General features: G+C 72.4%; 57 protein-coding genes. 39 read left to right on the forward strand and 18 right to left on the reverse strand.

What is annotated here, in order from left to right:
- Positions 1–54 precede the first annotated feature (54 nt).
- Both ACZ7GX_RS27325 and ACZ7GX_RS27330 read right to left on the reverse strand, forming a co-directional pair.
- The gene (locus ACZ7GX_RS27325) at positions 55–1,407 is read right to left on the reverse strand and encodes a DEAD/DEAH box helicase (protein ID WP_498780669.1); all 1,353 of its coding nucleotides are present in this window, start codon (positions 1,405–1,407) and stop codon (positions 55–57) included.
- Positions 1,408–1,725: 318 nt separating this feature from the next.
- On the reverse strand, positions 1,726–2,247 hold the full coding sequence (locus ACZ7GX_RS27330) for an HXXEE domain-containing protein (RefSeq protein ID WP_498780670.1): 522 nt from the start codon (positions 2,245–2,247) through the stop codon (positions 1,726–1,728).
- Between the two features lie 26 nt (positions 2,248–2,273).
- Here ACZ7GX_RS27330 and ACZ7GX_RS27335 point away from each other — a divergent pair, with 26 nt between their 5' ends.
- Positions 2,274–2,831, forward strand: coding sequence for a TetR-like C-terminal domain-containing protein (locus ACZ7GX_RS27335; protein ID WP_498780671.1), 558 nt, complete (start codon positions 2,274–2,276; stop codon positions 2,829–2,831).
- On the opposite strand, the gene ACZ7GX_RS27340 is transcribed toward ACZ7GX_RS27335, so the two are convergent.
- From ACZ7GX_RS27340 to ACZ7GX_RS27350, 3 genes are all read right to left on the reverse strand, one after another.
- Positions 2,794–3,774 carry a serine protein kinase RIO gene (locus ACZ7GX_RS27340; RefSeq protein WP_498780673.1) on the reverse strand — a complete coding sequence of 327 codons (981 nt, stop codon included), beginning with the start codon at positions 3,772–3,774 and terminating at the stop codon, positions 2,794–2,796. The two genes, ACZ7GX_RS27335 and ACZ7GX_RS27340, sit on opposite strands and share 38 nt — an antisense overlap.
- A gap of 224 nt (positions 3,775–3,998) precedes the next feature.
- Positions 3,999–4,535 (reverse strand): hypothetical protein, encoded by a 537-nt coding sequence (locus ACZ7GX_RS27345; protein WP_498780675.1) that lies wholly within the window; start codon positions 4,533–4,535, stop codon positions 3,999–4,001.
- 66 nt (positions 4,536–4,601) lie between these two features.
- The gene (locus ACZ7GX_RS27350) at positions 4,602–5,549 is read right to left on the reverse strand and encodes a helix-turn-helix domain-containing protein (protein WP_498780677.1); all 948 of its coding nucleotides are present in this window, start codon (positions 5,547–5,549) and stop codon (positions 4,602–4,604) included.
- Positions 5,550–5,635: 86 nt separating this feature from the next.
- Here ACZ7GX_RS27350 and ACZ7GX_RS27355 point away from each other — a divergent pair, with 86 nt between their 5' ends.
- Positions 5,636–5,881 (forward strand): hypothetical protein, encoded by a 246-nt coding sequence (locus ACZ7GX_RS27355; protein ID WP_498780679.1) that lies wholly within the window; start codon positions 5,636–5,638, stop codon positions 5,879–5,881.
- Between the two features lie 3 nt (positions 5,882–5,884).
- Here the strand turns inward: ACZ7GX_RS27355 and yaaA are convergent, their stop codons facing one another.
- On the reverse strand, positions 5,885–6,622 hold the full coding sequence (yaaA, locus tag ACZ7GX_RS27360; protein WP_498780681.1) for a peroxide stress protein YaaA: 738 nt from the start codon (positions 6,620–6,622) through the stop codon (positions 5,885–5,887).
- A 320-nt stretch (positions 6,623–6,942) separates the two neighbouring features.
- Entirely contained in the window at positions 6,943–7,296 is a 354-nt protein-coding gene (locus tag ACZ7GX_RS27365; RefSeq protein ID WP_498780683.1) for a VOC family protein, read from the reverse strand.
- A gap of 140 nt (positions 7,297–7,436) precedes the next feature.
- Between ACZ7GX_RS27365 and ACZ7GX_RS27370 the strand changes: the two genes are divergently transcribed.
- Positions 7,437–9,182, forward strand: coding sequence for a proline--tRNA ligase (locus ACZ7GX_RS27370; RefSeq protein ID WP_498780685.1), 1,746 nt, complete (start codon positions 7,437–7,439; stop codon positions 9,180–9,182).
- 87 nt (positions 9,183–9,269) lie between these two features.
- Here ACZ7GX_RS27370 and ACZ7GX_RS27375 read toward each other — a convergent pair whose 3' ends face one another.
- From ACZ7GX_RS27375 to ACZ7GX_RS27385, 3 genes are read right to left on the reverse strand one after another with little or no spacing between them, the layout of a single operon-like run.
- Positions 9,270–9,983, reverse strand: coding sequence for an HAD family hydrolase (locus ACZ7GX_RS27375; RefSeq protein WP_498780687.1), 714 nt, complete (start codon positions 9,981–9,983; stop codon positions 9,270–9,272).
- Positions 9,980–10,681: a DUF8017 domain-containing protein gene (locus ACZ7GX_RS27380; protein ID WP_498780689.1), complete on the reverse strand. Its 702-nt coding sequence runs from the start codon at positions 10,679–10,681 to the stop codon at positions 9,980–9,982. Before ACZ7GX_RS27380 ends, ACZ7GX_RS27375 begins: the two co-directional genes overlap by 4 nt.
- Positions 10,678–11,595: a DUF8017 domain-containing protein gene (locus ACZ7GX_RS27385; protein ID WP_498780691.1), complete on the reverse strand. Its 918-nt coding sequence runs from the start codon at positions 11,593–11,595 to the stop codon at positions 10,678–10,680. Before ACZ7GX_RS27385 ends, ACZ7GX_RS27380 begins: the two co-directional genes overlap by 4 nt.
- Before the next feature lie 127 nt (positions 11,596–11,722).
- Between ACZ7GX_RS27385 and ACZ7GX_RS27390 the strand changes: the two genes are divergently transcribed.
- Positions 11,723–12,754, forward strand: coding sequence for an ABC transporter permease (locus ACZ7GX_RS27390; RefSeq protein WP_498780693.1), 1,032 nt, complete (start codon positions 11,723–11,725; stop codon positions 12,752–12,754).
- On the opposite strand, the gene ACZ7GX_RS27395 is transcribed toward ACZ7GX_RS27390, so the two are convergent.
- Complete coding sequence (locus ACZ7GX_RS27395) at positions 12,650–13,057, reverse strand: YjbQ family protein (protein WP_498780695.1); 408 nt, start codon at positions 13,055–13,057, stop codon at positions 12,650–12,652. The genes ACZ7GX_RS27390 and ACZ7GX_RS27395 overlap by 105 nt on opposite strands.
- A 49-nt stretch (positions 13,058–13,106) precedes the next feature.
- Between ACZ7GX_RS27395 and ACZ7GX_RS27400 the strand changes: the two genes are divergently transcribed.
- The 4 genes from ACZ7GX_RS27400 to ACZ7GX_RS27415 are packed head-to-tail and all read left to right on the forward strand — an operon-like array spanning position 13,107 to position 16,209.
- On the forward strand, positions 13,107–13,892 hold the full coding sequence (locus tag ACZ7GX_RS27400; protein WP_498780697.1) for an SDR family oxidoreductase: 786 nt from the start codon (positions 13,107–13,109) through the stop codon (positions 13,890–13,892).
- 41 nt (positions 13,893–13,933) lie between these two features.
- Entirely contained in the window at positions 13,934–14,413 is a 480-nt protein-coding gene (locus tag ACZ7GX_RS27405; RefSeq protein WP_498780699.1) for a DUF4442 domain-containing protein, read from the forward strand.
- A gap of 7 nt (positions 14,414–14,420) precedes the next feature.
- Positions 14,421–15,428, forward strand: coding sequence for an aminotransferase class V-fold PLP-dependent enzyme (locus ACZ7GX_RS27410; RefSeq protein ID WP_498780701.1), 1,008 nt, complete (start codon positions 14,421–14,423; stop codon positions 15,426–15,428).
- A 25-nt stretch (positions 15,429–15,453) separates the two neighbouring features.
- Positions 15,454–16,209 carry a hypothetical protein gene (locus ACZ7GX_RS27415; protein WP_498780702.1) on the forward strand — a complete coding sequence of 252 codons (756 nt, stop codon included), beginning with the start codon at positions 15,454–15,456 and terminating at the stop codon, positions 16,207–16,209.
- 177 nt (positions 16,210–16,386) lie between these two features.
- Here the strand turns inward: ACZ7GX_RS27415 and ACZ7GX_RS27420 are convergent, their stop codons facing one another.
- From ACZ7GX_RS27420 to ACZ7GX_RS27430, 3 genes are all read right to left on the reverse strand, one after another.
- On the reverse strand, positions 16,387–16,509 hold the full coding sequence (locus ACZ7GX_RS27420) for a hypothetical protein (protein ID WP_498780704.1): 123 nt from the start codon (positions 16,507–16,509) through the stop codon (positions 16,387–16,389).
- Between the two features lie 289 nt (positions 16,510–16,798).
- A complete protein-coding gene (locus ACZ7GX_RS27425; RefSeq protein WP_498780706.1) occupies positions 16,799–17,233 on the reverse strand; it encodes a ferritin-like domain-containing protein in 435 nt (144 codons plus the stop codon).
- Positions 17,234–17,270: 37 nt separating this feature from the next.
- Complete coding sequence (locus ACZ7GX_RS27430) at positions 17,271–17,714, reverse strand: hypothetical protein (RefSeq protein WP_498780708.1); 444 nt, start codon at positions 17,712–17,714, stop codon at positions 17,271–17,273.
- Between the two features lie 283 nt (positions 17,715–17,997).
- Here ACZ7GX_RS27430 and rimP point away from each other — a divergent pair, with 283 nt between their 5' ends.
- The 21 genes from rimP (at position 17,998) to ACZ7GX_RS27535 (ending at position 38,359) form a co-directional block, all read left to right on the forward strand.
- Positions 17,998–18,540 carry a ribosome maturation factor RimP gene (gene rimP, locus ACZ7GX_RS27435; protein WP_498780710.1) on the forward strand — a complete coding sequence of 181 codons (543 nt, stop codon included), beginning with the start codon at positions 17,998–18,000 and terminating at the stop codon, positions 18,538–18,540.
- Positions 18,537–19,559, forward strand: a complete 1,023-nt coding sequence (nusA, locus tag ACZ7GX_RS27440; protein WP_498780712.1) for a transcription termination factor NusA — start codon at positions 18,537–18,539, stop codon at positions 19,557–19,559. The genes rimP and nusA overlap by 4 nt, the downstream gene beginning before the upstream one ends.
- The gene (locus ACZ7GX_RS27445; protein ID WP_498780714.1) at positions 19,501–19,926 is read left to right on the forward strand and encodes a YlxR family protein; all 426 of its coding nucleotides are present in this window, start codon (positions 19,501–19,503) and stop codon (positions 19,924–19,926) included. The genes nusA and ACZ7GX_RS27445 overlap by 59 nt, the downstream gene beginning before the upstream one ends.
- Before the next feature lie 88 nt (positions 19,927–20,014).
- Complete coding sequence (gene infB / locus ACZ7GX_RS27450) at positions 20,015–23,107, forward strand: translation initiation factor IF-2 (protein WP_498780715.1); 3,093 nt, start codon at positions 20,015–20,017, stop codon at positions 23,105–23,107.
- A gap of 71 nt (positions 23,108–23,178) precedes the next feature.
- Positions 23,179–23,475 (forward strand): DUF503 domain-containing protein, encoded by a 297-nt coding sequence (locus tag ACZ7GX_RS27455; protein WP_498780717.1) that lies wholly within the window; start codon positions 23,179–23,181, stop codon positions 23,473–23,475.
- Positions 23,476–23,524: 49 nt separating this feature from the next.
- Entirely contained in the window at positions 23,525–23,974 is a 450-nt protein-coding gene (rbfA, locus tag ACZ7GX_RS27460; protein WP_123746043.1) for a 30S ribosome-binding factor RbfA, read from the forward strand.
- A 127-nt stretch (positions 23,975–24,101) separates the two neighbouring features.
- The gene (locus tag ACZ7GX_RS27465) at positions 24,102–25,079 is read left to right on the forward strand and encodes a DHH family phosphoesterase (RefSeq protein WP_498780764.1); all 978 of its coding nucleotides are present in this window, start codon (positions 24,102–24,104) and stop codon (positions 25,077–25,079) included.
- An 84-nt stretch (positions 25,080–25,163) separates the two neighbouring features.
- Complete coding sequence (locus ACZ7GX_RS27470) at positions 25,164–26,465, forward strand: MATE family efflux transporter (RefSeq protein WP_498780719.1); 1,302 nt, start codon at positions 25,164–25,166, stop codon at positions 26,463–26,465.
- Positions 26,466–26,575: 110 nt separating this feature from the next.
- A complete protein-coding gene (locus ACZ7GX_RS27475; protein ID WP_498780721.1) occupies positions 26,576–27,925 on the forward strand; it encodes an MFS transporter in 1,350 nt (449 codons plus the stop codon).
- Positions 27,926–27,993: 68 nt separating this feature from the next.
- Entirely contained in the window at positions 27,994–28,854 is an 861-nt protein-coding gene (truB, locus tag ACZ7GX_RS27480; protein ID WP_498780722.1) for a tRNA pseudouridine(55) synthase TruB, read from the forward strand.
- Positions 28,855–28,871: 17 nt separating this feature from the next.
- Complete coding sequence (locus ACZ7GX_RS27485; RefSeq protein ID WP_498780724.1) at positions 28,872–29,315, forward strand: hypothetical protein; 444 nt, start codon at positions 28,872–28,874, stop codon at positions 29,313–29,315.
- A 109-nt stretch (positions 29,316–29,424) separates the two neighbouring features.
- Positions 29,425–30,366, forward strand: a complete 942-nt coding sequence (locus ACZ7GX_RS27490) for a bifunctional riboflavin kinase/FAD synthetase (RefSeq protein WP_498780726.1) — start codon at positions 29,425–29,427, stop codon at positions 30,364–30,366.
- A gap of 91 nt (positions 30,367–30,457) precedes the next feature.
- Positions 30,458–30,946, forward strand: coding sequence for a helix-turn-helix domain-containing protein (locus ACZ7GX_RS27495; RefSeq protein WP_498780728.1), 489 nt, complete (start codon positions 30,458–30,460; stop codon positions 30,944–30,946).
- A gap of 12 nt (positions 30,947–30,958) precedes the next feature.
- Entirely contained in the window at positions 30,959–31,411 is a 453-nt protein-coding gene (locus tag ACZ7GX_RS27500) for a 2'-5' RNA ligase family protein (protein WP_498780730.1), read from the forward strand.
- A gap of 122 nt (positions 31,412–31,533) precedes the next feature.
- A complete protein-coding gene (gene rpsO, locus ACZ7GX_RS27505; protein ID WP_498780731.1) occupies positions 31,534–31,803 on the forward strand; it encodes a 30S ribosomal protein S15 in 270 nt (89 codons plus the stop codon).
- A 226-nt stretch (positions 31,804–32,029) separates the two neighbouring features.
- The gene (locus ACZ7GX_RS27510; RefSeq protein WP_498780732.1) at positions 32,030–34,267 is read left to right on the forward strand and encodes a polyribonucleotide nucleotidyltransferase; all 2,238 of its coding nucleotides are present in this window, start codon (positions 32,030–32,032) and stop codon (positions 34,265–34,267) included.
- A gap of 95 nt (positions 34,268–34,362) precedes the next feature.
- Complete coding sequence (locus ACZ7GX_RS27515; protein WP_498780766.1) at positions 34,363–35,670, forward strand: M16 family metallopeptidase; 1,308 nt, start codon at positions 34,363–34,365, stop codon at positions 35,668–35,670.
- Complete coding sequence (gene dapB / locus ACZ7GX_RS27520) at positions 35,667–36,425, forward strand: 4-hydroxy-tetrahydrodipicolinate reductase (RefSeq protein ID WP_498780734.1); 759 nt, start codon at positions 35,667–35,669, stop codon at positions 36,423–36,425. Before ACZ7GX_RS27515 ends, dapB begins: the two co-directional genes overlap by 4 nt.
- Before the next feature lie 36 nt (positions 36,426–36,461).
- Positions 36,462–36,917 carry a tetratricopeptide repeat protein gene (locus ACZ7GX_RS27525; protein ID WP_498780736.1) on the forward strand — a complete coding sequence of 152 codons (456 nt, stop codon included), beginning with the start codon at positions 36,462–36,464 and terminating at the stop codon, positions 36,915–36,917.
- A 226-nt stretch (positions 36,918–37,143) separates the two neighbouring features.
- Positions 37,144–37,917 carry a cellulose-binding domain-containing protein gene (locus ACZ7GX_RS27530; protein WP_498780737.1) on the forward strand — a complete coding sequence of 258 codons (774 nt, stop codon included), beginning with the start codon at positions 37,144–37,146 and terminating at the stop codon, positions 37,915–37,917.
- A gap of 64 nt (positions 37,918–37,981) precedes the next feature.
- On the forward strand, positions 37,982–38,359 hold the full coding sequence (locus ACZ7GX_RS27535; RefSeq protein WP_498780739.1) for a hypothetical protein: 378 nt from the start codon (positions 37,982–37,984) through the stop codon (positions 38,357–38,359).
- On the opposite strand, the gene ACZ7GX_RS27540 is transcribed toward ACZ7GX_RS27535, so the two are convergent.
- Positions 38,307–38,807: a hypothetical protein gene (locus ACZ7GX_RS27540; RefSeq protein ID WP_498780740.1), complete on the reverse strand. Its 501-nt coding sequence runs from the start codon at positions 38,805–38,807 to the stop codon at positions 38,307–38,309. The two genes, ACZ7GX_RS27535 and ACZ7GX_RS27540, sit on opposite strands and share 53 nt — an antisense overlap.
- A gap of 21 nt (positions 38,808–38,828) precedes the next feature.
- Positions 38,829–39,380 carry a GNAT family N-acetyltransferase gene (locus tag ACZ7GX_RS27545; RefSeq protein ID WP_498780741.1) on the reverse strand — a complete coding sequence of 184 codons (552 nt, stop codon included), beginning with the start codon at positions 39,378–39,380 and terminating at the stop codon, positions 38,829–38,831.
- 130 nt (positions 39,381–39,510) lie between these two features.
- Between ACZ7GX_RS27545 and ACZ7GX_RS27550 the strand changes: the two genes are divergently transcribed.
- The 4 genes from ACZ7GX_RS27550 to ACZ7GX_RS27565 all read left to right on the forward strand — a co-directional run bounded on the left by ACZ7GX_RS27550 (position 39,511) and on the right by ACZ7GX_RS27565 (position 43,345).
- Positions 39,511–40,407, forward strand: a complete 897-nt coding sequence (locus tag ACZ7GX_RS27550) for an EamA family transporter (RefSeq protein WP_498780743.1) — start codon at positions 39,511–39,513, stop codon at positions 40,405–40,407.
- Positions 40,397–41,608: a winged helix-turn-helix domain-containing protein gene (locus ACZ7GX_RS27555; protein ID WP_498780744.1), complete on the forward strand. Its 1,212-nt coding sequence runs from the start codon at positions 40,397–40,399 to the stop codon at positions 41,606–41,608. The genes ACZ7GX_RS27550 and ACZ7GX_RS27555 overlap by 11 nt, the downstream gene beginning before the upstream one ends.
- 63 nt (positions 41,609–41,671) lie before the next feature.
- The gene (locus ACZ7GX_RS27560; protein WP_498780746.1) at positions 41,672–42,685 is read left to right on the forward strand and encodes an aldo/keto reductase; all 1,014 of its coding nucleotides are present in this window, start codon (positions 41,672–41,674) and stop codon (positions 42,683–42,685) included.
- A gap of 72 nt (positions 42,686–42,757) precedes the next feature.
- Positions 42,758–43,345 (forward strand): TetR/AcrR family transcriptional regulator, encoded by a 588-nt coding sequence (locus ACZ7GX_RS27565; RefSeq protein ID WP_498780747.1) that lies wholly within the window; start codon positions 42,758–42,760, stop codon positions 43,343–43,345.
- Positions 43,346–43,399: 54 nt separating this feature from the next.
- Here the strand turns inward: ACZ7GX_RS27565 and ACZ7GX_RS27570 are convergent, their stop codons facing one another.
- Together ACZ7GX_RS27570 and ACZ7GX_RS27575 are read right to left on the reverse strand one after the other, a co-directional pair.
- Positions 43,400–44,290 carry a DUF4097 family beta strand repeat-containing protein gene (locus tag ACZ7GX_RS27570; RefSeq protein WP_498780748.1) on the reverse strand — a complete coding sequence of 297 codons (891 nt, stop codon included), beginning with the start codon at positions 44,288–44,290 and terminating at the stop codon, positions 43,400–43,402.
- Positions 44,291–44,299: 9 nt separating this feature from the next.
- A complete protein-coding gene (locus tag ACZ7GX_RS27575; protein ID WP_498780749.1) occupies positions 44,300–44,824 on the reverse strand; it encodes a toxin-antitoxin system HicB family antitoxin in 525 nt (174 codons plus the stop codon).
- A 173-nt stretch (positions 44,825–44,997) separates the two neighbouring features.
- Between ACZ7GX_RS27575 and thyX the strand changes: the two genes are divergently transcribed.
- From thyX to ACZ7GX_RS27605, 6 genes are all read left to right on the forward strand, one after another.
- Positions 44,998–45,750, forward strand: coding sequence for an FAD-dependent thymidylate synthase (thyX, locus tag ACZ7GX_RS27580; protein ID WP_498780750.1), 753 nt, complete (start codon positions 44,998–45,000; stop codon positions 45,748–45,750).
- Between the two features lie 6 nt (positions 45,751–45,756).
- Positions 45,757–46,146 carry an ACT domain-containing protein gene (locus ACZ7GX_RS27585; RefSeq protein WP_498780751.1) on the forward strand — a complete coding sequence of 130 codons (390 nt, stop codon included), beginning with the start codon at positions 45,757–45,759 and terminating at the stop codon, positions 46,144–46,146.
- 67 nt (positions 46,147–46,213) lie between these two features.
- Positions 46,214–47,665 (forward strand): serine/threonine-protein kinase, encoded by a 1,452-nt coding sequence (locus tag ACZ7GX_RS27590; RefSeq protein WP_498780753.1) that lies wholly within the window; start codon positions 46,214–46,216, stop codon positions 47,663–47,665.
- Between the two features lie 9 nt (positions 47,666–47,674).
- Positions 47,675–48,295: a TIGR03085 family metal-binding protein gene (locus ACZ7GX_RS27595; RefSeq protein ID WP_498780755.1), complete on the forward strand. Its 621-nt coding sequence runs from the start codon at positions 47,675–47,677 to the stop codon at positions 48,293–48,295.
- 38 nt (positions 48,296–48,333) lie between these two features.
- Positions 48,334–49,230: a 4-hydroxy-tetrahydrodipicolinate synthase gene (gene dapA / locus ACZ7GX_RS27600; protein ID WP_498780757.1), complete on the forward strand. Its 897-nt coding sequence runs from the start codon at positions 48,334–48,336 to the stop codon at positions 49,228–49,230.
- Positions 49,227–50,909: a ribonuclease J gene (locus ACZ7GX_RS27605; RefSeq protein ID WP_498780758.1), complete on the forward strand. Its 1,683-nt coding sequence runs from the start codon at positions 49,227–49,229 to the stop codon at positions 50,907–50,909. Before dapA ends, ACZ7GX_RS27605 begins: the two co-directional genes overlap by 4 nt.
- The last annotated feature ends 134 nt before the right edge of the window (positions 50,910–51,043 follow it).

Raw genomic sequence — 51,043 nt, forward strand, 5'->3', positions numbered from 1 at the left:
ACGGCAACGGCACCCCGCCCGGTGGACGAGGTGCCGTTGCCGAAGAGCGCCGGACTAGTGCTGGGCCACCCGGCGCGGGCGACCCGAGCTGCCGCCGCGATCGCGCTCGGAACGGCCGCCGCGGAAGCCGCCGAAGCCGCCACCGCTGCCGCCGCCACTGCGCCGAGGCCCACCGCCGCCACCGCCACCGCGACGGGCGCGGACCGGGACCTCGGGCTCGACCACGGGGATGCCGCTGGGCACGCGAGCGCCCGTGATGCGGACCAGCTCCTCGTCACCGGGGCGGACCTTGGTCGAGGTCGGGCGGACGCCCGCCCGCGCGGTCAGGCCCTGCACGGTGCGCCGCTGGTCGTGCGTGACCAGGGTGACGACCGTGCCGGACTGGCCCGCGCGCGCCGTGCGACCGGCGCGGTGCAGGTAGTCCTTCGGGTCGGCCGGCGGGTCGACGTGGACCACGAGGCTCACGTCGTCCACGTGGATGCCGCGCGCCGCCACGTCGGTGGCGATCAGCACCGGCATGCTGCCGTCGCGGAACTGGGTGAGGACGCGCGTGCGCGCGCTCTGCGCCTTGCCGCCGTGCAACGCGCCGGCGTGCACGCCCATGGACCGCAGCTTCTTGGCCAACCGGTCGACGTGGTGCTTGGTGCGCACGAACATGATCGTGCGGCCCTCGCGCGCGGCGACTTCGGTGACCACGTTCTGCTTGTCCTCGGCGGACACGAACAGCAGGTGGTGGTCCATCGTGGTGACGCTGCCCGTGGGCGGCGAGACCGAGTGGACCACGGGGTCGTGCAGGTACTGGCGGACCAGCTTGTCCACGTCGCCGTCGAGCGTCGCGGAGAACAGCAGCCGCTGGCCGTCCTGCGGCGTCAGGTCGAGGATCGCCCGGACCTGCGGCATGAAGCCCATGTCGGCCATCTGGTCGGCCTCGTCCAACGCGGTGAACATGACCTCGGACAGGTCCGCCGTGCCCTGCCGCACGTGGTCGGACAGCCGGCCGGGGGTGGCGATCAGCAGGTCGACGCCGCGGCGCAGCGCGTCGACCTGACGCGGGAACGACGTGCCGCCGACGACCGTGCGGCACCACAGGCCCAGCGAACGGGCGAACGGGCTGAGGGCTTCCTCGACCTGCATCGCCAGCTCACGGGTGGGCACGAGCACGAGCGCGCGCGGCTTGAGCGGCTTGGCCCGGCCACCGCTCAGGCGGGACAGCAGGGCGAGGCCGAACGCCAGCGTCTTGCCGGAGCCGGTCTGGCCGCGACCGAGGAGGTCGCGACCCGCCATGGCGTCCGGCAGCGTGGCGGCCTGGATCGGGAACGGTTCGGTGATGCCCGCCTGCTCGAGCGCGCGCAGCAGCTCGTCGGACAGGCCCAACTCCGCGAACGAGGGCAGCGGGCCCTCGGGCATGGTGCTCTCGACGTGGTCGGGAATGGTGGTCGCCGGCTCCGCGGTGGGAGCGGGACGACGGTTGCCCTGGCCTGGGCGCCTGTTACTGCGGGGCTTGCGGAACTGCGGGCGCTCGGAACGGCCTTGGGACATTGTCGGCAAAACAAACCTCCGGGACACGGCACGTCTCGAGGATTGCTCTGCTTGAGCAGGCGCGATCGCGGGGACGGGCCCGGCGCGCGGATCGCGCCGATAGTGGTTGGGAAGCACCACCGGCCACTCTGGCGGCCTGGGGCGCTCAGTGGCGCCACCGGGCGGTGCACCACTCAGTCTAGCTGATCACGCGGCGGAGTTCGTCACCCCGGCGGTGTTCTCGCGCACACGGGTGGCGAGCCGGGCGATCAGGTGCGCCCCGCCGACGATCACCGGGAACCACAAAAGGCCACGTGGCGACGGGTTCACCTCGATACCCGCGCGCTTGAGCCGACGCAGCGCCCACCAGCTGAACGGAGCAACGACGGTCGGCGCGGTGAGCACTCCGGGCGTGTAGCCGCGGAACACCGCGCTGCTCGCCACGTGCGTGACGGCGTGCAGCCCGAACCCGGTGAGCGCCGACTGGAAGAACTTCGACCTCCCGCAGGTGCGCGCGCCGTCGGCCGCCGCCGCGGCGATCACGACCCCGACCGCGCCGATGGCGATCGCCGCTTCCGCCGTCGTGGTCGTCGGCACGTGCTTCCGCTCGCGCGTCCAGCGGGCCATGGTCGCCAGCTCTTCGAGGTCGTGCACGACCCACGCGGCGAGCAGACCCCAGGTGACCCTCTTGCCGACCCCCTGGTCGACCGGAGCGTTCTTGCTCGTCATGGCAATTACGTTACATGATGTAACGCATGGCCGGACGCCCCCGCAACGCCGAGATCGACCGCGCGCTCGCCCGCGCCACCCTCGACCTGCTCCAGGAGGTCGGCTTCGACGCGTTGGCGCTCGACGCCGTCGCCGCCCGCGCGGGGGTGAGCCGACCGGCCCTGTACCGGCGGTGGCCGACCAAGCTGCACCTCGTCGCGCACGTCCTGCTGACCGACGTCGTGCCGATGACCGACCCGGACACCGGCAGCGCGCGCGAAGACCTGCTCCGGCTGGCGACCGCGCTGGTCGACGGCCTGTCGTGGGTGGTGCTCGCGGTGCACGCGGAAGCCCGGCGCGTGCCCGGCCTGGTCGACGGCTTCCTGGCCGACCGGCACGCGCTGGTCGACGAGGTCGTGCGGCGAGGGGTGGCGCGCGGCGAGCTCCGGGCCGGTGTCGACCCGGAGCTCGTGCGCGACCTGCTGTTCGGCCCGCTCGTCTACCACTGGCTGGCGACGGACGGCCGCCGTTCGCCGGACGCGGTCTTCGACCTGGTCTGGCCCCTGTTCACCGCAATCCGGCCAGGTCCAGCAGCATCTCGGTGACGCCGCGCGGCTCGGCCAGCTCCGGTGACAGGCCGTGCGAGGTGAACCAACCCGCCACGTTGCGCACGTCCCGCTCCAGGAACTCGGGCCCGCGCGGGTTCGCGACCAGGTCCACCACCTGCGGCAGGTCGATCACGATCAGCCGCCCGTCGTGCACCATCAGGTTGAACGCCGACAGGTCGCCGTGCCCGAGCCCGGCGGACGCCATCACGCCCAGCGCGTCCACGAGCTGCCGCCACAGGTCGAGCAGCTCGTCCGGCTCCGGCCGCAGCTGCGCCAACCTCGGCGCCGCCGCGCCGTCCGTGCCGACGAACTCCAGCAGCAGCTCGGTGCCGTCGCGCTGCACCGGGTAGGGCACCGGCGCGCCCAGCTGCCACAGCCTGGCCAGCGCGGCGAACTCGGCCACCGCCCACCGCTCGGCGATGAGGTTGCGGCCGAACGCGCTGCGGTTCGCCATCGCGCGCATCTCGCGCGACCGGCGCATGCGCCTGCCTTCGAGGTAGCCCGCGTCGCGGTGGAACAGCCGGTGGTCGTTGCTGCGGTACCGCTTCGCGGCCAGCAGGCAGGACCGGTCGGTGCCGGGCATCGCGCGTTCGAGCAGGAAGACGTCCGCCTCCTTGCCGGTCTTCACGATCCCCAGCTCGCGGTCGACCGCGGCCAGGTCCGTGACCAGCCACTCGGGGTGCGGTTTCGGGCCCTGGTCGGCGTCGCCCCAGGTGGACCAGCGGTCGCCGTCGTCCGGGACGTCCGCCGCGACGGCGTCCTCCCGCATCTGGGCGAGGCGGTCCTTGCTCTCCTCGGTGAGGCGGCCGCGCCTGCCCGGCGCGACGTCGCCGTCACCCCGTGCCTGGGCGGCCTTCTTCGCTTTCTTGGCACGCCACTTGAGGTCGTCGGCGTGGTCGAACTCGGATTCGAACTCGGTGTACTGATCGTGCTCGCGCACTGGATGTGCTCCAGGTGAAGTGGGAGTGATCGCCCCCACCCGGCGCGGTGTGGTCTTTCGCGCGGGTTCGCGTCAGGCGAGCGGGGCGAGCGGACGGGTCGGTGCCACGTCCCGGACAGCTGTCGCCATCTGGCACCTCCTCGACTCCGCCGTGGTCTGCCACCACCGGCGCTCTGCGCGTACGTGCACAGGTTGCCGGGCCGTCCGGCCCGGCCGCAACCGAATTACCGCGAGGACGATCCGCCGCTCTGGCGCGACTCCGCGCGGTAGCTGCCGCGCTCGCCCATCCAGGCCGCGGCCAGCTGGGCGATCACCAGCGAGTCGTGCCGCAGCACGCGTTCGTCGTGCCACTGGGGCGCCTTCGGCGCGACGGCCAGCATCCGCTGCCGGGCCGTGCCGCTGAACTCCACCAACGCGGCCACCGCGTCGTCGACCTCGTCCGGCGCGAGCGGGAGGGGCGTCGCGGTGTCGGGCAGCGAGAGGGCGACGTCGGTGAACGTCGCCGAGGTGCCGAGGTCGCGGGCGAGCTGGTGCTCCACCGACTCCGCGTTGATCTGCCGCTGCTGCCACGTGGGGTCGGCCAGGGCGAGCCGCAGGCCGAGCAGCCGGGCCAGGCACACCCCGGACCACACCCGCTTCAGGGCTTCCGGCGCGGCGAGCGCATCGGTCCGCAGGTCCTCGGTGACGCCCCGCAGCTGGGCCGCGGTGACCGGGTCCGAGAACGTGGTGCTCGCTGAGTCGCCGGGTGTGTCGGGGGTCACCCGGTCATTCTGTCACCACCCTCGCGAGTGATGACAAATCGCGGACTTCGGTCACGCGGATGGCGGTCAGCGGTGCGAAAAGGACCGGCGGTAATCCTTCGGCGCCACTCCCACCACGGACGTGAAGTGGTGGCGCAGCAGCGCCGCCGTGCCGAAGCCCGAGCGGTGGGCCACGTCCTCCACGGTCAGGCGCGTCTCCTCCAGGAGCTGGCGGGCGCGCAGCACCCGCTGGGTGGTGAGCCAGCGGTGCGGTGTCGTGCCGGTCTCGGCGGCGAAGCGGCGGGCGAACGTGCGTTCGGACATGTTGGCCCGCTCCGCCAGGCTCGTGACGGTGTGCTCCTGGTCGAGCTGGTCCTGGAGCCAGGCGAGGAGCGGCTGGAGGCTGTCGGCCTGGTGGGGCGTCGGCAGTTCGACGAACTGGCGCTGCCCGCCGTCGCGTTGCGGGGCGACGACCATGCGGCGCGCGATGACCGCCGTGGCGGCCGCGCCGAACTCGCGGCGGACCACGTGCAGGCTCGCGTCGATGCCCGCGGCCGTGCCCGCGCTGGAGACGATGTCGCCGTCGTCCACGAACAGCACGTCCGGGTCGACCTCGGCGAGGGGGAAGCGCTCGGCCAGCGTGGCGGCGTGGCGCCAGTGGGTGGTGCAGCGGCGGCCGTCGAGCAGGCCCGCCGCGCCGAGGACGAACGCGCCGCTGCACACCGACAGCAGCGTGGCGCCGCGCCGGTGGGCGTCGCGGAGGGCTTCCAGGAGGCGGGGCGGGTACTCGTCGCGGACCTGCGCGGCGGCCACGGCGACCAGGTCGGCATCCGCCAGCGCGTCGAGGCCGTGGTCGGCGATCAGGGACGCGCCGACCTCCGTGCGGATCGGTTCGCCCGGGCGTTCGCCGCAGACCCGGAAGTCGATCAGCGGGACGCCGTCGTCGGTGCGGTCGACGCCGAAGACCTCGCAGAGCACGCCGAACTCGAACGGGGTGGCGCCGTCGATGAGGACGGCCGCAACGGTGCGCAGCATGCCGTCACAGTACTTGGCAGGATTTTGACGCACAACGGCAAGACTGCCAGTTGTGGCAGTTTCTTGCGCATCGCACAGTTAGTGCCATGACTTCGATCCTCTTCGCCCTCGCCGTCGTCGCACTGGTCGTCTACGGCCTGGAGCGCAACCACCGGCGTCAACTCGGCCTCGGCTCCCGCCTGGCGGGCAGCACGGACACCGACGACCGCGACGTGCCGCGCGTGGCGGCCGACCTGCGCACCATCGCCGCGCACTCGACCGCGAACCGCCCCGCCGTGCGCCGGCGCACGGTCGCGCCGGTGCGTTCGACCCGCCCGGTCCGCTCGGCCTGACCGCTAGACGACCAGGTCGGCGGTCCGGGGGCCGGTCGGCTCCACCCGCAGCCCGGCCCGGCCCGCGAGCTTGACCAAGCCCTTGAGGTCGGCCGGTTCGGAGCGCGACTTGACGATCGCCTGCGCGAGCCGGCCCTTGTGCGCCTTGTTGAAGTGGCTGACCGCGTTGCGGCGCCCGTTGTCGTCCTCGGTGACCACCCGGATCACCGCGGCGGCCGGGATGCGGGCCAGCGAGGTGTACGGACTCGACCGCAGGTCGACGACGAACTCGTCGACCGCGGCCAGCACCGGTTCGAGCGCGGGGCGCCACAACCCGCCGAGCGGACCGACGGACGGCGGCACGCTGCCACCCGACAACCGGTAGGCGGGGATGGGATCGCCACCGCCGACCACGCCGAACAGCGCCGAGGCCACCGACAGGCGCGCGAACGCCCGTGACTTCTCGGTCTTCGTCAACGCGTCCAGGCCGAGCGCGTCGTACAGCACCCCGGTGTACCGGGCCAGCGCGGGCAGGGTGGGTGAGCGGCGCAGCTGGGCGTTGCGCTCCACCTCGCCGGCCTGGCGTTCGGAGAGCCCGAGCACGGCGAGGCTGGCGGGGACGTCGGCGGCGAGCTCGACCAGCGCGTCGACGAGCTTCCCGCGAACCGGCGTGAGTTCCGGGTGCGAGAGCAGGTCGAGGTCGAGCGGCGCACCGGAGCCACCAGGGGCCTTGGTCTCCGACGGGGGGAGCAGTACCAACACGAGGGACCAGCCTATGCGCCCCCACCAGCCACTCCCTCCGCCGCACCCTCCCGCCACACCAGCTCCGCCACCGGCCTCCAGATCCCCGCCGCCGGCTCCCCGCCGCACTCGCCCCCGCCTGCCCCCCGCGCGCCTACCCCCGGCCGGTCGCCCGCCGCACCTGCCCTCGCCGGCCACCCTCCGCTGGTCGCCTGTCGCCTCTCCGCCTGCCGCCGCCCTCCAGCCGCTGCCCGCGTGCCCCCACCTCCTGGGCTGCTTGCCGCCGCCTGCCCTCCGCCCCCGGTTGCCCCCCGTCACCTGCCCCCGGTTACTCGCCCCGGTCAGCCGGACTGGCCGACGCAGAACTGGTTGCCGTCCGGATCGGCCAGGACGGTCCAGGTCAGGCCCGGGACGGTGTGCTCGCTGATCTCCGTCGCGCCCAACCCGACCAGCCGGGCCACCTCACCCGCGCGATCCTCGACGTGGGCGTCGAGGTGCACCCGGTTCTTGCCCGGCGTCGGGTCGTCGACGCGTTGCAGCCCCAGCTGCGGCCCGCCCTCGCCGCCCACCGCCGCCAGGACCAGGAACTCGCCCCAGTCGTGCTGGATCGAGGTGCCGAGCGCCTTGGTCCAGAAGTCCGCCAGCCGCTGCGGGTCCGTCGTGTCGATGGTGATCATGCCGATGGTGAGCGTCATGGCCCGGCACGCTAGCGACGACCACCGACAATCCCGCCCCGGACGCCCGCCGCCCGCGCCCACCGGCCTAACCCGTTGGAACTGATCAGAGCACGTTCACTACCCTTTCCCGGACAACCCGCCCACGAGGAGCACCCACCGTGATCACGAGGATGTCGTCGCTGTTCCTGCGCACCCTGCGCGAGGACCCGGCCGACGCCGAAGTACCCAGCCACAAGCTGCTGGTCCGCGCCGGCTACGTGCGCCGCGTCGCGCCGGGCGGTTACTCGTGGCTGCCGCTGGGGCTGCGGGTGCTGCGGAACATCGAGCAGGTCGTGCGCGAGGAGATGGACGCCTTCGGCGCGCAGGAGATCCAGTTCCCCGCGCTGCTGCCGAAGGAGCCCTACGAGGCGACGAACCGGTGGACCGAGTACGGGCCCAACCTCTTCCGCCTCAAGGACCGCAAGGGCGCCGACTACCTGCTCGGCCCCACCCACGAGGAGCTGTTCGCGCTCACCGTGAAGGGCGAGTACTCCTCGTACAAGGACTACCCGGTCACGCTCTACCAGATCCAGACCAAGTACCGGGACGAGGCGCGTCCCCGCGCGGGCATCCTGCGCGGCCGCGAGTTCCTGATGAAGGACTCCTACTCCTTCGACCTCGCCGACGAAGGGCTGGCGGAGTCCTACCAGCGGCACCGCGAGGCCTACATCCGCATCTTCGACCGGCTCGGCCTGGAGTACGTGATCGTCTCGGCCACGTCGGGTGCGATGGGCGGCTCGGCGTCGGAGGAGTTCCTGGCGGTCGCGCCGACCGGCGAGGACACCTTCGTCCGCAGCACGGAGTCGGACTACGCGGCGAACGTGGAAGCCGTCGTCACGCCCGCGCCCCCCGAGCAGGACCCGGCGGCGCACCCCGCGGCGCAGGTGCACCACACGCCGAACACACCCACCATCAAGACGCTGGTCGACTTCCTCAACGCCAACACCGACCGCACCTTCACCGCCGCGGACACCCTGAAGAACGTCCTGGTGAAGACGCGCGCGCCCGGCGAGTCGGACTGGTCGCTGCTGGCCATCGGCCTGCCCGGCGACCGCGAGGTCGACCTCAAGCGCCTGGAGGCGGCGATCGAGCCCGCCGAGGTGGCGATGCTGGAGGACGCGGACTTCGCCCGCAACTCCTTCCTGGTCAAGGGCTACATCGGCCCGGCCGCGATCCAGGACAACGGCGTGAAGTACCTGGCCGACCCGCGCGTGGTGCGCGGCACGGCGTGGGTGACCGGCGCGGACAAGGCCGACCACCACGTGGTCGACCTGGTCGTCGGCCGCGACTTCACCCCCGACGGCACGATCGACGTGGCCGAGGTCCGGGAGGGCGACGCGTCGCCGGACGGCAAGGGCCTGCTGGTCGCCGCGCGCGGCATCGAGATCGGGCACATCTTCCAGCTGGGCCGCAAGTACGCGGACGCGTTCTCGCTGGACGCGCTCGGCCCGGACAGCAAGCCCATCCGGATCACCATGGGCTCCTACGGCATCGGCGTGTCCCGCCTGGTCGCCGTGATCGCCGAGCAGAGCCACGACGACCGCGGCCTCATCTGGCCGCGCAACGTCGCGCCCGCCGACGTGCACGTGGTCGTCGCCGGCAAGGACGAGACGCTGCTCGCGGGCGGCGAGAAGCTGGCGGGCGAGCTGTCCGCGGCGGGCTTGGCGGTGCTGCTGGACGACCGCAAGGCGAGCCCGGGCGTGAAGTTCGCCGACGCCGAGCTGATCGGCGTGCCGACGATCCTGGTGGTCGGCCGCGGCCTGGCGAACGGCCTGGTCGAGGTCAAGGACCGCCGCACGGGCGAGCGCGTGGAGGTGCCGGTCGACGACGCGGTCCAGCACCTGCTGAACGCCGTCAAGGGCTAGTTCCCGCGAGGTCGCGTTGTTCGCGTCCTGATCTCCCGCGATCACGATCGTCGATCGTCGGGGGATCAGGGCGTGGACGACCGACTTTCAGGCGACTGAGCCGCCGTCTGCGGAGCAGCGGCCGTTCAACACCGCGGCCAGCACGGCCGCCGTGTCGGACAGGTCCTCCAGCACGACGTGCGCGCCGGCCTCCCGCAGTTCCGCCACGTCGCTGCGACCCGTCGCCACGCCGATGGCGACGGCGCCGTGGTGCAGCGCGGCGTCCACGTCGTGCGGCGTGTCGCCGATGACCACGGGCCGGAACTCGCGGGTGTGCTTGGCCGTGGCCAGCCGCACCGCCTCCAGCACCAGCGCGGGCCGGTGCTCGGACACCGAGCCGTAGCCGCCGATCTCGAAGTCCAGGTGCTCGTCGAGCCCGAACGCGGCCAGCTTGTACCGGGCGATCTCCACGAGGTTCCCGGTGACCAGCGACTGCACGACGTCCTCCTGCGCCCCCAACGCCTTCAGCGCGGCCAAGGCGCCCGGGAGCGCGTGCCCCCGGGTCGGCAGCAGGTCGCGTTCCCGCGTGGCCACGTCGATCAGCTCGGCGTGCAGCCGGGCCACCAGCTCCTCGGTCGGCTCCAGGTCGTGCGCCGTCAGCAGCTCGCGCGTGATGGCGCGCTCGGTGCGGCCGGGGAAGCTGGGCACGTGCACGAGGTCCAGGCCCGACGTCGCGCGCAACGCGGTGCGGTACCAGTCGTGCCCGAGGCCCCTGGCGTCGATCAACGTCAGGTCGATGTCCCACAGCACCAACGTGTTCACGGCTGCCGCACGCTTTCCAGGATGCGCTTCACGTCGTCGTCCGAGGGACCTTCGGCCACGTGCGGCCCGCCCTCGGCGACGTTGAGCACGAACACCGCCACCTCGGACCCGTTGCTCATGGCCACCGCGCTGACCGTGGCCTTGGGCGCGTAGCAGGCGCTGGCGGACTGGGGCGTCACCTCGACGCTGAGCCGGACCACCCCGTCGTCACCGGACTCGACGCGCGGCTCGCCGATCTCGGGCGGCGCGTTGTTCACCGTGTACCCGCCGGCGGCGATCCGGTTCACCAGCTCGGCGGCGACCTGCTCCGGGTCGTCGTGCACGACCGAACCGGCCATCGCCTGCGCCTGGATCATGCTCCGGCCCTGGCACTGGAACGGCCGCGACACGTACGTCGTGCTCAGCTTGACCCGCCCGGACGAGCCGGCGCCGCTGGACTCCCAGGACGGCGGCAGCTCGTAGGACAGGCCGGCCTTCTCGTCCTCCACCGCCTGCCAGTCCGGCTCGGGCGCGGCCGACGTGGTCGACGTCGAGGTGGGCCGCGCCGCCTGGCCGTCGCCGGAGTTCAGCAGCACGATCGCGGTGACGCCGCCGCCGACGACGAGCAGCGCGACCACGCCCAGCGCGATCCACAGCGGCGCGCGGCTGGGCCGCTTGGGCGGTTGCTGCTGGTAGACGCCCAGTCCGGAGTAGCTCACCGGCTCAGCGGCTTCACGGAGTCGACCATGCCCTGCAACTCGGCCTCGGCCAGCGGCTTCGGCTCCGCCGGGCCGCCTTCGAGGTCGCCGTTCGCCATGAACACGTGGAAGCCCTTGTCCCCCTTGAGGACCAGGACCTTGACCATGCCCTTGGTGGCCAGGCACTCGTCGCCGGACGTGGTGGCGGTGGCGTCGACCTGCACGCCCTCGATGTCGCCCAGCGAGCTCGTCAGCTTCACCGGCTTCGGCTCGCCGAGCTTGACCTCGGACTTCGGCGCGGACTTGTAGTACTGCGTGGCGAGCTTCTCGGCGAAGTCCTTGGCCACCGCGGTGAGGTCGGTCTGCGGCACCACGACACCGCCCGCGCCGCCGCGGGTGAAGTCCTTGCCGCCGCAGTCGTACGCGCCGTTGACGGTGAGGCCGGTCAGCTTCACGTCCGGCATCGCCTCGACCGGCGCGCTGCCCTGCGCGGGCGACCAGCCCTTGGGCACGTCGTAGCTGTACGACAGGGCGGTCACCGGCAGGCAGTTCCAGCCCTGCTTGACGGGCTCGCAGGTGGCGTTCGGCGGGGTCGACGGCGTCGTCTTCGCCGTGGTGGTCGTGGTCGTCGACGTGCTGCTCGTCGTGGTGTTCTGCGCGACCGGCGGCGTGGCGTCCGGCCTGGTCAGCACGTACGCGGTCACGCCGCCGCCGACCAGCACGACGACGACCGCGCCGATCACCAGCCACAGCTTGGCCTTGCTCTTCTTCTCGGGCGGGGGCTCCTCGCCGCCCGAGAAGACGCCGAGACCGCCGTACGAACCGCCGTAGTTCTGCGGGAAGACCTGCTGCGGGTAGCCCTGGTCCTGCCGGCCCCAATCGCCCTGGTTGGGCTGGCCGCCCCAGCCGGACTGCCCGTCACCTGGGTAAGTCACGGCCCAAACCGTACCCGGTGCCGCTCGCGCCCCGGACCGCTCCGATCAATTCAGCGCGCGTTGACTTCCGTGGGCGGTCGGTCGTAGCCTCTAATTCAACACTTGATGAACTACCTAGGAGGGCACCATGGCCGCACTGCACGACCGGCCGCCGTCGGTCATCGCGGTGGCCACCGCCGTCGCGGGCGCGTTGATCGCGCTCGTGCTGGGCCTGCTGACGTTCGGCGTCCAAGCGACGGTCCACCCCGACGCGGTGCCGCTCGCGGTCGCCGTGGGCGCCGACGCGCCACCGCAGCTGCGCGGCGTCGCCGAGAAGGTGGGCGGCAGCGACGTGGCGGAAGTCTCGTGGCGGGTGACCACTCCCGACGACGCGCGGGAGCTGCTCTCCCGCCAAGAGGTCTACGGGGTGCTCGAGCTGGCGCCCGGCGGCGCGACCGTGCTGCTGTCCGGCGCGGTGAACCCGTCCGGCACGCAGGTCGCCCAGCAGGTGCTCGGCGGCGTCGTCCAAGGGGCCGGGATGGAGGCGAAGGTCGTCACGCTCGACCCGGCGTCCGCCGCCGGTCGCACGGCGCCGCCGGCCGCCAGCGCGCTGCTGTGGATCACCGGCCTGATCGCCGCGGCGGCGTTCACGGTGGTGGTCCGCAAGCCGACCCTGATCGGCCGGCTCACGGGCGTCGCCACCACGACCGTGCTCGGCGTCGCGGTGGTCGCGGGCCTGTTCGCCCTGTGGGACTCGTCCCTGCCCCTCACCGCCACCGTGCTCGGCTACCTCGCCCTGGTCGGTGCGGCGTTCGCGCTGGTCCAGGGCGCGCTGCTGAGGCTGCTCGGCATCCGGGCGATGGCCCTGCTCGGCCCGCTGTACCTGATCGCGCCCGCCGTCGCGGGCCAGGTGCCGGAGCTGATCGACCCCGTCTACCGGACCCTGCTCTGGTCCTGGACGCCGTTCCGCTTCTCCACGGAGGGCGTGCGCGCCCTGCTCCACGGTGGGTCGCTGGACACCGCCCAGGTCTGGGTGTTCGTGGGACTTGCCGTCGCGGGTCTGGCCGTCCTGCTGCTACCCGGCCAGGAAGCTCAGCCGGACCTTGCGGACGGGGTTGTCGACGTTGGTGTCGACGAGGCAGACCGACTGCCAGGTGCCGAGCGCCAGCACACCGCCTAGCACCGGGATCGTCGCGTAGGGCGGCACGAGCGCGGGGAGCACGTGGTCACGGCCGTGACCGGGCGACCCGTGCCGGTGCCGCCACCGCCCGTCGGCGGGCAGCAGCTCGCGCAACGCGGCCAGCAGGTCGTCGTCGCTGCCCGCGCCGGTCTCCAGCACCGCCAGTCCAGCGGTCGCGTGCGGCACCCAGACGTGCAGCAGGCCGTCGCCGTCCACGCCGGCCAGGAAGTCCTCGCAGGCGCGGGTCAGATCGTGGACGACCTCGGCCGAGCCGGTGCGGATCTCGATCTCTTCGCTGCGCATGCCTCCAGAGCTTAAATCGCGGTGCGCCACCGCCGCCCGATCAGGCACGATGCCGTACGTGATCCACACCGCGATCGTCACCGGGGCCAACCAGGGCATCGGGGCGGCCACCGCCAAGGCGCTCGCCGCCCGGGGCGTCAACGTCCTCATCTCGTTCCTGCGCTTCGCGCCCGCGCCGGACCCGAGCCTGCCGCGCGAGTACTTCACCGCCCGCGAGTCGGACGCGGCCGACGTGGTCGCCGCCATCACCGAGGCGGGCGGCAAGGCGCACGCTCTGGAGATCGACCTCACCGACCCGCTGGCGCCCGGCACGCTCTTCGACACTGCGGAAAGGGTCTTCGGGCCGGTCGACATCCTGGTCAACAACGCCTCCAGCTGGGTGCAGGACACGTTCCTGGCCGTCGAGACCGACCAGTTCGGCCGCGTCCTGCAGGCCGTCACGCCCCAGACGTTCGACGCGCAGTTCGCCGTGGACGCCCGCGCCGGTGCGCTCCTGATCGCCGAGTTCGCCCGCCGGCACATCGCCCGCGGCGGCAACTGGGGCCGCATCGTCGGCCTGACCTCCGGCGGCCCGCTCGGCTTCCCGAGCGAGGTGTCCTACGGCGCGGCGAAGGCGGCGCTGGACAACTACGCCATGTCCGCGGCGGCCGAGCTGTGGCCGCACGGCATCACGTCCAACGTCGTCAAACCGGGCGTCACCGACACCGGTTGGGTCAACGACGCGGTGCGCGCCGCGCACGACGTCTCCCAGCCCGAGGACGTGGCCGACGTGGTCGCGTTCCTCTGCTCAGACGCCGCCTCGAAGGTGACGAAGAACGTCATCACCCTGCACTGATTCCAGCCGACCGACTATTACCCGCTGGTAACATAGTCGCCGTGAAGGCATCCCGACTGCGCCGCGGCATGAACCTGTGGCCACCGTTCCTGTTCGCCGGCATCCGCGTGGTCGAGCTGTCCGACGACTACCGCCACGCCAAGGTCCGGATGCGGCTGCACTGGTGGAACCGCAACTACGTGGGCACGCACTTCGGCGGCTCGCTGTTCTCGATGACCGACCCGTTCTGGATGCTGCTCGTGCTGCACCACCTCGGCCGCGAGCACCTGGTGTGGGACCGGGCGGGCGAGATCGAGTTCGTCAAGCCCGGCCGCGGCACCGTCCACGCCGAGTTCCACCTGACCGACGAGCACCTCGACGAGCTGCGCTCCCGGGCCGCTTCGGACAGCAAGGCCCTGCTGTGGTTCTCCACCGACGTCGTGGACTCCGCCGGCGAGGTCGTCGCCCGCACCCGCAAGCAGGTCTACGCCCGCCGCAAGAACCGCAATTCGGTGGACGACGGGGTCGCCGAGACCGTGTGATCACCCCATGCGCTCAGCCTTCGGCACGACCTTCGACGTCCCCCTCGGCTACCTGAACACCGCGAGCATCGGCGTCCCTCCCACCCCCGCCGCCACGGCCGTCGCGGACGCCGTGCGCCGGTGGTCGGCCGGCGCGGACGGGCCGGGCGCGGTCGACGAGCACGTGACGACGGCGCGCGAGGCGTTCGGCCGGCTCGTCGGCGTGCCGTCCGACCGCGTCGCCGCGGGCGCGTCGGGCTCCCAGCTCGTCTCCCTCGTCGCCGCCGGACTGCCCGCCGACGCCTCGGTCCTCGTCGCCCGCGGCGAGTTCACCAGCCTGACGTTCCCCTTCGCCGCCCGCGGCCTGCGGGTCACCGAAGTCGAACTGGACGAGATCGTCGCCCACGCGGGCGCGCACGACCTCGTCGCGGTCAGCGTCGTGCAGTCCGCCGACGGTCGCGTCGTCGACCTGGACGGCCTGCGCGCGACCGGCGTGCCGGTCCTGCTGGACGCCTCCCAGGCGATCGGTTGGCTACCGCTCGACCTGGGCTGGGCCGACTGGGTCGTCGCCGTGGGCTACAAGTTCCTCATGGCGCCACGGGGCTGCGCCTGGCTGGCGTGCTCTCCCTCGGCCCTGGAGCGCACGGTGCCCGTGGCGGCCAACTGGTACGCCGGCGACGACCCGTGGAGCACGGTCTACGGCCTCCCGCTCCGCCTGGCCCCCGACGCCCGCCGCCTCGACCTCTCCCCGGTCCTGCTGTCCCAGTTCGGCGCCGCCGTCTCCCTCCCCCACCTCGCCTCGCTGGACCTCGGGGCGGTACGCGACCACAACGTGGGCCTGGCCGACGCCCTGCTCACCGGCCTCGACCTGCCTCCCCGCGGAACCGCGATCGTCTCCCTCGACCTCCCCGACGCCGCCGACCGGCTCGCGGCGGCCGGCGTGCGGTCCAGCATCCGAGCCGGCCGCGTCCGCCTGGCCTTCCACCTCTACAACACCGCCGAGGATGTCGATCAGGTGCTCACGGCGCTCAGCTGACCCGCTTCCGTTACCGTGGGTCTTTGTGTCGGTTCCTCCCGAATCACCCGAAGAGGTGACGCAGCGGATCCCGCCCGTCCGACCGTCGGACACCGCCCCGCTGTGGCGGTCGGAGATCGGGCAGCTGGACTCGCTGCTGAGCTCGCCTCCGCCCCCGCCACGCCGCGGGCCCGCCGCTCCCACGGCGCACCCGCGCCGCGGGATGGTGCTCAAGGGCCTCGGCCTGCTCGGCGTGGCGGTGGTGTCCGGCCTGGTGTGGTTGGTCGTGATGCCGAAGAACACTCCCACCGGCACCCCCACCACCACGTCCGCGCCGTCGGGGGAGTTCTCCTTCGCCGCGTCGCCCGACGTCCCCGAGCCGCTGAAGGACAGCGACTGCGCGTCGCACGCGTACGGGCAGACCAAGACGTTCCTGACCAACACGCCGTGCCAACAACTCACGCGCGGTCTGTACACGACGAGCACCCCTGACGGGGTGAAGGTCTACACGTCCGTGTCAATCGTGCGGATGAAGACACCCGAGGACGCCGCCAAACTGAAGGACCTGACCACCCGCGACGGCACCGGCAACGTCAACGACCTGGTCAAAGACGGCGCCGTCCGCGTGCCGAACCTGACCACCCTGGCCAACGGCGGCTTCGCCGCCCGCCTGCAAGACCGCGACGTGATCATCATCGAATCGGACTCGGTCAAACACGGCCCCGACGAGACCGCGCACAACCAGCTGATGAAGCGAATCAGCAACGACGCCTTCCGCCTCGCCGCCGACCTGAACGCCTAACCAACCCCCACACCTCGGCCCACCAGGCCCCTCACCGCCCGCGGCCCGCACCCCGCGCCACCACACCACTCGCTCGGCCCGCACCCCCCTCACCGCCCGCACCCCTGCTCGGCCCGCACCGCCTGCTCGGCCCGCACCCCCCACTCGGCCCGCACCGCCCACTCGGCCCGCACCACCTCACCGCCCGCACCACCGCACCGCCCGCACCCACCGCACCGCCCGCACCCACCGCACCGCCCGCACCCACCGCACCCACCGCACCCACCGCACCGCGCACCCCCCAACCAGGGGCCACGTCACGCTCGCCCTCCCCTCAAACGAAGGGCTTCGTGTCATCCCGCCGACCTGGCTCCGCCCTACCGCGCGTGTCAAGGGGGGCGCTGTCCGACCTATACCTCGGCGTTCACTGATGTCGCCCCCCTTGATACGTGTGGTAGCCCGTAGGGAGGTCGGTGGGATGACACGAAACCCGACCCACAACGGACCCGGCGCGTACCCACCCACCGGTCGTCATCCTGCTGATCTGCCCGTCCGGCGAGGACTCTTTTGATCTTTGAGGCTCCTACATCTCGCCGACCATCAACCAACCTCAACCAACCCCCGCACCAGGAAACGCGATCGACGTCGGCGTAACCCCTGCCACCTTCCTCCACCGCGTCGCCCGCACCGCCGACACCGTCAACGCGTCCAACGCCGACGTCCGCAGCGCCGCGTCATCAGTCCGCTCCAACACCCCGCGCCAAGCCACGCACGCATCCGTCTCCACCGTGATCAACGCCGCGATCGCCGACGCCGCGCTGTCCACCGGCTGAGGCGGCAGGTAGGCCGCTGCCGGAGGCCTGGGCGTCGCGCCCGCATCGCGCAACCACCGCTCCGTCGCATCCCGCCGCGCCCGGTGGGCGTTCGCCCCGTCCGCCACCGCCGCCGACTGCTGCGGCACCGAGATGAACGCGCTGACCAGCCCGTACGTCCACACCGCCGCGTGCTCCGCCGCCAACGCGTCCTGCACCGCGTCCACGCTCACGACAAACCCCCACCACTCACGACAGCGCCCGTGCCACTCACGACAGCGCCTCCACCAGGCTCGCGCACCCGGCCGCCACCGAGGCGACCAACCCCACCCGGTGCGTCTCCACCTTCGCCACCAACTCAGCCGCCTGCTTCTGCGCCGCCTGCAACGCCGGCGCCAACGCCTCCCGCGTCGCCCCCGCCTGCGGCGCCATTGAAGGCAACGTCGTCGGCACCACCGACGACCCCGGCACCCGCGGCGTCGCCCGGTCGACCTCAGCCTGCAACCGCGTCGCGTGCTCGGTCCGCGCCGCGGCCGTCTCGGGCGCTCCGACCGCCGTGGCGAGCGCGGCGTCCGACAGCGCCGCCTTCACCAGCTCCGCCAGCGGGTCCGGTGGCGGCGGAGGGGGAGGGGGTGTGGTGCACGCAACCGCCAACGGCGCCGTCGCCGTCGCCAGCAGCACCGCGCGCCTGCTGAACGCCGTTCTTCCGATCACGTGTTCCGATCCTGCCAGAGCCGCACCGCACTACCCGGCCGCACCAACCCCACCGCACCTCCCACCCCAACCCATCCATCCACCCACCCACCCATCCATCCGCCCACCCACCCCCACCGACCCCACCCACCCCCACCGACCCCACCCACCCCACGTGCCGCCTTCGCCCGTGGCACGTGGGAGCCCGCCGAACGAGATAGTCTGGGCGACCACGGCCGGCGAAGTGCAGCGTCGGCCGGGGTTGCCGTGCCCTCTGCACTCGAACAGAACCTGGAGTCACCACATGTCCAGCCCGCCGCGCGGAGAACTCGCCGCGCAGCTAACACCCGTCGTGCGGGAGGCGGTCGAGGCGATCGGCTTCGACCTCGAACTGCTCGACGTGAACCAGGCTGGGCGTCGCAGGCTGGTCAAGGTGGTCGTGGACGGCGACGACGGGATCGGGTTGGACGAGGTGGCGCAGGCCAGCCGCGCCGTCTCCGCCGCCCTCGACGCCAACGAGCACCTGATCGCCGGGCCGTACACGCTCGAGGTCACCTCGCCCGGCGCGGACCGCCCGCTCACCAAGCCTCGCCACTGGAAGCGCAACCGGCTGCGCCTGGTGAAGGTCAAGCCGCAGGCCCCTGCCAAGGAACCGGACCCGGTCGAGTTCTTCGGCCGGGTCGGCGATGCCGACGACACCGGCGTCGTGCTGCTGGTCAAGGGCGAGCTGCGCCGCGTCGAGTACCGGACGATCGAGCGCGCCGTCGTCGAAGTCGAGTTCAAGCAGCCGCCGGTCGACGAGCTCGCGCTCCTCGAAGGCAAGCACCTGAAGGAGGAGTCGGAGTGAACGTCGACATCGCCGCTCTCAGGGCGATCGAACGGGACAAGGACATCCCCTTCGACACCGTTCTCGAAGCCATCGAGACGGCCCTGCTGACCGCCTACAAGCACACCGAGGGCCACCACGCCCACTCCCGCGTCGAGATCGACCGCAAGAGCGGCGCGGTGCGCGTGCTCGCCCAGGAGCTCAACCCGGACGGCACCGTGGCCGAGGAGTGGGACGACACCCCCGAGGGTTTCGGCCGCATCGCCGCCACCACCGCCCGCCAGGTCATCCTCCAGCGCCTGCGCGACGCCGAGCACGAGCGCACGTTCGGCGAGTTCTCCGCCAAGGAGGGCGAGATCATCGCCGGCGTCGTGCAGCGCGACGCCCGCGCCAACGCCCGCGGCATGGTCGTGGTCCAGGTCGGCGACACCGAGGGCGTGCTGCCGCCCGCCGAGCAGGTGCCCGGCGAGTCCTACGAGCACGGCTCGCGCCTCAAGTGCTACGTCGTCGGCGTGTCCCGCGGCTCGCGAGGCCCCCAGATCACCCTTTCGCGCACGCACCCGAACCTGGTGCGCAGGCTGTTCGCGCTCGAGGTCCCGGAGATCGCCGACGGCACCGTGGAGATCCCCGCGGTGGCACGTGAGGCAGGTCACCGTTCGAAGATCGCGGTCCGCACGACCGTCCCCGGCGTCAACGCCAAGGGCGCGTGCATCGGGCCGATGGGCGCCCGGGTGCGCAACGTCATGAGCGAGCTGGCCGGTGAGAAGATCGACATCATCGACCACTCCGACGACCCGGCCACGTTCGTCGGGAATGCCTTGTCACCGGCGAAGGTTGTCTCCGTCAAGGTGCTCGACGAGCGCGCCAAGACGGCACGGGTCGTGGTCCCGGACTTCCAGCTCTCCCTCGCCATCGGCAAGGAGGGGCAGAACGCCCGGTTGGCCGCCAGGCTCACCGGCTGGCGCATCGACATCCGCAGTGATGCGGAGGCCGGCGGGGCCGCTCCGGCGGGCGCATCGGCATCCGGTTCGGCTGAATAGGCAACAGGGGATAGACTTCTCAGTGGTTCAACGTCGGGGATCGGATCTCGCGCACATCGGCCCGGTTCGTACGTGCATCGGATGCCGCTCTCGGACGTTGCCCTCCGAGCTGCTGCGCGTGGTGGTCGTGGACGGGGCTGTGGTCCCGGACACACGTCGACGGTTGCCCGGTAGGGGAGCATGGCTGCACCCCGATCCGGACTGCCTCCGCAACGCCGAGAAGCGACGGGCGTTCCCCCGGGCCTTCAGGGTCCAGGGTCCGCTCGACGTGGAACGCGTGCGCGGTCATCTCGAGCAGTGTGGGCAGGAGGTCGCGGGATCGCCCCGTGACCAGCAGGAAGCAAGGAAGCAGGTCGACCCGTCATGAGTCAGCCGTGAAGCTGAAGACATGAACGCGCGACGTTAAGACGAGGTCGACGGGACTTGCCCGCCGGCCTCCCTCACAGAGGAGTGCAGTGGCAGGTAAGGCCCGCGTGCACGAGCTCGCCAAAGAGCTCGGAGTCACGAGTAAAGAACTACTCACCAAGCTCGCCGACCAGGGCGAGTACGTGAAGTCCGCGTCCAGCACCGTCGAGGCCCCCGTGGCCCGGCGGCTCCGTGACGCCTACGCCAAGGGCGAGTCCAAGCCCAAGCCCGCAGGCGCCCGCCCGGCGCCGCCGAAGCCCGCGCCGACGAGCGCGGCCTCGGGCGAGACCAAGAGCGAGGCCCCGCGCCCGCCGGCGACCGCCGGCAAGCCGGGTCCGCGCCCGGTGCCCGGTCCCAAGCCGATGGCGCCCAAGCCGGTGGCCAAGCCCGCCGCTTCGGCGCCCGCGGCTCCGGCTCCCGCCGCGCAGCCCGAGGCCCCGGCCCCGGCGGCGGCCGCGGCTCCGACGCCCGTCCAGGCGCCCAAGCAGCAGCCGACCGCGGCGCCCGCGCCGCAGCCGCAGCAGCGGCCTCAGCAGGCGCCCCAGCAGGCGCCGCGGACCAGTGGCCCCGGCCCTCGTCCCGGCCCCCGCGCACCGCAGCAGCAGCCCGCGGCGGCGCAGAACCCCCCGTCCGTGGTCCCGCCGCGCCCGCAGGCCCCCAAGCCCGCCGGCCCGCGGCCCCCGCGTCCGGGCAACAACCCGTTCGGCGTGGGCGGTGGCGCTCCGGCGCCGCGTCCGCAGGCGCCCCGCCCGGCCGCGCCGGGTGGCGGCGAGCGGCCGTCCGGCCCCAAGCCCGGTGACTCGCGTCCGGCAGGCCCCCGTCCGGGTGGCTCCGGTGGCGGTCCCGGCGGTCCCCGGCCCAACCCCGGCAACATGCCGCCCCGGCCGAACCCGGGCATGATGCCCGGTCGTCCCGCGCCCCGCCCCGGTGGCGGTGGTGGCGGCGGTCGTGGCCCCGGCGGTCCCGGTGGCGGCGGCGGTGGTCGTGGTCCTGGTGGCGGCGGCGGTCGTCCCGGTGGTGGCGGTGGCGCCGGTGGCGGCTTCCGCCCCGGTGGTGGCGGCGGTGGCGCCGGTGGCGGCTTCCGTCCCGGTGGCGGCGGTGGCGGCGGCGGTGGCTTCCGCCCCGGCGGCGGTGGCGGCGGTGGCGGTGGCGCACCGGCCGGTGGTGGCGGCGGTTTCCGCGGTCGTCCCGGTGGTGGCGGTCCCGGTGGTCGCGGCGGCGCCGCGGGTGCCTTCGGCCGTCCCGGTGGTCCGGCGCGTCGTGGCCGCAAGTCGAAGCGGCAGAAGCGCCAGGAGTACATGGACAACATGCAGGCGCCTTCGGTCGGTGGCGTCCGCCTGCCCAAGGGCAGCGGCGAGACGATCCGCCTGCCGCGTGGCGCCTCGCTGACCGACTTCGCCGACAAGATCAACGCCAACCCGGCCTCGCTGGTGCAGGTGCTGTTCCACCTCGGCGAGATGGTCACCGCGACGCAGTCCGTCTCCGACGAGATCCTGGAGCTGCTCGGCTCCGAGATGAACTACAACGTGCAGGTCGTGTCCCCCGAGGAGGAGGACCGCGAGCTGCTGGAGACGTTCGACATCACCTACGGCGACGACGCCGGCGGCGAGGAGGACCTCCAGATCCGCCCGCCGGTCGTCACCGTCATGGGTCACGTCGACCACGGCAAGACGCGCCTGTTGGACACCATCCGCACGGCGAAGGTGGCCGAGGGCGAGGCGGGTGGCATCACCCAGCACATCGGCGCCTACCAGGTGAACACGGAGCTCGAGGGCAACGAGCGCCTGATCACGTTCATCGACACCCCGGGTCACGAGGCGTTCACCGCCATGCGTGCGCGTGGTGCGAACTCGACCGACATCGCGGTCATCGTGGTGGCGGCCGACGACGGCGTGATGCCGCAGACGGTGGAGGCGATCAACCACGCCCAGGCGGCCAACGCGCCGATCGTGGTCGCGGTGAACAAGATCGACAAGGAGGGGGCCAACCCCGCCAAGATCCGCCAGCAGCTCACCGAGTACGGGCTGGTCGCCGAGGAGTACGGCGGCGAGACCATGTTCGTCGACATCTCGGCGAAGCAGGGCATCAACATCGACGGCCTGCTGGAAGCGATCCTGCTGACCGCCGACGCCTCGCTCGACCTGCGGGCCAACCCGGAGATGGAGGCGCAGGGCGTCGCCATCGAGGCGCACCTGGACCGCGGTCGCGGCCCGGTGGCCACGGTGCTGGTCCAGCGCGGTTCGCTCCGCGTGGGTGACTCGATCGTGGCGGGCGCCGCCTACGGTCGCGTGCGCCGCATGGTCGACGAGCACGGCGCGGACGTCACGGTGGCGACGCCGTCGCGTCCGGTGCAGGTCATCGGCCTCACCTCGGTGCCCGGCGCGGGCGACACGTTCCTCGTGGTCGAGGAGGACCGGGTGGCCCGGCAGATCGCCGAGCGCCGCCAGGCCCGCAACCGCAACGCGATGAACGCCGCGAAGCGCAAGCGCGTCAGCCTGGAGGACCTGGACGCCGCGCTGAAGGAGACGAGCGCCCTCACCTTGATCATCAAGGGCGACAACTCGGGTACCGTCGAGGCCCTCGAGGACGCGCTGATGAAGATCGAGGTCGGCGACGACGTCGAGCTGCGGGTCATCCACCGCGGCGTCGGTGGCATCACCGAAGGCGACATCAACCTCGCCGTCGCGGGTAGCGCCATCGTCCTGGGCTTCAACGTCCGGGCCGAGGGCAAGGCCACCGAGCTCGCCAACCGCGAGGGCGTGGACGTCCGCTACTACACGGTGATCTACCAGGCGATCGACGAGATCGAGCAGGCCCTGAAGGGCATGCTCAAGCCGGAGTACGAAGAGGTCCAGCTGGGCCGCGCGGAGGTCCGCGAGGTCTTCAAGTCCTCCAAGGTCGGCACGATCGCGGGTTGCCTCGTGATGTCGGGCGAGATCCGGCGCAACGCCCGGGCCCGCCTGCTGCGCGACAACAACGTCGTGCAGGAGAACCTGCCGATCAGCTCGCTGCGCCGGTTCAAGGACGACGCGACCGAGGTCCGCGAGGGCTTCGAGTGCGGTCTGACGCTCGGCAACTACAGCGACCTGAAGGTCGGCGACATCATCGAGACGTTCGAGATGCGCGAGAAGCCGCGCGCCTGATCGTCTTCAGCCAGGTGCGGGGCCGTCGTAGCCGGCGGCCCCGCACCTCTGGACACCCTTGGTGATCATCTGTGTTCGTCGGTGCCCTTGAGTTGGACGTGCTGCTCGGCGACGTGCACTCGTTGAAGCAGAAGCGGTCCGTGGTCAAGCCCATCGTGGCCGAGCTGCGCCGCAGGTTCGAGGTGTCGGTCGCCGAGGCGGGCCACCTGGACCTGCACCGCCGCGCCCTGATCGGAGTGGCGGCCGTCGCCGCCGACGCCGAGCATGTGAGGGACCTGATGGCCGCCTGCGAGCGGCTGGTGGCCGGACGGCCCGAACTGGAACTTCTCTCCGCCCGCCACAGGTTGGTCGGGCCGGAGGACGACTAGCAAGCGTCGCCGAGCAGGCGACGAATCGCAACGACAGGAGGGGAGCGCCGTGGCCGACCAGGCACGGGCTCGCAAGCTGGCCAAGCGGATCTCGCAGATCGTGGCTTCCGCGCTGGAGCACGAGGTGAAGGACCCCCGGCTGGCTCGCGTCACCATCACGGACACGAGGGTGACCGGCGACCTGCACGACGCGACGATCTACTACACCGTGCTCGGCGAGAAGCTCGACTCCGAGCCGGACCTCGCGGGCGCCGCCGCCGCGCTGGAGAAGGCCAAGGGCGTGCTGCGCACCATGGTCGGCCAGCAGACCGGTGTCCGGTTCACGCCGACCCTGTCGTTCGTCACCGACAACGTGCCCGCCGAGGCGCGTCGGATGGACGAACTGCTGGCCAAGGCGCGGGAGCTGGACGCCGAGGTGGCGCGCATCGCGCACGGCGCGGAGCCGGCGGGCGAGCCGGACCCGTACAAGCCTCCGCGCGAGGCCGAGGACGCCGACTAGCGTTCTCGCCGTGCACAACGATCCGAGCTTGAACGACCCGAGCGCGTCTCCCGACCCGAGCGCGTCCGATGGTGTCCGCGCGTCCGATGGCGCCCGGGTGTCCGACGGCCTCCGCGCGACCGGCGACTTGAGCGCGGAACTCGCGGAGGCCGCTCGCGTCCTGTCCACCGCCACCGACGTGACGCTGCTGGCGCACGTGAACCCCGACGCGGACGCGTTGGGCAGCGCGTTGGCGCTGGGGCTGGCCCTGCACCGCCGGGGCGCGGTGGTCCGGGTGTCGTTCGGCGCGCCGGCCGAGGTGCCGGAGACGTTGCGGGACCTGGACGTGGCGGGGCTGCTGGTGCCCGCGTCCGCGGTGCCCGCCGCGCCGCCGGTGCTGGTCGCGTTGGACACGGGCAGTGTCGGGCGGCTTGGTCCGTTGGCCGATCGGGTGTCCACCGCCGGTGTGGTGGTCGTGGTGGACCACCACGTGTCGAACCCGGGGTTCGGGCACGTGAACGTGGTGGACGACCGGGCCGAGGCGACCGCGCTCGTGGTGCTGCGGCTGCTGGACGTGCTGGGCGTCGAGCTGGACGAGCCGGTGGCGCGGTGCGTGTACGCGGGTCTGGTGACGGACACGCGGTCGTTCCGGCACGCGTCGGCGACGACGCACGAGGTGGCCGCCCGGCTGCTCGCGGCCGGGGTGGACGCCGAGGCCGTGGCCCGGCCGTTGATGGACTCTCACCCGTTCGGGTACCTGGGCATGTTGGCGAAGGTGCTGAGCCGGGCGCGCCTGGAGCGTGACGCGGCGGGTGGGCTGGGGTTCGTGCACGCCGTCGTGACGCTGGAGGACGCCGCCGGGCTGCGGCCCGAGGAGGTCGAGAGCGTGGTCGACCTCGTGCGCACCACGGCCGAGGCCGAGGTGGCGGCGGTGCTGAAGGAGCTGCGGCCGTCGTCGTGGTCGGTGTCGTTGCGCGCGGTGAGCCGGGTGGACGTGCGCGAGGTGGCGCAGCTGCTCGGCGGCGGTGGCCACCGGCTGGCTGCGGGCTTCACCGCCGCCGGCGAGGCCGACGAGGTGCTGGCGAGCCTGCGTGCCGCCCTGGAGACCGTGACCGCGCCGTCCTGAGCGTTCGACTCGGGTGTTCCGGGCGCAGGACACGCAGGTGAGTCCTGCGCCCGGGACGGATTCGTCGTGCATTGAGGGGATCAGGTGGAGGAGCGGGTTCCGGCGCGCAGGGTGGTCGGGTTGGCCGCGCCCGCGCTGGTGGTGTTGGCGGCCGAGCCGCTGTACGTGCTGGTGGACACGGCGGTCGTGGGGCACCTCGGCGCGCTGCCGCTGGCGGGCCTCGCGGTCGGCGGCGTGCTGTTCACGCAGGTCGCGACCCAGTTGACGTTCCTCTCCTACGGCACGACGGCCCGGACGGCACGGCTGTTCGGCGCGGGCCGGCGGCGCGAGGCGGTCGAGGAGGGCGTGCAGGCGACGTGGCTGGCGCTGGCCGTGGGCGCGCTGGTGATCGTGCTCGGGCAGGTGCTGGCCGGTCCCGCCGCACGGCTGCTCGGCGGTGGCGGCGAGGTGGCCGACAACGCCGTCGCGTGGCTGCGGATCGCGTTGTTCGGCGCGCCGTTCGTGCTGGTCACGATGGCCGGCAATGGTTGGATGCGCGGTGTGCAGGACACCCGGCGCCCGCTGCGGTACGTGCTCGTCGGCAACGCCGTCTCGGCCGTGTTGTGCCCGGTCCTGGTGCACGGCGCGCACTGGGGCCTGGAGGGCTCCGCGATCGCGAACGTGATCGCCCAGGTGCTCTCCGCCGGGCTGTTCTTCAAGGCGCTGCGCTCGGAACGGGTGAGCCTGCGGCCCGACCGGCACCGCATGCGGGCCCAGCTGGGCCTGGGCCGGGACCTCGTCCTGCGCAGCCTCGCGTTCCAGGCGTGCTTCCTGTCCGCCGCGGCGGTGGCCGCGCGCACGTCGGTCGGCGCGGTCGGGGCGCACCAGGTCGTGCTGCAGCTGTGGACGTTCCTCGCGCTCGTGCTGGACTCGTTGGCGATCGCCGCCCAGTCGATCATCGGCGCGGCGCTCGGCGCGGAACGCCGTGAGCAGGCGCGCCGGTTCGCCTGGCAGGTGACCGGGTACGGGCTGTGGTTCGGCGTGCTGCTCGGCGTCGTGTTCGCGGCGCTCGCCGGCCCGCTGCCGATGGTGTTCACCAGCGACCGGGCCGTGCTGGACGAGATCCCGCACGCGTGGTGGTTCTTCGTGGGCCTGCAGCCGATCGCCGGCGTGGTGTTCGCGCTGGACGGCGTGCTGCTCGGCGCGGGCGACGCGGCGTTCCTGCGCACCGCGACGCTGGCCTCGGCGGCACTCGGCTTCCTGCCGCTGGTGTGGGCGTCGCACGCGTTCGGCTGGGGGCTGATCGGGATCTGGAGCGGCCTGTCGGCGTTCATGGTGCTGCGGCTCGTGCTGGTCCTCATGCGCACCAGATCGGGGAAGTGGGCGCGCGTCGGCACCGTGTGGTGACGCGGTGACCAGGCGTGATGTGGTGTTCGGCACCCTCCGGAATCGTTAACAGTAGGCAACTGTTTCCCGATACTGCGAGTGCTGCCGCACGGAAGCCTAGGAGACACCCCTTGCCGGTCGATCGTGCCACCAAACGAGCGTGGCTGATCTGGTCAACCGCCGTCCTCGTCTACATCGCCGCCCTGTTCCACCGGACCTCGCTCGGCGTCGCCGGCCTGGAGGCGAGCGACCGCTTCGCCGTCGGACCCGCCGCGCTCGGCACGTTCACCGTGCTGCAGATCGGCCTCTACGCGCTGATGCAGATCCCCACCGGCCTGCTGGTGGACCGCTTCGGCCCGCGCCGCGTGCTCACCGCCGCGGCCCTGCTCATGGGCGTGGGCCAGACCCTGTTCGCGCTCGCCGAGTCCTACCCGCTCGGCCTGGCCGCACGCGCGGTGCTCGGCGTCGGCGACGCCATGACGTGGGTCAGCGTGCTGCGCCTGGCCGCCGCCCACTTCCCGCCCCGCCGGTTCACCGTGGTCATGACGCTGTCCGCCGCGCTGGGCGGCGCGGGCAACCTGCTGGCCACCGTGCCGCTGACCTTGCTGCTGGACAACGCGGGCTGGACGGTGACGTTCCTGGTCGCGGGCCTGGCCACGGCGGCGTACGCGGCGGTGGTCGCGTGGCGCGTGCGCGAGGTGCCCGACGGCGTCCCGCAGCCCGTGGTCGAGCCGGTGCCGTTGCGCGCGGTGGGCGCGAAGGTGAAGGAGGCGTGGCGCGAGCCGAGCACCCGCCTCGGGTTCTGGGTGCACTTCACGTCGATGTCCGCGCCCGCCGTGCTGGGCCTGCTGTGGGGTTTCCCGTACCTGGTCGAGGCGCAGGGCCTGTCGCGGCCGTCGGCGTCGGCGGTGCTGAGCACGCTGGTGCTGGTGGCGATCGTGACCGGGCCGGTGATGGGCACGGTGATCGGCAACCGGCCGGAGTGGCGGATGCCGATCGTCGGCGCCTACCTCGCCGTGGCGGTGCTGTCCTGGGCCGTGCTGCTCGGCTGGCCGGGCGGTGTGCTGCCGACGCCCGCGCTGTACGCGGTGTTCGCGGTGCTGGCGCTGGGCAACCCGGCGTCCGGCGTGGCGTTCGCGCTGGTGCGCGACTACAACCCGCTGCACCGGGTGAGCACGGCGACCGGCGTGGCCAACGTCGGCGGGTTCGCCGCGATCACGTTCACCGCCCTGGCCGTCGGCGTGCTGCTGGACGTGGTCGAGCCCGTGCTCTCGGCGCCGCAGGCGTACCGGGTCGCGTTCTCGTCCGTGGTGGCGGTGTTGCTGGCGGGCCTGTGGCGCACGGTGGTGTGGTGGCGCCGGGCGCGCGCCGCGGTGTTCGCCGCCGAGGACCGCGGCGAGTCCGTGCCCGTGCAGTTGCGCCGCCGCCGGTGGGACGTGGCGACCGGCGCGGCCGGCAAGCGCGCTTTGGTCGACGCCTAGGATCCTCGTCCGTGTCCGCATCTTCTCGTGTTCGTCCCTCTGGGCCACCCGTCCCGCCCGGCCTCGTCGTGATCGACAAGCCCGACGGCATGACCTCCCACGACGTGGTGGCCAAGGTCCGCCGCATCCTCGGCACCCGCAAGGTCGGGCACGCGGGCACGCTCGACCCGATGGCGACCGGTGTGCTCGTGCTCGGCATCGAGCGGGCCACCAAGCTGCTCGGCCACCTCGCGCTGGACAGCAAGGCGTACCTGTCGACGATCCGCCTCGGCTCGTCCACCACGACCGACGACGCCGAGGGCGAGGTGCTCTCCACGGCCGACGCGTCCGAAGTGGACGAGGACGCGATCCGGGCCGGTGTGGCGAAGCTGACCGGCGCGATCGAGCAGGTGCCCAGCGCGGTGAGCGCGGTGAAGATCGACGGCAAGCGCGCCTACGCGCGGGTCCGCGCGGGCGAGACGGTGGAGATCCCGGCGCGCCCGGTCACGGTGCACCGCTTCGACGTGCTGTCGATCCGCCGCGAGGGCGAGGGCGTCACCGAGCTCGACGTGATGGTGGAGTGCTCGTCCGGGACCTACGTGCGCGCGCTGGCCCGCGACCTCGGCGCGGACCTCGGCGTCGGCGGCCACCTGGCGGCCCTGCGCCGCACCCGCGTCGGCCCGTTCGACCTGCGCGTGGCCAAGACGCTGGAGCAGCTGGAGAGCGCGCCGGGCCTGTCCCTGGACCTGGACTCGGCCGTGGCCACCGCGTTCCCCCGCCGCGAGATCGCGCCCCGCGAGGCGGTCGCCCTCTCGCACGGCCAACGGCTGGCCGCGGGCGGGCTGGACGGCACGTACGGCGTCTTCGGCCCGGACGGCCACGTGGTGGCGCTGGCGAAGGACGAGGGTCCGATCGCCAAGCCGTTGGTGGTACTCACGCCGAGCGGATGAGGCCTACCGTGGACGACATGTCGAGATGGGTGTGGCCGGCCGCGGCCGGTGTGGTGACGTCGGCCACGGGGGTGGCGATCAACCTCGCCACCGACGGCCGCGCGAACCCGTGGGCGTGGGTGACGGTCGTGCTGCTCACCGCGTTGGGCGTGGTCATCGCCCTGCGCGTGCAAGCGCCGGCCCCGAGCCCGCCGACCGAAGCGGCCGAGCGACCCGAACCGGCGGGGTCGACCGAACCGGCCACCGCCGAACCGCAACCGCAGCAACAACCGCAACCGCAGTCGCAGCCGTCCACCGCGAACGTGCACAACAGCATCAGCGGCACGGTGCACGGCACCGTCGTGCAGGGTGGCAACCTCGGCCCGGTCACGATCAACTCGCCGACCACGGTCAACCAGAACGCGGTCGCGCGCGACGGCGGCACCGTCCACCAGGCCGGTCGCGACATCCGTCACGACTAGGCCTGTTGCACAAGTCCGCGTGCGCGACTCCCGTCGTACGAGACTCGTGAGACAGGCCCTGGCCCGACCTCGGCCGGCGCGCCGGGGCCGCCGGCCTAGGCTGGCCCGCGTGCAACGCTGGAGAGGGCTCGACCACCTGCCCGGCGGCTGGGGCCGCTGTGTGGTGACCATCGGCGTGTTCGACGGCGTCCACCGCGGGCACCAGGCGTTGATCGACCGCGCGGTCGGGTTGGCCGAGGAGAAGGGCGTGCCGAGCGTCCTCATCACCTTCGACCCGCACCCGTCCGAAGTGGTCCGGCCGGGCACCCACCCGGCCCAGCTGACGAGCCTGCACCGGCGGGCCGAGCTGGTCGAGGGCCTCGGCGTCGACGTGTTCTGCGTGATCCCGTTCACCGCCGAGCTCTCGCGCACGCCGGCCGACGAGTTCGCGCACGAGGTGCTGGTGGACCGGCTGCACGTGGCGGCCGTGGTGGTGGGGGAGAACTTCACGTTCGGCCACAAGGCGGCGGGCAACGTGACGTTGCTGCGCGAGCTGGGCAAGAGATTCGGTTTCGTGACCGAGGGGGCGGATCTGGTGACCGACGACGGCGTGACGTACTCGTCGACCTACATCCGGGCGTGCATCGACGCGGGCGACGTGGCCGCCGCGGCGCAGGCGCTCGGCCGGCCGCACCGGCTGGAGGGCATCGTGGTGCGCGGCGACGGCCGCGGCAAGGAGCTGGGCTTCCCGACGGCCAACCTGTCGACCGCGCGGTTCGCCGCGGTGCCGGCGGACGGCGTGTACGCGTGCTGGTTCGTGCACGGCTCGGGCCGCCGCCTGAAGGCCGCGGTGAGCGTGGGCACCAACCCGACGTTCTCCGGCCGGGAACGGCGGGTCGAGGCGTTCGTGCTCGACGTGGACGAGGACTTCTACGGCCAGCGGGTCGCGCTCGACTTCGTGGACCGGCTGCGGGACATGGTGAAGTTCGACAGCGTCGAGTCGCTGCTGGAGCAGATGCACCGCGACGTGGCCACCGCACGTGACCTCCTGCTGGATCCGGGTGACGCCTGACAGGTTGAACCAGGTGGGTGGAACCCACCGTGCGACACCGGGCGACCTGGCAAGATGCCTGACACGTCCGTCGGTCAGGGGAGAGGCGAAGGTGGAGGACCACAAGATCGTCCAGCGCAATCTCGCGTTGCAGCGGGAGTGGTACGGGGAACCCTTGGGCGACCGGGTGCGCCGGCTCGTGGTCGCGTTCAGCATCTCCCAGGCCCAGCTCGCGGACGTGCTCGGCATCAGCGCGCCGATGCTGAGCCAGGTCATGAGCGGACGGCGGGCCAAGATCGGCAACCCGTCCGTGCTGGCCCGGATGATCATGCTGGAGCGCAAGGTCCTCACCCCCGACGTCGCGTCCGGCTCGCCCGACGCGTTGCAGCGCGCGTTGGAGGACGTCCGCCAGTCGAAGCCGACCGTGAGCCGCGACTCACTGCCGGTGAACGGCAGCGCGGACGACGAGGCCGTGGTGTTCCCGTTCCTGCGCCGCCTGGCCGACGGCCGCGAGCTGTCCCAGGCCGCCGACGTGCTCGGCGAGGACTTCCCGGCCCTGGCGGAGCTGCTGCGCCGCGCGGGCAAGGTCCGCGACGCCTGACCGGCCCCGCTCGTGAGCCTCTTCTCCGCCATCTTCCCGCCCGCCGACGTCGTCGAGGAGCTGCACGACGCCCTCCGCCCGTTCCGCGCGGCGCACCCCCGGCTGCGCTGGCAGCACCCGGCCCGCTGGCACGTCACCGTCCGGTTCTTCGGCGAGGCCGAGCCCGCCGGTCAGCTCGACGGCCTCGACCGCGTGACCGCGCCCGTGCTGAGGCTGCGCGGCAGCGGCACGTTCCGCCAGGTGCTGTGGATCGGGGTGGCCGGCGACCTGGCCGAGCTGGGTGAGGCGGCCCGCGTGCCGCCGGACTGGCGACCGCACGTCACCGTGGCCCGCGGCGCCGTGCTGCCGCACGTGGAGTTCACCGGTCGCGAGTGGACGGCCACCGAGGTCGCCCTGGTCCGCAGCCACCCGGCCGAGGGCTACTCGGTGCTCGACCGAGTGCCCTTGAGCACGGCAAACGGGTAACGCGTCGCCACTGCTGGTAACCTCGACATTTGGGTCTGGCTGCGGTCCGTGGCGGCCAGTACCGACTACCCCGCTCACGTGGGGCCGCACGGCACTTAACCAGCACAAGGAGCAACGAGCACGTGGCACTGACCACCGAACAGAAGAAGACCATCCTCTCCGAGTACGGCGTCCACGACACGGACACCGGTTCGGCCGAGGCCCAGGTCGCGCTGCTGAGCAAGCGCATCGCCGACCTGACGGAGCACCTGAAGCAGCACAAGCACGACCACCACTCGCGTCGTGGCCTGCTCCTGCTGGTCGGCCGTCGCCGCCGGCTGCTCAACTACCTCCAGAAGGTGGACATCCAGCGCTACCGCGCCCTCATCGGGCGGCTCGGCCTGCGCAGGTGAGACCTGCCGAGGGGGAGTGACCACCAAGGTCACTCCCCCTTGGCGTTAATTCGAGAACAAAAGACGAGGGAAGCACGCGCGGCGCACGGGACGACAGTTCGCCGGTCCTCGGTAGTGGCCCCCTGGTAGAGGAAACCCCAGGGGACTTCGATCGAAGACCGGCCTCGTCCGAACCGCGATCCCGCGCCCTGAGCGCGCTGTGACCCGCATGACGAGGAGTACCCATATGACGGACATCGAGGTCCACGAGACTTCCGCCACGATCGACAACGGTCGGTTCGGCACGCGCACCATCCGCTTCGAGACCGGTCGCCTGGCCCGCCAGGCGGCGGGCTCGGTCGTCGCCTACCTGGACGACGAGACGATGCTGCTGTCGGCCACGACGGCGTCGAAGCACCCCAAGGAGCACTTCGACTTCTTCCCCCTCACGGTGGACGTCGAGGAGCGCATGTACGCCGCGGGCCGCATCCCCGGCTCGTTCTTCCGCCGCGAGGGTCGCCCGTCGACCGACGCGATCCTGACCTGCCGCCTCATCGACCGGCCGCTGCGCCCGTCCTTCGTGGACGGTCTGCGCAACGAGATCCAGGTCGTCATCACGGTGATGAGCCTGAACCCGGCCGACCTGTACGACGTCGTGGCGATCAACGCCGCGTCGGCGTCCACGCAGCTCGCGGGTCTGCCGTTCTCCGGCCCGATCGGCGGCGTCCGGGTGGCGCTGATCGAGGGCCAGTGGGTGGCGTTCCCGACCCACGAGCAGCTGGAGAAGGCCGTGTTCGACATGGTCGTCGCCGGCCGCGTCGTCGGTGACGACGTCGCGATCATGATGGTCGAGGCCGAGGCCACCGAGAACGTCGTCGACCTGATCGGCGACGGCGCGCAGGCGCCGACCGAGGAGGTCGTGGCCGCGGGTCTCGAGGCCGCCAAGCCGTTCATCAAGGTGCTGTGCGAGGCGCAGGCCCAGCTGGCGCAGGTCGCGGCCAAGGCCACCGGCGAGTTCCCGACCTACCCGGCCTACCAGGCCGACGCCTTCGAGGCCGTCGAGCAGGCCGGTGCCGGCGAGCTGGCGCAGGCGCTGACCATCGGCGGCAAGCAGGAGCGCGAGTCCCGCATCGACGAGATCAAGGCGTCGGTGCTGGAGAAGCTGGCCGAGCAGTTCGAGGGTCGCGAGAAGGAGGTCGGCGCGGCGTTCCGCTCGTTGACCAAGAAGCTCGTGCGCCAGCGCATCCTGCGCGACAAGGTGCGCATCGACGGCCGCGGCCTCACCGAGATCCGGTCGCTGTCGGCCGAGGTCGAGGTCATCCCGAGGGCGCACGGCTCGGCGCTGTTCGAGCGCGGCGAGACCCAGATCCTGGGTGTCACCACGCTGAACATGCTGCGCATGGAGCAGCAGATCGACTCGCTGTCCCCCGAGACGCACAAGCGCTACCTGCACCACTACAACTTCCCGCCGTTCTCCACCGGTGAGACCGGCCGCGTGGGCTCGCCCAAGCGCCGCGAGATCGGCCACGGCGCGCTGGCCGAGCGGGCGCTGATGCCCGTGCTGCCCAAGCGCGAGGAGTTCCCCTACGCGATCCGCCAGGTGTCCGAGGCGCTGGGCTCCAACGGCTCGACGTCCATGGGCTCGGTCTGCGCGTCCACGATCTCGCTGCTCAACGCCGGCGTGCCGCTGAAGGCGCCGGTCTCGGGCATCGCCATGGGCCTGGTGTCCGACGAGGTGGACGGCAAGACGGAGTACGTCGCGCTGACCGACATCCTCGGCGCCGAGGACGCGTTCGGCGACATGGACTTCAAGGTCGCCGGCACCAAGGAGTTCGTCACCGCGCTCCAGCTCGACACCAAGCTCGACGGCATCCCGTCCGACGTGCTCGCGGGCGCGCTGGGCCAGGCCCGCGACGCGCGCCTGACCATCCTGGAGGTCATGGCCGAGGCCATCGACAGCCCGGACGAGATGAGCCCGTTCGCGCCGCGCGTGACGTCGGTCAAGATCCCGACCGACAAGATCGGCGAGGTCATCGGCCCGAAGGGCAAGATGATCAACTCGATCACCGAGCAGACCGGCGCCGACATCTCCATCGAGGACGACGGCACGATCTACGTCGGCGCGGCGGACGGCCCGTCGGCCGAGGCCGCGATCGGCCTGATCAACGCGATCGCGAACCCGCAGCTGCCGAAGGTGGGCGAGCGCTTCCTGGGCACCGTGGTGAAGACCGCGGCGTTCGGCGCGTTCGTGTCCCTGCTCCCGGGCAAGGACGGCCTGATCCACATCTCGAAGCTGGGCAACGGCAAGCGCATCAACAAGGTGGAGGACGTCGTCAAGGTCGGCGACAAGCTCCAGGTCGAGATCGCCGACATCGACCAGCGCGGCAAGATCAGCCTGGTCCTGGTCAGCGACGACGCGGAGCAGGCCCCGGCCGGCGACGCGCCCGTGCAGGACACCGCACCTGCCGAGGCCAACGCGCAGTGACGAAGAGCGTCAACGGGACGGCCGCGGGTGCTTCGGGCACCCGCGGCCGTCCGCTTACGCGCAGGCTCGGGCACCTGCAGAAGCCGGGCAGCACGATGTCGCTGGAACGCGGTGACGCGGGCGTCGCCGTGCGCCGCAGCGTGCTGCCCTCCGGCCTGCGGGTCATCACCGAGCGCATCCCCGGCGTCCGGTCGGCGTCGGTCGGCCTGTGGGTGCAGGTCGGGTCGCGCGACGAGCGGGTCGAGGTCGCGGGCGCCGCGCACTACCTGGAGCACCTGCTGTTCAAGGGCACGGCGAACCGCACGGCGGCGCAGATCGCCGAGGAGATCGACGCGGTCGGCGGCGAGCTGAACGCGTTCACCGCCAAGGAGCACACCTGCTACTACGCGCACGTCCTGGACGAGGACCTGCCGCTGGCGATGGACCTGGTGTGCGACGTGGTGTTCGACGCGCTGTGCGAGCCGCGCGACTTCGAGACCGAGCGCGGCGTGGTGCTCGAAGAGATCGCCATGCGCGACGACGACCCGGAAGACCTGCTGCACGACGCGTTCCTGGACGCCCTGCTGGGCGAGCACGCGCTGGGACGGCCGGTGCTGGGCACCGAGCAGTCCATCGGGGACATGGACCGCGACGCGCTGTTCGGCTTCTACAAGAAGCGCTACACGCTGCCGCGGATGGTGCTCGCGGTGGCGGGCAACATCGACCACGCGCACGTGATGCGCTTGGTGCGCAAGCAGATCGGCGACCGGCTCGACCGCGTCGGCACGCCCGTCGCGCCGCGCGTCGGCCGGGCGCGCATCCCGGGTTCGCGCAAGCTGGTGCTGCACTCCGACGACACCGAGCAGGCGCACCTGATGCTGGGCGTGCGCGGGCTCGACCGGCACGACGAGCGCCGGTTCGCGTTGAACGTGCTCAACGCCGCGCTGGGCGGCGGGATGAGCTCGCGGCTGTTCCAGGAGGTCCGGGAACGGCGCGGCCTGGCCTACCAGGTGTACTCGTCGGTCGGCCTCTACGCGGACGCGGGCACGTTGTCGATCTACGCGGGCTGCCAGCCCGACCGGCTCGGCGACGTGGCGGGCGTCGTGCGCGACGTGCTGTCCACCGTGGCCCGTGACGGGCTGAGCGAGGCGGAGGTGGCCCGCGGCAAGGGCCAGCTGCGCGGCGGGCTCGTGCTCGGCCTGGAGGACACCAGCTCGCGGATGTCGCGCATCGGCAAGGGCGAGCTGAACTACGGCGACTACCTGTCCGTCGAGCAGACGTTGGCGCGCATCGACGAGGTCACCGCGGCCGACGTCGCCACGCTGGCGAAGGACTTGCTGCGACGTCCCGTCGCCGCCGCCGTGGTCGGCCCTTACGCTCACGCCGACGATCTGCCGTCCCAGGTGCACGAGGTGATCTCTTGAGTTCCGCAGAACCACTCCGCGTAGGCGTCATCGGGGCCAGGGGCCGCATGGGCGCCGAGGTGTGCCGCGCGGTCGAGGCCGCCGGCGACCTGGAAGTCGTCGCCATGGTCGACGCGGGTGACTGGCTGTTCAACCTGGCCGACGCCGGCGCGCAGGTCGCGGTCGACTTCACCAGCCCCGACGTGGTCATGGACAACATCCGGTTCTGCGTGGACAACGACATCCACGCCGTCGTCGGCACCTCCGGGTTCGACGCGCAGCGGCTGGGCACGGTCTCCGAGTGGCTCGACGCGAAGCCGGGGCTGGGCGTGCTGGTCGCGCCGAACTTCGCCATCGGCGCCGTGCTGTCCATGCGGTTCGCCGAGCTGGCCGCCCCGTACTACGAGTCGGCCGAGGTCATCGAGCTGCACCACCCGCGCAAGGTGGACGCCCCCTCCGGCACCGCCGCGCACACGGCCCGGCTGATCTCGCAGGCGCGTGAGGCGGCGGGCGTCGGCCCGATGCCGGACGCGACCACGCAGGAGGCCCCCGGTGCGCGCGGCACGCTCGTGGACGACGTGCGGGTGCACTCGCTGCGCGTGGCGGGGCTGATCGCGCACCAGGAGGTCGTGTTCGGCACGGAGGGCGAGACGCTGACGCTGCGGCACGACTCGCTGGACCGCAAGTCGTTCATGCCGGGCGTGCTGCTGGCCGTGCGGTCGATCGCGCGGCACCCCGGGCTCTCCGTGGGGCTCGACAAGTACATGGACCTCTGACCCGCCCGGGGCAGCCGACACCGTGAAGCCGACACCGTGAAGACCCGCACCGTCGCGTTCGTGATCACCGCCGCGCTGGCGGTGTACTTCGTGCTGCTCGGCGGCCGGGCCGTGGTGCTGCTCGGCACCGGCGACCCGGTCGGCGTCGGCCTCGGCGTCGGCGTGCTCCTGCTGCCGTTGATCGGCGCGTGGATCGCGTGGACGAACCTCAGGTTCGGCTTCACCACGGAGCGGATGGCGCGGCAGCTCGACGCCGAGGGCGGTCTCCTCGACACGTCCGGGCTGCCGCGTCGCCCGTCCGGCCGGGTGGACCGCGAGGCGGCCGACGCCTGGTTCGAGGAGCGCCGCGTGGAAGTCGAGGCGCGCCCGGAGGACTGGCGGGCGTGGTTCCTGCTGGCGCAGGCCTACGACCTGGCCGGTGACCGCGGCCGGGCCCGCGAGACCATGCGGAAAGCGATCAACCTGTTCTCCCTGCCGACGAATCGGGCGTAAGCCGTTCGAGTGAGGCGCGATTCATTCGGTCTTCACGCTCTGTTGCCTTGGTTCTTCCGGTAGGCGTGGTTACTGTGGGTACATGGCGAAGACCTGCGAGAACCTGCGGCTGGCCGTCTCCTGCCTGGTCGTGGTCGTCGCGCTGGGCATCGCGCTGACGATCGGCTGATCACGCCGGCGTCCTGGGGAAGAATCAGGCGAACCGCCGCCCGTCCCAGGAGTGCCCATGCCCTTCGCTCGGATCGTCCGGGCGGCCCTCGCCGTCGCCGCGGCCCTGGTCGCGACCGGTCTCGTCACCCCGATGGCCACGGCGTACGCCGCGGTCGGCTGCGACGTCGACTACGACGTCACCGACCAGTGGCGCAGCGGGTTCGGCGCGCGCGTCACCCTGACCAACCTCGGCGACCCGCTGTCGGGCTGGACCCTGGAGTGGACGTTCACCGCCGGGCAGCGGATCACCTCCGAGACGTGGAACGGCGTGTTCACCCAGAGCGGGAGCACCGTGCGGGTGACGAACACCGGTTACAACGGCGCGGTGGCCACGGGCAGGTCGGTGACGGTCGGTTTCAACGGCTCCTGGTCGGGCAGCAACCCCGCGCCGACGTCGTTCACCGTGAACGGCGTGCCGTGCACGGGCTCGCCCGTCACCGCGGTCACCACGACCGGCGCCCCGGCGTCGTCGTCCACGCCGTCCCTCACGACCGAGCCGTCCGCCACGACCACCACCACGACGACCACGACCACGTCGGCGTCCTCGTCCTCGGCCACGACCGGGCCGTCGGAGTCGTCGGCGGCGGCCTCGGGCACGTTCACCTGGCCCACCGCGTCGCCGAAGCCCGCCGTCGTGCTGTCCGCGGACGTGAGCCCCGACAGCGGGGTGGACGCGCTGCGCCTCGGCCTGGTCATCAGCCTGCTCGTGGCGGCCGTGGGCATCGCCGTCCTGCTCGTCGTGCGCCGCCACCTCGGACGGGTGGGTGAGCGGCCCGACGAACGGCCCTGAGCGGGGTCACACGACCGGGTGGTTCACCGTGCGCTCAGCCGAGTGGCGGGGTAGCCGATGAGGCATGGATCGCACAGCGGTGGACCGCCTCTACGACTGTGACGTGCTGGATCGGCACGGCCGGCCCATCGGACCGGTCGCGGGGGTGTGGCTGGCCGGTGACCGGCCGCTGTGGGCTTCGGTGCGCAGCGACGGCGGCACGACGCTCGTCCCGATCCGCGGCGCCCAGGTCCGCGACCGCAGGCTCGTGGTGCCGGTCGACAAGCGCGAGGTGGAGGACGCGCCGAAGGTCGGCGACCGCGACCTCTCGGAGGCCGAGCAGGCCGAGCTGCACGACCACTACGGCCTGGTCGTGCCCGAGCAGCGCCTGGTGCGCCACCAGCGCGCCGTCAGTGCACCCACCAGCCAGCCACCGCGGCAGGCGAGGCGGCGAGCACGCTGAACCGGGCGAACCGGCCGGCCACGCTGGTGGAGATGAACAGCCAGGACGACATGCCGGCCAGGCCCGCCAGCACGGTGGTGAACATGAACGGCGGCAGGCCGACCACGGAGCTCACCGCGTGCGTGCCGAACATCCAGTGCGGGTGGCGGTGGCAGCGCACGCGCACCCACTCCAGCCTGGCCTTCCACTTCAGCCGCCACGGCGATAACGCCTTGGCGGGCTTCACCTCGCGCCTCATGAACGCGGGCAGGTGCAGCGAGCCGCGGGCGGCCAGGAAGTAGAACATCTTGCCCAGCACCTGGCCGACGGCGACCGCGATACCGATCCACCACCACGAGATGCCCGGTTGCTGGGTGACCAGACCGATGACGAAGATCTCGATGCTGATGAGGGGTACCAGCGCGGAGCCGAAGGCGACGCCGAACGTGAGGCACAACCACCCGAGCACTTGGCGAGGCTACCCGTGCGGTCACGGCTCGAGCAGTAGGGTCAGCCCCCCGGTAACCCTCATTTCGCGCAACGGCCGCCCGCCCGCGTCCAGGGTGCGGACCGTGCCGTCGGCCTCCCAGCCCGCCTTGCCGTAGAAGCCGATCGACGCCTTGTCGGCCTCGGGCACCCACGCGACACCCCTCGTGGCGCCGGCTTCACGCAGGTCGGAGGCGGCCGTGGCGAGGAGCCTGCCGCCGTGCCCGCGCCGTGCCCAGCGCGGCTCCACGAGCACGCTCACCAGAGCCGTCGTCGCCGCGTCCTCGGGCAGTGAGCCGTCCGCGTGCGCCACTTCTTCTTCGGGCGCCAGCCCGGCGACGCAGAACCCCACCGTCCACGTGCCCTCGGCGGCGACGAACACCTGACCGTGCCCGACCGCCTCGGCCCACGCGGGCGCGGTCTCGTCCACGTCGATGGCTTGCAGCACCTCGGCGGGGACGATGTCCCGGTAGGCGGTGCGCCAGGTGTCTCGGTGGATGCGGGCGATCTCCGCCACGTCGTCGGGCTGTGCGGTGCGCACGGTGGCGTCGGCCATGCCGGCACCCTATCCGCCGCTCGGCACGCCGGGTGCGGAGGCGGGTCGGCGTGCGGGGGAGTCCGATCTCACGGCTGCAGGGCGGAAATCCGCGTGATTGCACCCGTGCCGGCGTGAAAGCGTCGGTGACGTGCGGTGGGCAGCGTTGGGCGTCGTGTACGTGGTCTGGGGTTCGACCTACCTGGGCATCAAGTTCAGCATCGAGTCGATGCCGCCGCTGTTGTCGGGCGGCACGCGGTTCCTCCTCGCGGGCGCGGTGCTGGCGGCGGTGGTGGCGTGGCGCGGCGGGCTGCGGATGACGCGGCGGCAGTTCGGCTCGTCGGTGCTGCTGGGACTGCTGCTGCCCGCCTGGGGCAACGGGCTCGTGGTGCTGGCCGAGCAGTCGGTGGCGTCGGGGTTGGCGGCGCTGCTGGTGGCGTCCGTGCCGCTGTACGTGGTGCTGATGCGGCGGATCGCCGGTGAACGGCCGCACGGCGTGACGTACGCGGGCGTGACCATCGGCCTGGTGGGGCTGGCCGTGTTGTTGTCCGACGACCTGGGCGAGTCGTCGTGGTGGGGGCCGTGGGTGGTGCTGCTGGCGGCGTTCGGGTGGGCGCTGGGGTCGTTCCTGAGCAGCCGGCTGGACACGCCGGCGAACCCGTTCGCGTTGTCGGCGGTGGAGATGCTGGCCGGTGGGGCGGCGTTGACGGTGGTGGGGCTGGTCGCGGGGGAGCGGGTGTCGTTCGGCGCGATCACCACGACGTCGTGGGCGGCGTGGGGCTACCTGGTGGTGTTCGGGTCGCTGCTGGCGTTCAGCTCGTACGTGTACGTGCTGGGGCAGTTGCCGGTGTCGACCGTGGCGACCTACGCCTACGTGAACCCGGTGATCGCGGTGGTGCTCGGGGTGTGGCTGGCGGACGAGCGGTTCGGGGTGTCGCAGCTGCTCGGCGGTCTGCTGGTGGTCCTGGCGGTGGTGCTGGTGGTCCGGGCCGAGCGGAAACGTCGTACCCCGGTGGGAGTATCCAGCCGTGCAGAAGATGAACGCTGACGTCGCTCGCCGCATCGCCTTGGGCGCACAGGGTTTCGCGGACGCGCGCCCCGCCTCCGCGCCCAACCGGCGGCACCTGCTCAAGGTGCTGTCCCGGATCCGGTTGTTGCAGCTGGACTCGGTGAACGTGGCCGTCCGCGCGCACTACATGCCGTTGTTCAGCAGGCTCGGGGCCTACGCGCCGTCCTTGGTGGACGAGGCGTCGTGGTCGCACAGCGCGCGCAAGCCGCGACTGCTGGTGGAGTACTGGGCGCACGAGGCGAGCCTGGTGCCGGTGGAGGACTGGCCGCTGCTGCACTCCGGGGCCAAGCGCCCCGGCTGGTGGAAGAACTACACGACGGTCGCCGAGCGCTCGCCGCAGCTCGTGGACGACATCCTGGCGGTGGTGAAGGAGCTGGGGCCGCTCGGCGCGGGCGCGATCGAGAAGGCGTTGGCCGGTGGCGGGCCGCGGGCCAAGGACCACTGGGGCTGGAACTGGTCCGAGGTCAAGAAGGTGTGCGAGTACCTGTTCGGCGAGGGCGTGCTGACGACCGGGACGCGGCGCGGTTTCGAGCGGCTGTACGACCTGAGCGAACGCGTGCTGCCGCCGGAGGTGCTGGCCCGGCGGCTGTCGGTGACGGCGGAGGAGGGCGCGCGCGAGCTGGTGACGCGTGCGGCGACGGCGATGGGCGTGGCGACGGAGCCCGATCTGCGCGACTACTACCGGTTGCAGCCCGCGCGCAGCCGGCAGGCCGTGGCGGAGCTGGTCGAGGCAGGGGTGCTGGAGCCGGTCGAGGTGCGGGGGTGGGGCGTGCCCGCGTACCGCCATGTCGAGGCGCGCGTGCCGCGGCGGATCACCGGGCGGGCGCTGCTGTGCCCGTTCGACCCGCTGATCTGGGAGCGGGCCCGGACCGAGCGGATCTTCGACTTCTTCTACCGGATCGAGATCTACGTGCCCGGGCCCAAGCGCGTGCACGGTTACTACGTGTTCCCGTTCCTGCTGGACGGCGAGCTGGTGGGGCGGGTCGACCTGAAGGCGGACCGGGCGGCGGGCGTGCTGCGGGTGCAGGCGGCGTACGCCGAGCCGGGCGCGGACGTGGGCCGGGTCGCGGTCGAGCTGGCCGCCGAGCTGCGGCACATGGCGGACTGGCTGGAGCTGGAGGACGTCGAGGTCGTGCTCAAGGGAGACCTCGCAGGAGTGCTGAAGACGGTGGCGCGGTGAGACCGGCCACTCGATGGGCTGACAGAAGTTGAAATCTGTCAGCCCAAGTCTCATAGTGGAGTCATGACGAACTCCACCCACCGCGTGACCCGGCGTCGGGTCCTGGGCACGACCGGTCCCGAGGTGTCGGCGCTCGGCCTGGGCTGCATGGGCATGTCGGACCTGTACGGCCCGGCCGACGAGGCGGAGAGCGTGGCCACCATCCACGCCGCCGTCGACGCGGGCGTGACGCTGCTCGACACCGGCGACTTCTACGGCATGGGCCACAACGAACTGCTGATCCGCCAGGCCCTGCGCGACCGCAACCGCGACGACGTGGCGATCAGCGTCAAGTTCGGCGCGCTGCGCGACGCGGACGGTGGCTGGCACGGCAACGACGCCAGGCCCGAGGCCGTGCGCAACTTCCTCGCCTACACGCTGCGCCGGCTCGGCACGGACCACGTCGACGTCTACCGCCCGGCCCGCCTCGACCCGGCCGTCCCGATCGAGGAGACCGTGGGCGCGATCAAGGAGGAGGTCGAGAAGGGCCGCGTCCGCCACATCGGCCTGTCCGAGGTGGGCGCGGACACGCTGCGCCGGGCCAACGCCGTGCACCCGATCGTCGACCTCCAGATCGAGTACTCGCTGATCTCCCGGGGCATCGAGGAGGAGATCCTGCCCACCGCCCGCGAGCTGGGCATCGGCATCACGGCGTACGGCGTGCTGTCGCGCGGCCTGATCTCGGGCCACTGGACGGCGGCCAGGCGGACCGACGACTTCCGCGCCGTGTCGCCGCGGTTCCAGGGCGACAACCTCGGCCACAACCTGGCGCTGGTGGAGGCCCTGCGCGCGGTGGCCGCGGAGAAGGGCACGACGGTCGCGCAGCTGGCCGTCGCCTGGGTCCTGGCCCAGGGCGAGGACATCGTCCCGCTGGTGGGCGCACGCCGCCGCGACCGGCTGACCGAGGCCCTCGGCGCGCTGGACGTCACGCTCACCGAGTCGGACCTGTCCCGGATCGAGGCCGCGGTCCCGGCCGACGCCGCGGCGGGCGAGCGCTACGCGCCGGCCCTGATGGCGCACCTGGACAGCGAGCGCTGACCGTGGTCGGGGTCGCCGGCCGGTGCGCGCACAATTGACCGGGGACCAGCCGGCGACACCAGGGAGCACCACGTGGCGGAAGGCGCACTGACCGCGGAGGACGTCCTCCGCACCACGGAGGACGTCCTCCGCCGCTTCGGCCCGGCCAAGGCGACCGTGGTGGACGTGGCCCGCGCCCTCGGCGTGAGCCACGGCAGCGTCTACCGGCACTTCCCGACCAAGGCCGCCTTGCGCGAGGCGGTCACGCAGCGGTGGCTCGCCCGCGCGCACGCGGGCTTGACCGACCTCGCCACCGCCGACACGCCCGCGCCGCGGCGCCTGCGCGACTGGCTGGCGGCGCTCTTCGAGTCCAAGCGCGTGAAGGCGCTGGACGACCCGGAGCTGTTCGCCACGTACTCGGTGCTGGTGACCGAGAACAGCGCCGTGGTGGACGCCCACGTGGCGACGCTGGTCGAGGACCTGACCCGGATCGTCGAGGACGGCGTGGCGTCCGGCGACTTCGCCACCGACGACCCGGCCGGCGCGGCCGAGGCCGTCCTGGCCGCCACCGCGCGGTTCCACGACCCGGTCCACGCGCCCCTGTGGTCGACGCCGGGCATCGACGCGAGCTTCGAGGCGGTGGTGTCACTCCTGGTGGCGGGACTGAGGGCCCGCGAGTAGGGAAAACCGCGGCGCGCGCATCGGGGGTGCGCACGCCGCGGCGTGGTCCGGTGGTCAGGCCGTGGTCGCCGTGGTCACCAGGGCGGTGCCGCTGCCGGTCCGGCCGGTGATGAACAGGGACGGCTCGTCCGCCGGCGGCGTGTCGGAGACGTCCAGGTCGCTGCGCGCCGAGCCCGAGCTGGAGGCCAGGTCGACCTGCGCCGCCACGCCGGGCCGAACGCCGACGCGGACGTCGCCCGAACCGGTGCCCAGCTGGACCTTGCCGGACGCGGCGTCGGCGATGGTGACGTCACCGCCGCCGGTCCGCACCTGCACGTCGCCCTGCACAGCGCCCAGCCACACGTCGCCGGTGCCCGTGTAGATCACGGTGTTCCCGCCGATCGACGACACCTCGACGTCGCCGCTGCCGGTCTTCGCCCGCAGCCCGCCGAGCATCGGACCGAGCCTCAGCTTGCCCGAACCCGAGTTGACCTGCGACGACGCGTCCGCGCGATCCGCGGTCACGTCACCGGTGCCGGTCTGGACCTCCAGCCGACCCGCCGCGCCGGTCACGGTCACCTCCGCCGAACCTGCCTTGGTGATCACGTGGGAGCCGGCGGGCGCGCGCACCGTCACGCTCAACGGCACGGCGCGCAGCGGCAGCGCCTTGGACGAGTGCACCCTCAACCGCCCGCCGGTCAGCTCGAGCCGGGCGTCGCGCACCGCCTCGGCCGGTCCCGCCGGCTGCCCGCGGCCGTTGCCGAACTGGTCGTTCACCCAGCTCAGCAGCCCCGACAGGCCCGCGGCCCAGGACTCGCCCGGCGACGGGTCGTGCTTGACCTCGACGTGCACGCCGGGCTCGTCGACCAGGTGCACCCGCACCCGGCCGGAGAGCAGCGCCACGTCGACCTCCACGACCCCGTCGACCTCGAAGCTCTGCTGCCGAACGACGACATCCGATTCCATGATCCCCCCTCAGCCCTGGACCCAGCCGCGGACGCGGGAGGACGACGACGACTCGCCGCCCGACTGGTCCTTCGGCGGCCCCCAGTGCTTGTGGCCACCACCACCGCGCCGCCCGCCGACCGCCCCCTGCACGGCCTGCGCGACGAACGTGTTCAGCGACATCCCCTGGGCCGCGGCGGCCTGCTCGGCCTTCGACTTCAGCTCGTCCAGCAGTCGCAGGGTGACGCGCGTGGCGTCACCGGCGGAGGGCCGGGGAACTTCCTGCGGCTCGGGTTCGTGTTCTTCCCGAGCGGCCGTGCCGGTGACGACCACCTGCACGTCCCGTCCGTCCAACCGCACGTCGACGACAGGGCCGTCGAGGGCCGCGGTGACCTCCGCGGCCAGGTCGGACAGCGCGTTCATGAGCGCGAGCCGCGCGGCGGGCTCCAGTGCTGCGGACAGCAGGGCCGCGGTGCGCCGGGTGTTGTCGTCCCCGGCGGACGCGGCCGTCGCGAGGTCCTCGCGCAGTGCTGCGATGTACGGCGACAGATCCATGACACCACCATGACGTCAAGCCTGACATCAGTCAAGGAAGTCTGTGATGTCGTTCATGACGCCAGGCTGTGCCGTCCGCAGGGCGCGGACGGACACGCGCTGTAGGCTGAAAAGTTGCTCTCTGTCGCTCGACTAGGCTGCGCGGCGTAGCCAAGTTGCAAGGAAGGTTCGTCGTGACCGAAACGGTGTCGCCGCTCGTCCAGCTGATTGCGAAGACGGAGTTTTTCCCGCCTGCGGACGTCCCGTGGTCCACCGACGCCGACGGCGGCGAGGCGCTGGCGGAGTTCGCCGGCCGCGCGTGCTACCAGTCGTGGACGAAGCCGAACCCGGCCACCGCCACGAACGCCGGCTACATCAAGCACATCATCGAGGTCGGCCACCTGTCCGTGCTGGAGCACGGCTCGGTCAGCTTCTACCTGACCGGCATCTCCCGCTCGCTCACCCACGAGCTGATCCGGCACCGCCACTTCTCGTACTCGCAGCTGTCCCAGCGGTACGTGCCCGAGCGCAACGCCGCCATGGTCGAGCCGGACGTCATCGCGAACGACCCGGAGCTGCACGAGAAGTTCCTCGCCGCGGCGCAGGCCAGCGTCGAGGCCTACAACGAGCTGCTGAAGGGCCTGGAGGAGAAGTTCTCCGACGTGCCCAGCGCCACGCTGCGCCGCAAGCAGGCGCGCCAGGCGGCCAGGGCGATCCTGCCCAACGCCACCGAGACCCGCATCGTGGTGACCGGGAACTACCGCGCGTGGCGGCACTTCATCGCCATGCGCGCCACCGAGCACGCCGACGTGGAGATCCGCGCGCTGGCCGTGGAGTGCCTGCGCCAGCTGCAGAAGGCGGCGGCCAACGTGTTCGCCGACTTCACCATCTCGACCCTGGCCGACGGCACCGAGGTCGCCTCCAGCCCGCTGGTCACCGAAGGCTGACGGCCGGTGAAGCGGCTGATCGTCGACGTCCTGCCGGGGGAGTACACGGTCGCGCGGCTGCCCGCCGACGCGCCCGTCCCGGCGGGGCTGCTCGACGCGCCCGGCCTGGTCTCGGTGACCAGGACGCCCGACGAGCTGTCGATCGTGTGCCCGGCCGAGCACGCGCCCGAGGCGGAGACCGCGCAGCCCGGCTGGCGGTTGCTGACCGTGCGCGGTCCGCTGGAGTTCACCCTCACTGGCATCATGGCCGCCCTGTCGGGTGAACTGGCCGCGGCGGGCGTGAGCCTGTTCGCGCTGTCCACCTACGACACCGACCACCTGCTGGTGAAGTCGGGCGACCTGGCCCGCGCCGTGCAGGCGCTGCGGTCGTCCGGGCACGAAGTCACGAAACCGTGAAACCGGATCGGGCGTCACGTGGTCTGAAGTAGCGTTCCGCCCGGTCCGCGGGTTTCGAGGAGTGACGGTGACTGGTCCGACGCAAGGTGTGAGCGCGCAACCCCGCGTGATCGCGGGCAGGTACACCCTGCTCGCCGAGCTGGGACGCGGCGGCATGGGCGTCGTCTGGCGCGCCCAGGACAACGTGATCGGCCGCCAGGTCGCCATCAAGGAGCTGCACCTGCCCGACGGCATCGCGCTGGAAGAGCGCCGGGTGCTGGAGGAACGGGTGATGCGCGAGGCGCGCACCGCGGGCCGGCTGAACGACCCCGGCGTGGTCACCGTGTATGACGTGGTCGCCGAGCACGGCATGAACTACATCGTGATGGAGCTGGTCGAGGCCGCCACGCTGTCCACGCTGATCAGCGCGCACGGCCCGATGCCGCAGGACCGGGTCATCTCGATGGCCGTCCAGGCGCTGTCCGCCCTGGACTCCGCGCACCAGGCCGGGATCGTGCACCGCGACGTCAAGCCCGGCAACCTCATGGTCACGCCCAACGGCCGGGTGAAGCTCACCGACTTCGGCATCGCCCAGGCCGTGGACGACCCGCGGCTGACCACCAGCGGCAGCCTCATCGGCTCGCCCGCCTACATGTCGCCGGAGCGCATCCACGGCAACGAGGCCTCGCCCGCCTCCGACCTGTGGGCGCTGGGCGCGACGCTCTGCTACGCCGTCGAGGGCGCCAACCCGTACGACCGGCCGACCACCGCGTCCACCCTGCACGCGATCATGAACGAGATGCCCCGCCTGACCAGGGCGCACGGCGTGCTCGGCGCGGTGATCACCGGCCTGATGATGCCCGACCCGAACGCCCGGCTGACCGGCCCGCAGGCGCGCGCGATGCTGGAACGCGCGGCGGCCCACCCGACACCGCCGACCGGGTTCGGCGCGCCGAACCCGACCATGCACTACGCGCAGCCCACCGCGGTGCGCAAGCCGTGGCTCAAGGGCCTGCTGATCACCGGCACGGCGGTGGCCGCGGTCGCGCTGCTGGTCGGCGGCGTGTTCCTGGGCCGGTGGCTGTTCACCGAGCAGCCGCCCGCCGCGATGGCCGAGACGGTCACCTACGGTCCGGGCGGCACGATCGAGCCCGCCCAGTTCAAGGCGGGCGCCGGGCAGTGCGGCGACAACCTGGTCGACCCCAACACCACGGTCAACTACACCGACTGCGACGAGCCGCACCGGGTCGAGGTCTACGCGGCGGCGGAGCCGTTCGGGTCGGACAAGATGCCCTACCCGGGCGACGAGTGGCTGCGCGGGTACGCGGAGAACTACTGCACGCTGTACTTCATGTCCGAGCGGGTGCCCGTGCAGGACAAGGAGTCCAAGCTCCGCTACGTCGCCGTCGTGCCGACCTCGGGCGTCTGGGCGGAGGACCCGTCGAAGTCCTCGTCCTCGGACAAGCGCTACCGCGACGTGGCCTGCGTGCTGTGGAACAAGGACGGCACCGCGCTGAAGGACCAGGTGTACGCCAAGTAACGTGGGTCCATGGGCGTCGCGCAGGACGAACGCAGGCTGCTGACCGAGCTGTTCGCCGAGGTGGGGCCGGACGCGCCCACGTTGTGCGACCCGTGGCGCGCCCGGGACCTCGCCGCGCACCTCGTGCTGCGGGAACGCCGCCCGGACGCGGCGGCCGGCATCCTGGTCAAGCCGCTGGCCGGGCACACGCAGCGCGTCCAGGACGCCTACGCGGCCAGGCCGTGGGACGAGCTGGTCGAGCTGGTCCGCGTCGGCCCGCCCCGGTTCTCGCCCTACGCGCTCATCGACGAGCTGGTGAACTCCGTCGAGTACTTCGTGCACCACGAGGACGTGCGCCGGGCGCGGGACGACTGGGAGCCGCGTTCACCCGATCCGGTACGAGACGCGGTGCTGTGGCAGCGCCTCGCGCCCACCGCCCGGCTCATGTACCGCAAGAGCCCGGTCGGGGTGGTGCTGCGCCGCCCGGACGGCGAGGCGGTCGTGGCCAAGCGTGGAGCGGACCCCGTGGTGCTGACCGGGCAGGTCTCGGAACTGCTGGTGCACGTGTTCGGCCGGGCCGCCGCACGCGTCGAGTACGACGGCTCGGACGACGCCGTGCGGCTGGTGCGAGCCCTCGACCGGAGCATGTAGTCGCAGCTTGCCGAGGGTGACGCGGTAGATTTCCGCATATGACCGGAAGTCCTACCGCCTCGCCCGGCCGCCCGTTCGGCCGCGTGCTCACCGCCATGGTCACCCCGTTCGACGCGGAGGGGGCGGTGGACCTGGACCGGGCGCAGCGGCTCGCCGAGCACCTGGTCGAGCTGGGCAACGACGGTCTCGTGGTCAACGGCACCACCGGCGAGAGCCCGACCACGACCGACGCGGAGAAGGCGGACCTGGTCCGCGCCGTGGTCGAGGCGGTCGGCGACCGCGCCACCGTGGTCGCCGGCGCGGGCACGTACGACACCGCGCACAGCGCGCACCTGGCCAAGCAGGCGGAGGCGGCGGGCGCGCACGGCCTGCTGCTGGTCACCCCGTACTACTCGCGGCCCACCCAGGAGGGTGTGTTCGCGCACTTCACCACCATCGCCGACCAGGTCGGCGTGCCCGTGATGCTGTACGACATCCCGCCGCGCACCGTGATCCCCATCGAGGTGCCGACCCTGCTGCGGCTCGCCGAGCACCCGCGGATCGTCGCGGTGAAGGACGCCAAGGGCGACCTGCTCGCGGGCAGCAAGGTCATCGCCGCCACCGACCTGGCCTACTACTCCGGTGACGACCCGCTGAACCTGCCGTGGCTGTCGGTCGGCGCGGTCGGGTTCGTCAGCGTCATCTCGCACTTCGCCGCGGACCGGCTGCGCGAGCTGGTCGACGCGTTCGAGTCCGGTGACGTCGCCGGCGCGACCGCGATCCACCAGTCGCTGCTGCCGCTGCTGAGGCCCTTCAAGCGGATGCCCGGCGTGACCTACGCCAAGACCGCGCTGCGCCTGCGCGGCCTCGACGTCGGCGACCCGAGGCTGCCGCTGGTACCCGCTTCAACCGAGGACATCGAGGCCGTCGAGGCCGAATTGGGAGTCAACGCGTGATCAACCCGAACTCACCCCCGCCCGCACTGCCCGACGGAGGTCTGCGCGTCGTCGCACTGGGTGGAATTGGCGAGATCGGCCGCAACATGACGGTGTTCGAGCACGCCGGCCGGCTGCTCGTCGTGGACTGCGGCGTGCTCTTCCCCGAGGACGACCAGCCTGGCGTCGACCTGATCCTCCCGGACTTCCGGGCCATCGAGGACCGGTTGGACGACATCGAGGCGCTGGTGCTCACCCACGGGCACGAGGACCACATCGGCGCGGTGCCGTTCCTGCTGAAGCTGCGCCCCGACCTGCCGGTGGTCGGCTCGCGGTTCACGCTGGCGCTGCTCGCGGCCAAGTGCAAGGAGCACCGCCAGACGCCGAGGCTGATCGAGATCACCGACGGCGACCGGCGCTCCTACGGGCCGTACGAGCTGGAGTTCTTCGCGGTCAACCACTCCATCCCGGACGCGGTAGCGGTCGCGATCCGCACGTCCGCCGGGCTGGTGCTGCACACCGGCGACATCAAGCTCGACCAGCTGCCGCTCGACGGCAGGCTCACCGACCTGGCCGGGTTCTCCCGGCTCGGCGACGAGGGCGTCGACCTGTTCCTGGTCGACTCGACCAACGCCGAGGTGCCGGGGTTCGTCGCGCCGGAGCGCGAGATCGGGCCGGTGCTGGAGAACGTGGTCCGCAAGGCCAACCAGCGGGTGATCGTGGCGTGCTTCGCCTCCCACGTGCACCGGGTGCAGCAGGTGCTGGACGTGGCCGTGCAGTACGAGCGGCGGGTCGCGCTGGTCGGCCGGTCGATGGTGCGCAACATGGGCATCGCGGCCGAGCTCGGCTACCTCAACGTGCCGGACGGGTTGTTCGTCGACCTCAACGAGGCGATGGAGCTGCCCGAGGACGAGGTGATGTTCGTGTCGACCGGCTCGCAGGGCGAGCCGCTGTCGGCGTTGTCGCGGATGGCGCGCGGCGAGCACCGGCAGATCTCGATCAGGGCGGGCGACACGATCGTGCTGGCGTCGTCGTTGATCCCGGGCAACGAGAACGCGGTGTTCGGCGTGGTCAACGGCCTGGCGCGGCTCGGCGCGACGGTCGTGCACCAGGGCAACGCCAAGGTGCACGTGTCCGGCCACTCGCCGGCGGGGGAGCTGCTGTTCCTCTACAACGCCGTGCGGCCGTCGAACGTGATGCCGGTGCACGGCGAGTGGCGGCACCTGCGGGCCAACGCGGCGCTGGCCGTGGCGACGGGGGTGGACCCGGAGCGGGTCGTCATCGCCGAGGACGGCGTGGTGGTCGACCTGGTCGACGGCAAGGCGGAGATCACCGGCAAGGTCGAGGTGGGCCACGTCTACGTGGACGGCCTGTCGGTCGGCGACGTCGGCGAGTCGACCCTGTCCGACCGGCTCGTGCTCGGCGAGGGCGGGTTCATCGCGATCACCGTGGCCGTGGACTCCGGCAGCGGTCGCGCGGTCGCGCCGCCGACGGTGTCCGGCCGGGGTTTCTCCGACGACCCGAAGGCCCTGGACCAGGCGATCTCGCTGGTGGAGATGGAACTGTCCCGCACGGAGGCCGAGGGCATCACCGACTCGCACCGCATCGCGCAGGCCGTGCGCCGCGTGGTGGGCCGCTGGGTCGCCGAGACGTACCGGCGGCGGCCGATGATCGTGCCGACCATCATCCCGGTGAACTGACCGCCGGTCGACCTCCCGCGGCAGCCGGCGCGAACTGCCTGGTGGGGGGGGGGGGGGGGGGGGGGGGGGGGGGGGGGGGGGGGGGGGGGGGGGGGGGGGGGGGGGGGGGGGGGGGGGGGGGGGGGGGGGGGGGG

The organism is Actinosynnema sp. NPDC037264 (assembly GCF_055603705.1).

What these genes read in the sequence shown, in the direction of transcription:
- ACZ7GX_RS27325 (WP_498780669.1), bottom strand. Translation starts at nt 1,407, where the DNA reads ATGCCCGAGGGCCCGCTGCCCTCGTTCGCGGAGTTGGGCCTGTCCGAC.
- ACZ7GX_RS27330 (WP_498780670.1), bottom strand. Translation starts at nt 2,247, where the DNA reads ATGACGAGCAAGAACGCTCCGGTCGACCAGGGGGTCGGCAAGAGGGTC.
- ACZ7GX_RS27335 (WP_498780671.1), top strand. Translation starts at nt 2,274, where the DNA reads ATGGCCGGACGCCCCCGCAACGCCGAGATCGACCGCGCGCTCGCCCGC.
- ACZ7GX_RS27350 (WP_498780677.1), bottom strand. Translation starts at nt 5,549, where the DNA reads ATGCTGCGCACCGTTGCGGCCGTCCTCATCGACGGCGCCACCCCGTTC.
- ACZ7GX_RS27355 (WP_498780679.1), top strand. Translation starts at nt 5,636, where the DNA reads ATGACTTCGATCCTCTTCGCCCTCGCCGTCGTCGCACTGGTCGTCTAC.
- ACZ7GX_RS27365 (WP_498780683.1), bottom strand. Translation starts at nt 7,296, where the DNA reads ATGACGCTCACCATCGGCATGATCACCATCGACACGACGGACCCGCAG.
- ACZ7GX_RS27390 (WP_498780693.1), top strand. Translation starts at nt 11,723, where the DNA reads ATGGCCGCACTGCACGACCGGCCGCCGTCGGTCATCGCGGTGGCCACC.
- ACZ7GX_RS27395 (WP_498780695.1), bottom strand. Translation starts at nt 13,057, where the DNA reads ATGCGCAGCGAAGAGATCGAGATCCGCACCGGCTCGGCCGAGGTCGTC.
- ACZ7GX_RS27400 (WP_498780697.1), top strand. Translation starts at nt 13,107, where the DNA reads ATGCCGTACGTGATCCACACCGCGATCGTCACCGGGGCCAACCAGGGC.
- ACZ7GX_RS27410 (WP_498780701.1), top strand. Translation starts at nt 14,421, where the DNA reads ATGCGCTCAGCCTTCGGCACGACCTTCGACGTCCCCCTCGGCTACCTG.
- rimP (WP_498780710.1), top strand. Translation starts at nt 17,998, where the DNA reads ATGTCCAGCCCGCCGCGCGGAGAACTCGCCGCGCAGCTAACACCCGTC.
- ACZ7GX_RS27445 (WP_498780714.1), top strand. Translation starts at nt 19,501, where the DNA reads ATGCGGAGGCCGGCGGGGCCGCTCCGGCGGGCGCATCGGCATCCGGTT.
- ACZ7GX_RS27485 (WP_498780724.1), top strand. Translation starts at nt 28,872, where the DNA reads ATGTCGAGATGGGTGTGGCCGGCCGCGGCCGGTGTGGTGACGTCGGCC.
- ACZ7GX_RS27510 (WP_498780732.1), top strand. Translation starts at nt 32,030, where the DNA reads ATGACGGACATCGAGGTCCACGAGACTTCCGCCACGATCGACAACGGT.
- ACZ7GX_RS27515 (WP_498780766.1), top strand. Translation starts at nt 34,363, where the DNA reads ATGTCGCTGGAACGCGGTGACGCGGGCGTCGCCGTGCGCCGCAGCGTG.
- ACZ7GX_RS27530 (WP_498780737.1), top strand. Translation starts at nt 37,144, where the DNA reads ATGCCCTTCGCTCGGATCGTCCGGGCGGCCCTCGCCGTCGCCGCGGCC.
- ACZ7GX_RS27535 (WP_498780739.1), top strand. Translation starts at nt 37,982, where the DNA reads ATGGATCGCACAGCGGTGGACCGCCTCTACGACTGTGACGTGCTGGAT.
- ACZ7GX_RS27545 (WP_498780741.1), bottom strand. Translation starts at nt 39,380, where the DNA reads ATGGCCGACGCCACCGTGCGCACCGCACAGCCCGACGACGTGGCGGAG.
- ACZ7GX_RS27555 (WP_498780744.1), top strand. Translation starts at nt 40,397, where the DNA reads ATGAACGCTGACGTCGCTCGCCGCATCGCCTTGGGCGCACAGGGTTTC.
- ACZ7GX_RS27560 (WP_498780746.1), top strand. Translation starts at nt 41,672, where the DNA reads ATGACGAACTCCACCCACCGCGTGACCCGGCGTCGGGTCCTGGGCACG.
- ACZ7GX_RS27570 (WP_498780748.1), bottom strand. Translation starts at nt 44,290, where the DNA reads ATGGAATCGGATGTCGTCGTTCGGCAGCAGAGCTTCGAGGTCGACGGG.
- ACZ7GX_RS27575 (WP_498780749.1), bottom strand. Translation starts at nt 44,824, where the DNA reads ATGGATCTGTCGCCGTACATCGCAGCACTGCGCGAGGACCTCGCGACG.
- ACZ7GX_RS27595 (WP_498780755.1), top strand. Translation starts at nt 47,675, where the DNA reads ATGGGCGTCGCGCAGGACGAACGCAGGCTGCTGACCGAGCTGTTCGCC.
- dapA (WP_498780757.1), top strand. Translation starts at nt 48,334, where the DNA reads ATGACCGGAAGTCCTACCGCCTCGCCCGGCCGCCCGTTCGGCCGCGTG.